Origin of the sequence: Mesorhizobium sp. ORS 3428 (assembly GCF_001854785.1) — a bacterium.
Lineage (GTDB): Bacteria > Pseudomonadota > Alphaproteobacteria > Rhizobiales > Rhizobiaceae > Mesorhizobium.
In genome coordinates, this window is record NZ_MDFL01000002.1 from 57,672 (window position 1) to 115,342 (window position 57,671).

Here is a 57,671-nt window from a genome sequence, read left to right on the forward strand (position 1 = left end):
GCCTTCAAGCGTGAGACCGACCCGCAGGGGCTGCTCAATCCCGGCAAGATGATCGCCTGGGAAAATCCGGACTACGATTATCGTTCCGGCCGGACATTCCTATTCAAGGGGCTGCAGAAGGCGGGGTGAGACTATGACGGAGGTGCCTCGCGCTGAGCTTCGGGAAGTTCTCCCGTGAAGATCCTCGTGCTTTACGCTAGCTTCAATGCCGCTCTGCACAGGATGATCGTCGAGCGGTTGAGCGCGGCGGGCCATGTGATCGACGACTGCGATCTCTATGCCGAGGATTTCGATCCGCGGATGACGCGGGCCGAGCGGCTCGGCTACCACTGCCAGCGCGGGCCGAACGATGCGGTGGCCGGCTACGTCGAAAGGCTGCAAAAGGCAGAGGCGCTGGTGCTGTCGTTTCCCGTCTGGAACTACGGCTATCCTGCCATCCTGAAAGGGTTCTTCGACCGCGTCTTCCTGCCCGGCGTGTCGTTCAAGCTGGTCGACGGCAAGGTGCGACCGACGCTGCACAACATCCGTAAGCTCGCTGCCGTCACCACCTATGGCGGCAGCCGGTTCCGGGCGATGCTGATGGGCGATCCGCCGCGCAAGGTGGTGAACCGCATACTACGGGCCACCATCAAGCCCGGCGCTCCCGTTTCCTATCTTGCGYATTATTCGATGAACCTTTCGACCGACGAGTCGCGCAAGGCCTTCATGGCGAAGGTGGCCGCCAGGATGGATCAATTCTGATGCGCGTGCTGGTGGTCTATTGCCATCCGGTGCCCGAGAGCTATTGCGCGGCGATCCGCGACACGGCGATAGAGGTGCTGACGCGAAGAGGCTGGGACGTGCGGCTGCTCGACCTCTATGCCGAGAATTTCAATCCGGTGATGAGCTGCGAGGAGCGGCGCTCCTACAACGACCGCGCGCCGGACGATCCGGCGCTCGCGCCGCATTTCGAGCATCTGCAGTGGGCCGAGGCGATCCTCTTCATCTATCCGACCTGGTGGTACGGCCTGCCGGCGATGCTGAAAGGCTGGTTCGACCGCGTCTGGGCGACCGACATCGCTTTCAAGCTGCCGGTGGGAAAGGGCAGGATCAAGTCGCTGATGACACATGTCACCAAGGTCGGCGTCATCACCACCTGCGGCGCGCCGACCTGGTGGAGCGTCGTCGTCGGCCAGCCCGGCCGCAAGACGATCCTGCGCGGCATGCGCGCGATCTGCGCCACGCGCTGCAAGACCTTCTTCCTGGCGCATTACCTAATGGATTCCTCGACGCCGAAGAGCCGGGCGGCGTTCCTGGCGAAGGTAAGGGCGAGGCTGGAAAGGTTTTGAGAGTAGCTCTCTTCTCCCCGTTTTACGGGGAGAAGATGCCGGCAGGCAGATGAGGGGCAGCGCGATCTTACAAAGTCTGGCGCCGCCCCTCATCCGCCCTTCGGGCACCTTCCTTCTCCCCGTAGAACGGGAGAAGGAAGAGGTCACATCCTCACCCGTTCCGCCTTCGGATCATACATCGGCTTCAGCGATGCTTCCGCGGCGAAACGTTCGCCGGCGATCTCCACCTCGTAGGACGAGCCCAGCACGTCCGCCTCGCTCTCGCCCTTGCAGGACACATAGCCGAGGCCGATCGCTCCGCCGAGATGGTGGCCGTAATTGCCGGAGGTGATCGGGCCGACGATCTTGCCGTCGCGCAGGATCGCCTCGTTGTGGAAGAGCAGGGGCTGCGGGTCTTTCRGACGGAACTGCACCAGCCGGCGTGACAGGCCGGCTTCCTTCTTCCTGAGCACCGCGTCGCGGCCGATGAAGCCGGGCTTGCTCGTCTTCACGGCGAAGCCAAGGCCCGCCTCCAGCACATTGTCCTCGTCGGTGATGTCGTGGCCGAAATGGCGGAAGGCCTTTTCGATGCGGCAGGAATCCAGCGTATGCAGCCCGCAGAGCTTCAKGCCGACACCGGCGCCGGCATCGGCGATCGCCTCGAAGACATGGGCCGCCTGGTCGGTCGAGACATAGAGCTCCCAGCCGAGCTCGCCGACATAGGTGACGCGGTGGGCGCGGGCCAGCCCCATGCCGATCTCGATCTCCTGGAAGGTGCCGAATGGATTGGCTTCGTTGGAGAAGTCGTTCGGGCTCACCTTCTGGATCAGCTTTCGCGAGTCCGGCCCCATCAGGCAGATCACAGCCTCGGAAGCGGTCACGTCGGTGATGACGACGAATTCGTCGCCGACATGCCGCCTCAGCCAGGCGAGGTCGCGCTGCAGCGTGGCCCCCGGCACGACGAGGAAATAGGCCGTCTCCGAAAGCCGCGTTACCGTGAGGTCGCTTTCGATGCCGCCCTTGGCGTTGAGCATCTGCGTATAGACGATCCTGCCTGGCCCGACGTCCATGTCGTTGGCGCAGAGCCGCTGCAGGAAGGCGCAGGCATCGCGCCCCTCGACGCGGATCTTGCCGAAGGAGGTCATGTCGAACAGGCCGACACCGTTGCGCACCGCCAGGTGCTCCTCGCGCTGGTTGTCGAACCAGTTCTGCCGCTTCCAGGAATAGCGATATTCGCGCTCCTGGCCTTCGCGGGCGAACCAGTTGGCGCGTTCCCAGCCGGCAACCTCGCCGAAGACCGCGCCGCGCGCCTTCAAATGCTCATGCAGAGGCGAGCGGCGCACGCCGCGCGAGGTCGCCATTTGGCGGTAGGGGAAATGGTCGGCGTAAAGCAGGCCAAGCGTTTCTGAAACGCGCTCCTTGAGGTAGCGGCGGTTCTTCTGGAAGGGCTGGGCGCGGCGGATGTCGACCTCCCAGAGGTCGAAGGGCGCCTCGCCGTCGTTGATCCATTGCGCCAGCGCCATGCCGGCGCCGCCGGAGGAGACGATGCCGATTGAGTTGTAGCCGGTCGCCATCCAGTAGCCGGAAAGTTCCGGCGCCTCGCCGAGATAGTAGCGGTCGTCCGGCGTGAAGCTTTCCGGACCGTTGAAGAAGGTGTGGATGCCGGCGGTACCCAGCATCGGCATGCGGTTGACGCCCATTTCGAGGATCGGCTCGAAATGCTCCATGTCCTCGGGCAACTGATCGAAGCAGAAATCCTCGCGGATGCCATCCATGCCCCATGGCTTCGCTACCGGCTCGAAGGCACCGAGCATCATCTTGCCGGCGTCCTCCTTGTAATAGGCGCATTCGTCCGGGACGCGCAGCACCGGCAGGCGRGTAAGGCCGGGGATCGGCTCCGTGATGAGATAGAAATGCTCGCAGGCGTGCAGCGGGATGGTGACGCCGTTCTGGCGTCCAAGCTCGCGCGCCCACATGCCGGCGCAGTTGACGACGATGTCGGTCTCGATTGTGCCCTGGTCCTCGCCTTGCGCCCAGAAGACGCCGGAAACGCGGCCGTTCCTGGTGTGGACCTTGGTGACCTTAACGTTTTCGATGACGGTCGCTCCGCGCTGGCGCGCGCCCTTGGCCAGCGCCATGGCGATGTTGGCCGGGTCGCATTGGCCGTCGAGCGGCAAGTGCACCGCACCGACCACGTCGGAGACGTTGAGATGCGKATACATCTCCTTGACTTCGCTCGGCGAAATCTCGTGCACGTCGACATCGAAGGCGCGGGCGAGCGAGGCCTGCCTATAAATTTCGTGCTTGCGCTCCTCGGTCAGCGCCACGGTGATCGAGCCGACCTGGCGCATGCCGGTGCCGACGCCGGTCTCGGCTTCGAGCTTGACGTAAAGGTCGGCCGAGTATTTCGCCAGCCGCGTCATGTTCTGCGAGGCGCGCAACTGACCGATCAGGCCGGCCGCATGCCAGGTCGTGCCGCAGGTGAGCTGCTTGCGTTCGAGCAGCACGATATCGGTCCAGCCGAGCTTGGCCAGATGATAGGCGACCGAGCAGCCGGAGACGCCGCCGCCGATGATGACGGCGCGGGCCTTGGTGGGGATGCTCTTGGTCATGCGGCCTCGCGGCGATAGTTGGAGGCGAAGCGGCGCACGCGAAGCGCCGCTTCCTGAAGCACGGCTTCGGGCTGGCAGAGGCTGATGCGGACGTGGCCGGCGGCGGCCTCGCCGAAGCTTGAGCCCGGCATGACGCCGACCTTTTCCTTGTCGAGCAGCGCCCAGGCAAATTTCTCATCGTCAGGCTCGACGGCCGAGATGTCGAGCATGACATACATGCCGCCTTCGGAGCCGTGCACCGTGAGTTCATTTGCGTCGCGTATGGCATCCAGGAAGACGGTGCGGCGCGCGGCGTAGCGCTCGGCGATTTCCTGTACGCCGTAGTGGCTTTCGAGCGCCTCGGCGCAGGCGATCGAGATGAAGGCCGGCAGGCCGTAGGTCGTCACCAGGTTGAGGTCGGCCATCAGCGCGATCATCGCCTTCGGGCCCGTGAGCCAGCCCATGCGCCAGCCGGTCATGCCGTGGCTTTTCGACATCGAGTTGATGACCAGCGTGCGCTCGGCCATGCCGGACAGCGAGCGCGGCGAGATGTGCTCGCCGCTGCCGAGCGTCCAGTAGACCTCGTCCGACAGGAGCCAGAGATCGTGCTCCTTGCAGATTTGGGCGAGCTGCTCGAGCCGTTCGCGCGAATAGACCGCGCCTGTCGGGTTGTTCGGCGTGTTGATCAGGATGGCGCGCGTGTTTGCCCGGAGCGCGGCGCKGATCATGTCGGCGCGAGGCTGGAAGCCGTCCTCGGCCGGCGTTTCGACCACGGTGAAGCTCGCGCCGGCGGCGCTGAAGGTGTTGGGGTAGGTGGCATAATAAGGCGCAACGACGATGGCATGATCGCCGGGATCGAGCACGCCCTGCACCGCGGCGTAGAGCGCGCCCTGGCCGCCGGCCGTGGCGATGATCTCGTCCGGCTCCGTCAAGATACCTGTGCAGGCGGTGGAGGCCGCCGCCATGGCCTTGCGCAGGCGCGGCAGGCCGGGGAGCGGGGTGTAGTGGTGGTTGCTGCCGCGGACGGCGTTGACGCAGGCCTCGATCGTTTGCGACGGCGTGTCGAAGTCATGGTCGCCGACCGAGAGCACGATGATGTCCTCGCCCGCGGCCCTGCGGGTCCAGGCGGCGAAATGGACTTCCCAGCCATCCTTGCCCGAAGGCACGATGCCGGTAATGCGCTTTGATGGTTTTGGCATCAGGTTACTCCCGAGATGTGATGGCCGGCCTGCTCGAGCCGGTCGCGCAAGGCAGCAATGTGAGCTGGGCCGACTTCGCAGCAGCCGCCGACGATGCTGGCGCCAGTCTCGACCCAGTCCATCGCCTGGTCGGCATAGGCGTCTGGATCGAGGTCGTGGCGGGCGTGCAGCACGTCTACCGTTCCGCCATGCTTGAGTGCCTCGACTGAGGTGAAGCCGTTGGCATAGGCGCCGACGGAACCTCCTAGGGCGAGGAGTTCCGGCAACGCGGCGGTGATGGCTTCGGGGCGGCAGCAGTTGAGCAGCCGCGCCGACACCGGCAGATCGCCGAGGGCGCCGGCCGCGGCCGCAATGCTTTCGCCGCTGCGGAGGCGGGGCGTCCCATGGTCGGCGAGAGTCCAGGAGACCCAGACCGGCTTGCCGCTTTCGCATGCCGCCGTGACCGCAGCGCGCCCCTCTTCGGCGGAGGCCATGGTCTCGCACAGGAACAGGTCGACACCGTCGGCCTGCTCGGCAACGATGCGGCGATAGATGCCGAGCGTCTCCTCGAAGGAAATGGTCAGTGCGGGCGCGTAGCTGCCGAACAAAGGCGACAGGCAGCCGGCGATGGCGGCGTCGCCCGCTTCGTCACGCGCCTGCCTGGCGAGCTCGATTCCACGCTTCTGCAGAGGCTCGAACAGCTCCCCGGCGCCCTCGCGCGCCAGTCGCTCCGGCGTCGCCGAATAGGTGTTGATGGTGATGACGCGGGCGCCGGCGCGGATGAATTCGGCATGCAGGCCGCGCACCAGTTCCGGCTCGTCGATCAGCACCCTAGCCGACCACAAGGGCGTCGGCTCGGATTTGCTTCGCCGGACCAGTTCCTGGCCCATGCCGCCGTCGGTAAGGATGACGGCTGTCATGCCCGCAACCTCTCGTTCTTGGGATCCCAGAGCGGCTCGTCCTTCTGCACCACCGCCTTGAAGCGGTCGCCGAAGATCTCGACCTCCACGGCGGTGCCCGGCTCGGCGAGATCGGCGCGCAGCATGCCGAGGGCGATCGATTTGCCGACGCGGTGGCCCCAGCCGCCCGAAGTCGTCTCGCCGACGATTTTCCCGTCATGCCAGAGCGTCGACATATAGGGCGCATCGCATTCGCCGGGATTCTCGACGACCAGCGTGACGAAGCGCTTCTTGACGCCCTGCTGTTTCTCGTTGAGCAGAGCCGCCTTGCCGCGGAAGTCGGGCTTGTCCCATTTGACGAAGCGCTCCAGCCCGCCCTGCAGGATCGAATAGTCGGTCGACAGATCACCCTTCCAGGCGCGATAGCCTTTTTCCAGGCGGAGCGAATCCAGCGCGTACATGCCGAACGGCTTCAGGCCATGCTTCTGGCCGGCGGCCCAGACGGCGTCGAAGACCGCTATGGTGTCGGCTACCCTGGTGTGAATCTCCCAACCGAGCTCGCCGGCGAAGGAGACCCGCACCAGCTTCGCCCAGCGCCCGGCGATGGTCGTTTCCTGATGTGTCAACCAGGGGAGCGACAGATCCGCGTCGCACACCTCGGCAAGGATCTTGCGTGAGTTCGGGCCGRCGAGGATCTGGGTGGAGTACTCTTCGGTGCGGTCGGTCAGCGTGAAGGCCGCGCCGGCCGGCACGCGCGACTTCAGCCATTCGAAATCATGYCACTGCGCCACCGCCGCGGTGATCAGCGTYATGTGGTCCTCGCCATCGCGCACGACCGACATCTCGGTGACTATGCGACCCTTGTCGTCGGCGAAATAGACCAGGCCGATCCGGCCCGGCTTCGGCACAAGGCCGGTGACCTGCAGCGCCAGCCATTCGGCGRCACCCGGACCTTCGAGGTTGAAGCGCGAGAAGCCGGGCAGGTCGAGGATGCCGGCGGCGTCGCGCACGGCCAGGCATTCCTCGCGCACGCGGTGTTGCCACGGGCYGTCGCGGCGGAAGGTCAGCGTCGATTCCTCCGAAGTGTGATCGCCCGGTTGCGCATACCAGGTGGCGCGCTCCCAGCCATTATAGGCATCGAACTGGGCGCCCAGCGCCTTGATGCGGTCATGCAGCGGCGAGTGCTTGCGGTCGCGCCCCGCGGGCCAGGCATGGCGCGGGAACTGGATGGCGTATTCGTTGCCGTAGATTTCCATACCCTTGGCAACGCAATAGTCGGGCGCGGAAGCGAAGGCGGTGAAGCGGCGCGGATCGCAGGACCACATGTCCCACTCGGTTTGGCCCTCCGTCACCCATTCGGCCARCACCTTGCCGGCGCCRCCCCCTTGCGCGATGCCGAAAGTGAACACGCAGGCCTCGAAGGCGTTCGRCACCCCGGGCATCGGCCCGATCAGCGGGTTACCGTCCGGCGCATAGGGGATCGGCCCGTTGATGACCTTGGAAAGGCCGGCGGTGCCGAGGATCGGCACGCGGGCGACGGCGTCGGCAAGATAGTGCTCCAACCGGTCGAGATCGTCGGGGAAGAGCTGGAAGGAAAAATCCTCCGGCATCAGATCGTTGTGGCCCACCCAATGCGCGCGGCAATTGCGCTCATAGGGGCCGAGATTCATCCCGGTCTTTTCCTGGCGCAGGTAGTAGGACGTGTCGACGTCGCGCAGCAGCGGCAACTTGTGGCCCTGTTCCTTCGTCCAGGCGGCGAGCTCGGGGATCTCTTCGAACAGGATGTATTGATGGCTCATCACCATCATCGGCACCTCACGGCCGAACATTTTTCCAACTTCGGCAGCGCGGTAGCCGGCGGCGTTGACGACGATCTCTGAGCGAATCTCGCCCTGCGGCGTAGTGACAACCCATTCACCGTTCTCGCGGCGAACGCTGGTCACCGGGCAAAAGCGGATGATCTTGGCGCCCATATCGCGCGCGCCCTTGGCAAGCGCCTGGGTCAACTGCGCCGGGTCGATGTCGCCATCGCTCGGATCATAGAGTGCGCCCTTGAGGTCGTGCGTCTCGATAAAGGGATAGCGCCGCTTGATCTCGTCGAGCCCGACGACGTCGATGTCCATGCCCTGGTAGCGGCCCATGCCCTTGGCGCGCTGGAACTCCTGCATGCGCTCTTTGGTGTGCGCGAGCCTGAGCGAGCCGGTGACATGGTAGTTCATCGGATAATCGACCGCCTCGGCGAGGCCGCGGTAGAGCTCGGTCGAATAACGCTGCATGTTCATCAGCGACCATGACGAGGAGAAGGTCGGCACGTTGCCGGCGGCATGCCAGGTCGAGCCCGACGTCAGCTCGTTCTTTTCGAGCAGCACGCAATCGGTCCAGCCCGCTTTGCAGAGGTGGTAGAGCGATGACGCACCGACGACACCGCCTCCGATGATCACAACGCGTGCCGTGGTCGGTAAACCGGCCATGTTCTCCTCCAATCCAACGCGCGTGATGACGCGTTTTTTTCTTTTTCATGCATGCCGTCGTCCCAAAACCGATGCACATTTTTGGGCGGCATGCACTGGTTCAWTAGACGGGCGGCGAGACCACCCAGATGACGACCGCCGCTTCGGTGCCGGGATTGCGCCAGCGGAACGGCTTGCCCTCGAAGCGAAAGCTGTCGCCTTCGCCAAGCCGATGCCAGACGCCGCCGATCTCGATCTCGAAGGTACCGGATGCGACATAACCCGCTTCTTCGGTCGGGCGGCGGGCTTCGGCCTTCAGCTCCRCGCCCGGCGCGAAGACCGAGCGCAGCATCTCGAAGCTGCCGCCTAGGTCGGGCGAGAGAAGTTCCTCCACCAGGCCGGATTCGCTTGTGCCGAGCGAGCGGCGGCGGCCGGCGCGCACGATCACGCCGCGCTCCTCTTCGACGGGCACGTCATGGCTGAAGAACAGGCTGAGCGGGACGCCGAAGAGTTCGGCGAAGGCCCTGAGGTCGCTTAGCGAAGGGACCGACAGGCCGCGCTCGACCTGGCTGACCCAGCCGACCGAGCGCCCGAGCTTGAGAGCGATCTCGGCGAGCGTCAGCCCGCGCGCCTTGCGCAGCGCACGGATGTCGCCGGCCAGCAACCGCTCGCCACTGTCCTGCTCCGATCTAGCGGCCGTCGAGGTCAATTGCTCCTCATGAAAAAATCTGCTCAAATTTCATGAGACAGCAGACATGTGAAAAAATCAAGTAGATTTTCATGTGGTGTAAGATTTGCTTGCGCGATTTTGGCGGTTGATGCAAAGCCTCGCCGACTAGCGGCGAGTGGGGCGTCCGGTCGAGGACCAATGAGTTATTCGTGTCTGCGGGTGGTCATTGCGGGAACCAGGTTGCCGGGTCCAGCCATGCGTGAAGGGACGGCCCATGCTGGAAAAGAATAGCCGGATCGCGCTCGATGCGGCGATTGTCGACGAGGCGATCATGTCGCGACGGTCGGTGCGCGCCTTTTTGCCCGATATGGTAGACGACGAGACGATCCGCGCCATCCTCACCGTCGCGGCGCGGGCGCCGTCGGGAACCAACATGCAGCCCTGGCGGGTCTATGTGACCAAGGGCGAGATAAAGCAGCGCATCAGCGACGCTATCCTCAATTCCGGCATTCGCGCGGAGAAGGCGGAATGGGACGAGTATCGCTACTATCCCGACCAGTTCTTCGAGCCCTATCTCAGCCGGCGCCGCGCCAACGGGTTCGGTCTCTACGGCGCGATCGGCATCGGCCGGCGCGAGGTCGACAAAATGCGGGCGCAGCACGACCGCAACTTCGTCTTCTTCGATGCCCCGGTCGGCATGATCTTCACGGTCGACCGGCGACTCAACAAGGGATCGTGGATCGACTACGGCATGTTCCTGCAGAACATCATGGTCGCGGCGCGGGGCAGGGGCCTGCATAGCTGTCCGCAGGCGGCCTTCGCGCCCTATCACCGGCAGATCCGTCCGGTGCTCAATATTCCAGCCGAGGAGATCGTTGTCTGCGGCATGGCGCTCGGCTACGAGGACACATCGAAGCCCGAGAACGAATTCCGCACCGATCGCGCGCCGCTTGAAGACTGGGTGACGTTCGCGGAATAATGCCGCTGGAGCTATTCCGCGCTCACATGCGCGCCATGGCCGCTGACATGGGCGCCGTCCTGCGGCGTGAGCCTGAGATAGGCTGATAGCGCGCAGAGCGTGATCAGGGCTTCGATGACGAACAGGATGCGGTAGTCGTTGACGCTGGCCTGGCCGCCTCCGGCAAGCAGCGACAGCAGAGCCGCCGCCAGGCCGACGCTGATCGCGACCGCCAGCTGCCAAAGGATGTAGTAGAGCGCGCTGAAGCGGGAAAGCTGCTCCGGCGCGATGTCCGAATAGGCGAGATTCCCGGTCGAGGCCCATTGCACGGAACGGAAGAGGCCGAAGACGAAGATGTAGGTGAGCACGATCCAGTGCGGCGTGCTTTCCTGCATCAGGGCAAAGCCGGCGACCAGCAGGGCGACAATCGGCGTGTTGGCGACCAGCACGCGCCTGAAGCCGTAACGGTTGAGARTGCGCGGCATGAAGAAGCGCATCAGCACGGATCCGATGGCAGCGACAAAGGTCAGCGATCCCGCCTGCACCGCGCTCATGCCGAAGCCGAGCTGGAACATCAGCGGCAAAAGGAACACCACCGAGCTCAGTCCGATCGTGTCGAGACCGCCGCCGGTGAGGAAGCTGATGCGGAAGGTGCGGATGCGCAGCAAATTGAGATCGAGCAGCGGGTTGCGGGCGCGCAGGCAGTAGAAGGAGGCGACGGTCAGGATGGCTATCGCCAGCCCAAGCTCCATGGCGATGCTGCCGCCTGCGACTTCCTTCGCGGCCAGCGAATCCATACCGAAGACGAGCAGGGTCATGCCGCTGCCGACGAGCAGAAAGCCGGGAAAGTCGAAGGGCGTGCGGACGGGCTTGGTCGTCGTGGGGAATAGCGAGACCGCGAGCAGGGCAGCGGTCAGCGCGATCGGTATGTTGATGTAAAAAATCCAGCGCCACGAGACGTAAGTGGTGAGCGCGCCGCCGACCAACGGCCCGACCAGCGGCCCGGACTGGCCGGCGAGCGAAATGTACATGTTGATCTTCAGCGTGCGGTCGCGCGGGAAGCTAGACAGGATCACGACCTGGCCGAGCGTGCCCATCAGCGCGCCGCCGAACCCCTGAAGCGCGCGCGAGCCGACTAGCATCCAGATGTTTTCCGACAGGCCGCAGAGCGCCGAGGCGCTGGCAAAGACGAGCAGCGCAAAACAGTAGACGTTGCGCAGGCCGAAGCGATCAGCCAGCCAGCCGCCGAGCGGCATCGTGACGATGAGGCTCGCGACATAGACGGTGATGAGAAGACCGAGTTGGCTCGGCGGGCGATCCAGGCTTTCGCCGATGCCGGGGAGCGCGGTCACCACGACATTCTGGTCGAGGCTGGTCATGAAGACGCCGCAGGCGACCGTTGCCGGCAACAGCATCGACGGCTCGCCCACCGGAGCAAAGCGGGTCGTGGCTGTCGCCGTAGTCTCTGCGGTCATGGGAGGGTATTGTCGAACCGGTTGCCTGGACGGGCGCCTGCCCCGACAAGCGTCCGTGATTCCTTATCTATCGCCCCGCTGGGCCAAGGCTCAAGCAGCAGTTGTGGCCGTCGATAGTGCCAGCCGTCTGCTGCGCCAACCCATTGGTGCTGCGCTTCTTGACGCAATTCCGAATGGAAAACCGTTCCTGGAATTGCCCTAAAGCGCGTCGCGCTGACACGACGCGCTTTAGGTCTTTGTTTTGATGCATGTCGTTCCCCAAAACCGCTGCGCACTTTTGGGCGACATGCATTAATGCACCTCGTAGCCGACTTCCTCGCTGGCGTGGCACAAGGCCTTCCAGAAGGAGCGCGCGAAGGAGCGGAACACATAGATGTCGAACTGATCGGCGCCGCTGCGCTGGATCTGGGCGAAAATGTCGTGATGATTGGTCGAGCGGCCGGCGCCCAGCGGGAAGGCCGGCAAGGCGAAGTCGATGGCGAAGAATTTCGCCAGCACCCATTCCGCTTTGGGGCCGGCGACGCGGATCGCGGTGYGGCCGTGCGACAGGTCGGTGAGCGTGCCGACTGAAGGTGTGATCACGCCTGTGAACGCGGACGCCAAGCCCTCGACCTCGTCGACCACGGTGAATTTGCCCGGTGCGAAGCCGAATGCCGATTTCGCCCCGTTGACGACACCGCCGCCGGCGCCGTCAGGTAGGGCAAGACCTGTCACCTTGTATATGCCTGACATCAGCCGCTTCTCCTCGCCCGGCCAGGCCGCAAACTGCAGGATCGAGCCCGGCCGCGTCTCGGACAGGATGACGTCGACGCCATGCTCGAAATTGCCGTGCGAGCCCGGATGGTAGACCGGCTCAAGCGGCGACAAGCGCTCGGGCAATTGGCGTTCGGGCAATTGGCGTTCCGACAATTGGCGTTCGGGCGATCGACGCTCAACCATGCATGCGGCTCCCGTCCGGATCGTAGAAATGATTGGAGACGATCTCGATCGGCCCGAACCGGTTGCGCAGCGGGTCGGAGACGAAGGCGCGCGTGCCGTGGCGCGCCTTGCCGCCCTTGACCAGCGCCRGCGCGATGTATTTGCCGAGCGCCGGCGAATAGCAGCAGGCGGTGATGTGGCCGATCGAATCGTGCGGGTTCTCCTCGTCCAGTTCCTCGACAATGTGGGCGCCGCCGTTGAACGGTCGGTTGTCGAGCGAGATCAACCCGACAAGCTGCAGCCGCTCCGGTGAGATGAGGCCTTCGCGGTCCATCATCGACGAGCCGATAAAGGGCTTCTTCTTCGACAGCATCCAGTCGAGATGCAGGTCGCGGGCGGTGGTGCGGCCGTCGATCTCGGCGCCGGTGACGTGACCCTTCTCGATGCGCATGGTGCCGAGCGCCTCGAGGCCGTAGGTGACCAGGCCGAACGGCTTGCCGGCTTCGATGAGGGCTTCCCAGACGCGGGTGCCGTAGCCGGCGCCGCAATAGACCTCGAAGGCCATTTCGCCGGAGAAGGAGAGGCGGCAGATCATCACCGGCACGCCCGCGATCTCACTGTGGACGATGCCCATGAAGGGAAGCGCCGCGTTGTTGACGGCGGTGCCGGTCACGCAAGCGGCAAGGATGGCCCTGGCCTTCGGTCCGCCGATCGCGGCACCCGCCCATTCGTCGGTGACGGAGGTGACGGTGACTTTCAGTTCGGGCCAGATGACGTCGAGAAAATATTCCAGATGCTGCATCACCTTGCCCGCATTGGCGGTGGTGGTGGTCATCAGGAAATCCTGCTCGCCGAGCCGCCAAGTGGTGCCGTCGTCGAAGGCCAAGCCGTCCTCGCGCAGCATCAGGCCGTAGCGGGCTTTGCCGACGGCGAGCGTGGAAAACATGTTGGTATAGACGCGGTCGAGGAACTCGGCCGCATCCGGTCCCTGCACGGCGATCTTGCCAAGCGTGGAGACATCGACGATGCCGGCGCTTTCGCGCGTGGCCTTGGCTTCGCGAACATAGGCCTGCTCGACGGTTTCGCCGGCAAGTCCGTAGATCATCGGCCGGTACCACAGGCCGGCCGAATACATGGTCGCGCCGTTGGCGATGTGCCAGTCATGCATCGGTGTCAGCCGCTCGGGCTTCAAATCGCCGAAGCGCTCGGCGGCCAGCGAACCGATCGACACGGCGGTGTAGGGCGGCCGGAAGCGCGTCGTGCCGACTTCCGTGATCGGCTTGCCCAGCGCTTCGGCCATCATGGCGAGACCCGGCACGTTGGAGCTCTTGCCCTGGTCGGTCGCCATGCCGAGCGTGGTGTAGCGCTTCAGATGCTCGACCGAGATGAAGCCCTCGCGGTGCGCAAGCCGCACGTCCTCGGCGGTCACGTCGTGCTGGAAATCGACGAAGCTCTTGCCCTTGGCCTTGATCTCGAAAACCGGTGCGGGGTCGGGCTCGCCGGGGGCAGCTTCGACCGCGGGCAGGGGAGCGGAGGAGGCGGCTGCGCCGGCCGCCGAGAGACCGGCCGCGCGGCCCTCGGCGATGGCTTCGACGGTCGAGAAACTGCCGGTAAAGGCGCCGGCGCCGATCCAGCGCTGCGTCGGCTGCGGCGGCAGGAAGGCCTGCCTGGCCGAGTCCCACTCGGGCTTCGCGCCGGCCTGGCTGGCGAGATGGATCGTCGGCGACCAGCCGCCGGACATCAGCAGGCAGTCGGCATGGATGCTGCGCTCCTCGCCGCTGAGCGCGCCGCTCATCAAATCGAAGCGCTGTACCTTGAGGCCGGTAAGCGCCTTGCCGCCTTCGGTCGCGACCACGGCATGGCCTGCGAACAGTTCGGCCTCGGCTTCGCTCGCCATCCTGCTCACCTCGTTCGACACGTCGCTGCGGACGTCGATGACGGCGACGACGGCGGCACCGGCCTGCTTCAAAGCAACGGCCGAGCGATAGGCGCTGTCATTGTTGGTGAACAATGCGATGCGCTGGCCGGGCAGCACGCCGTATTCATTGGCGTAGCGCTCGGCCGCGTGCGCCAACATGACGCCCGGGCGGTCGTTGCCCGGAAACACCAGCGGACGTTCGAAGGAGCCGGTGGTAAGAACGACCGTCTTGGCGCGGATCGCCCAATAACGCTGGCGCGGTTCGCCCTTGCCCGGGACTTCCTTGTGATCGGTCACCCGTTCCAGCGCGGCAAGCGTGTTGCCGTCATAGTAGCCCCAGACCGTCGTGCGCGGCAGCAGGCGGACGTTGTCATAGCCTTCGAGCTGGCCGACGATGCGCTGGGCCCAATCAGAAGCCGGCGAACCGTCGATGGTTTCGCCCGACCAGTTGGCGGACCCGCCGAAATGCGCATCGAGCTCGGCCAGGATCACGCGCGCGCCGTGGTCGGCCGCTGCCTTCGCCGCCATCAGGCCGGCCGGGCCGGAACCCACCACCAGCACGTCGCAGAAGGCGTTCATGCGCTCGTAGCGCGAGGTATCGGGCGCGGTACCCGCCTTGCCGAGGCCGGCGGCGCGGCGGATGAAATGCTCGCAGAACATCCAGAAGCGGGTGCCCTTGAGCGGACCGATCACTGGTCCCATAAAGGTCTTGTAGTAGAAGCCGGCCGACAGGAGCTTGCCGCCGAGTTGGTTGAGCGCGCCGATATCCCAGGCCAGCGAAGGGGAGCGGTTCTGGCTGACGGCGACGAGCCCGTCATAGATCTCGACCATAGTGGCGGGAACGTTTGGTTCGCGCACATCGCCGCGCAAAACGGTGACCAGCGCATTCGGCTCTTCGACGCCGGCGGCGAGCAGGCCGCGCGGTCGGTGATATTTGAACGAACGGCCGAACAGCGTCACGCCATTGGCGAGCAGCGCCGATGCCAGCGTATCGCCGGCATGGCCGGTGTAGGGCGCGCCGTCGAAGGTGAAGCGGATGGTGCGCAGCCGGTCGATACGGCCGCCGGTATCGGTGCGGCGCGGGCTCACGGGCGGCCCTCCGTCTTGTGGCCGCCGCGGGCGAAGGCGGTGCTCAGGATCTCGTGGGTGAGCGTGTTGCGCACCACCCTCAGATGCGCGCGGCAGCCGCCGGAGTGCTGCCAGATCTCGTTGTGATCGCCGGCCGGGTTCAGCCGGTCGTAGACATAGGCGTTCCAGGCGTCGAGATCCTGCGAGGCAGGCTGCGGCCGCTCGCGGTTGCCGTCGCCCTGGTAGGTGAATTCAATCACGTCGCGGGGGCCGCAGTAGGGACAGGTGATCAGCATTTTGATTTCGACCCTAATGCAGCCTGGGCGTCGCGCCCTGGCCTTTGTCGTCGATGATCAGGCCGCGATAGAAGCGATCGAGCGTGAAGGGCGCGTTGAACTCGTGCGGTTCGTCCTTGGCAATGGTCCAGGCAAAGCACCAGCCCGACGCCGGCGTCGCCTTGAAGCCGCCATAGCACCAGCCGCAATTGAGATACATGCCGGGCAGCGGGCCGGTGGTGATGATCGGCGACCCGTCYATCGTCATGTCGCAAATCCCGCCCCAGGAGCGCAGCATGCGCACCCGCGCCAGACCCGGGAACAGCGMCAGCATCTCGCTCATCACTTCATCGACGATCGGCAGGCTGCCGCGCTGGGCGTAGCTGTTATAGCCGTCGAGGTCGCCGCCGTAGACGAGGCCGCCCTTGTCGGATTGCGAGATGTAGAAATGGCCCATGCCGAAGGTAAGAATGGTGTTGATGATAGGCTTGATCGACTCCGAGACGAAGGCCTGCAGCACATAGCTTTCGATCGGCATACGGGAAATACCCGCAAGCTGCATGACACGGCCGGTGCTGCCGGCAACGGCCAGCGCGACCTTTTTGGCGCGGATTTCCCCGCGTGTCGTCGTCACCCCGGTGACGCGATCGCCGTCGCGAAGGAAACCGGTGACCTCGCAATTCTCGACGATATCGACRCCGCGCCGGTCCGCGCCGCGTGCATAGCCCCAGGCCACCGCGTCGTGGCGGGCGGTACCGGCGCGCGGCTGCATCAGCCCGCCGAGGATAGGAAAGCGCGCCGAGCCCGAGACGTCCAGTGCCGGCACAAGGCGCTTGATCTGCTCGACGCTCATCAACTCCGCATCGACGCCGAGATGGCGCATGGCATTGCCACGCCTTGCATAGTCGTCGAGCTGGGCCGGCGTGTGCGCGAGGTTCAGGCAGCCGCGCTGCGAGAACATGACGTTGTAGTTGAGGTCGTGCGACAGGTTCTCCCACAGCTTCATCGAATGTTCGTAGAAGCGGGTGTTCTGGGGCAGGAGATAATTGGACCGCACGGCGGTGGTGTTGCGCCCGACATTGCCGGAACCCAGCCAGCCTTTTTCAAGCACCGCCACATTGGTGATGCCATGTTCCTTGGCGAGATAGTAGGCTGTCGAGAGCCCATGGCCGCCGCCGCCGACGACGATCACATCGTAGGATGCCTTGGGGTCCGGCTTGCGCCAGGCCGGCTTCCAGTCCTGATTTCCGTTCAGCGCGTTCTTTAGCAGCGAAAAGGCCGAGTATTCCGCCATTCTTCGTGTCGTCCTGTTGGTGCGAGGCGGCACACTATAGAGCAGCCCTCAACCGCAAAGCCAAGATTGCGCCATCGCTTTTCGACAGGCCGACTTCGATTCATGGCATCGATCCGCGGATCGGAACGGCTTGCCGCCCGGTATGCCGGTCTTTATCAAGGGCGGAATTTTCGAAGGTTTTCGGCCGCGAGTCGCCTGTCACATTATGATCTCACGACTGCTACGCCTGATCCTGGTCGTCATTGTCGCCGCAGCGGCGCAGCCGTCGCCTAGCGCGATGGCGCAGGCAATCGGCCAGGGCTCCGCGCACCTCATCGCCGACCAGACCAAGGCCATCCAGGACCTGACGGCCAAGACCGATGGTCTGGAGAAGAAGATAAGCGACCCCGGCGAGGACGATGCCGGGCTGGTCGATATCCGCCTGAAGCTCGAGGATATATCGCGGGCGGCGCTGAACAGCGCGCTCGCCTTCCGTTCGCGCCTCAACGACATCAACAAACGCATCGAGGCTCTGGGGCCGCCGCCGGCGCAGGGACAGCAAGAGCCCGCGATCGTCGCCAATGAGCGCGCCGCGTTGACGGCCGAGAAGGCCGAGATCAATGCGGTGGTCGCCAGCGCGCAGAACCTGTCGATCCGCATCAACGGGGTGGTCGACAAGATCGCCACCAAGCGCAGCGAGCTTTTCCGCAGCGTGCTCACCAAACGCTACGAATTGACCGATGCGCTGAGCCCGCAAGCCTTCTCCGACGCGCATGAGCAGTTCACCGGCCTCTACAGCGCCGTGGCCTCCTGGCTGACCTTCGCGTTCAAGTTCAAGTTCCAGGCTGTTCTTGCCGCGACGCTGATGGCGCTGGCGCTGGCGGCCGTGCTGCTGATCGGCGGCAGGCGGCTATTCGGCCGCATTTTCGAGCCCAATCCATCCGTGGAGGATCCCTCATATCTCAGCCGGCTGTCGGTGGCGTTCTGGTCGACGCTGCTGCCGACAGCTGCGCTCGGCGTGTTCTTCGCCTCGGCAGTGTTCTTCTTCAACTACTACAACGTGCTGCGCGGCGACATCGGCACATTCCTCAACGCGCTGCTCGCCGTCGTCGCGGTGGTGTTCTGCGTCAACCGGCTGACCAACGCCGCGCTCGAGCCGCGACTGCCGAATTGGCGGCTCATTCCAGTCGCAACCGGCCCCGCGCGCTGGCTGGTGCGGTTGGCAACTGCAATGGCCGTGGTCATCGGCTTCAATTTCTTCCTGTCGGTCGTCAACGAGAAGATGGGCTCGCCGCTGTCGCTGACGATCGCGAGGAGCTTCGTCGCCACCGTCATCGTTGGCATCATCCTGATCCTGATGGCGCTGCTGAGGCCGTTCAAGGCGCGCGATGGGTCCTGGAGGCCGTGGCCGGCGTGGCTTCGCTTCCTTGCCATCGGCCTCGGCCTGTTCACCATCGCCGCAGCGCTGCTCGGCTATATCGGCCTTGCGCTGTTCGTCTCGCTGCAGGTCGTGGTCACCGGCACCATCCTGGTCACCGCCTATATAGGCTTCCTCTCGGCGCGGGCGATCGGCGCGGAGGGCGGCTTCGCCGACACGTCGGTGGGACGCTGGCTTTCCACAAACTCCAGCTACGAGGACACCGCGCTCGACCAGCTCGGCCTGGTGGTGAGCATCGCCATCAACCTGATGATCGTGCTGGTGTTCCTGCCGCTGATCCTTTTGATGTGGGGCTTCCAGCCCGGCGACATCGAGGCCTGGGCCTATAAGCTGGCGACGGGCATCTCCATCGGGTCCGTCACCATCTCGGTGCTGGGCATCCTCACCGGCGTCGTCGTCTTCGTCATCGGCTATTTCCTGACCCGCTGGTTCCAGGGCTGGCTCGACGGGTCGGTGATGGCGCGCGGCAAGGTCGACGCCGGCGTGCGCAACTCGATCCGGCTGGCGGTGGGCTATGCCGGTGTCGCGCTCGCGGCGCTTGTCGGCATATCGGCGGCGGGCATCGATCTCTCCAACCTGGCGCTGGTTGCCGGCGCGCTGTCACTGGGCATCGGCTTCGGCCTGCAGAACGTGGTCTCGAACTTCGTCTCCGGCCTGATCCTGCTTGCCGAACGTCCGTTCAAGGTGGGCGACTGGATCGTTGCCGGCGAGATCAGCGGCACGGTGAAGAAGATCAGCGTGCGCGCTACGGAGATCGAGACGTTCCAGCGGCAGTCGGTGATCCTGCCCAACTCCAACCTCATCAACAATGCGGTCGGCAACTGGACCCACCGCAACAAGCTCGGGCGCATCGACATCAAGGTGGGCGTCGCCTACGGCAGCGACGTCAAGCGCGTGCACGCCCTCCTGCTCGACATTGCGCGGACCCATCCGATGGTGCTGAAGAACCCCGAGCCCTTCGTGCTCTTCACCAATTTCGGATCCGCCGCGCTCGAATTCGAGATCCGCCTTTTCGTTGCCGACATCATGAACAGCAACGTCGTGCAGAACGACATCCGCTTTGCCATCTTCGATACATTCGAGGACGAGCATATCGAGATCCCGTCAACGCCGCGCGCGGTCGTCGAGACGAAGAAGCACGAGGCCTGGCCGATCGACGATGACAAGATGGAGCTGGAATTCGCCGAGCGCGAGCGGCTGGAGGCGGAAGCCGCGGCCGAGCAGGCGCGTTTGGCCAAAACGAAGCGGAGAGGCCRCAAACCAGACCCGGACTAAAGCGCGTCGCGCTGAAGCGGATTCAGGCGACGCGGTTTAAGTCGTTGTTTGATGCATGTCGTGCTCCCAAAACCGCTGCACACTTTTGGGCGACATGCATTGGTGTTTTGATGCCTGTCGTTCTCCCAAAACCGCCGTGCACTTTTTGGGCGACATGCATCAAATTTGCCGGCTGGCCAATTTCCTGCCCGAAACCAATTGTGGCATGAATGCGGCATTCAGTTGCGGTTCATGTGGCATCTCATATAAGCTCTCACGCAAAGGGCGAAAATRCCTTTCGAATCTGAATAGAGGCGGTGTGAGAGCACCGGAATTGCAATGTGGAAGCCTGTCGTTGCCGCCATCGCTTTTCTGGCTGTGGGCGGTTCGGCTTTTGCGGCCAGCGCGATCAACAAGGACGCTCAGACGCGGACGTTGATCGTCACCGAAGGCGGCGGCAAGACCGAGCTGGCGCTGGCGGCCGGCGAGACGGTGGAGTTCTGCCCGAACGGCTGCTTTGTCACCCTGCCCAATGGTGACCTGGAAGCGCTGACCGGCTCGGAAACGGTTGAGATCTCGGGCGGTGTTGCCCGCGTCAAGTAAGAAGCCTCGCAACATGATCGGCAAAGGCCGGGCGGATGTCCCGGCCTTTTATCGTTTCCGGTAGCCGCTGCTTGATGGGAGTGGACCTCCAGTGCTCCAGTCCCGGCATGATCAAGATCGAACTCGGCGCGCTGCTTGCTGTGGAGATCGACCAAATCGTCGTCAAGCTGAAGACCCCCGGCTACCAATGTCGGCTTCTAGGCACCTGGGCACTCGCCTGAGCTTGGCGGGCGGCGCTCTGTTCACAAAGCCAGTCGGACCGGCCCAGTGTGCTTGACAAGACGGCGAGGGCCCGTTCAACTTAGGCCATTCACCAGGGGAGTCCCGGCAAGGGGCTGAGATACTGCTGGCTTTGCGGCGCAGTGACCCGTTGAACCTGATCCAGTTCATACTGGCGTAGGGACGGTGCAAGCGCTTTGCGGGAGTTCATGCCCGAAGACCTGCTTGACGCAGGCACATCGAAGCGTCCTTTCATCCTTCCGGCACAGAACTGGGTCTCCAATGCAACGAGCAAAGGAGTCTCAAATGAATGCCTTGACCCCGACCGTATCGACCGGGCCGCTGCCTGCCTCGCGCAAGATCCACAAATCGGGCCTCCTCCATCCGCAGATCAAAGTGCCGATGCGCGAGATCGCCGTCCACCCTACTGCCGGCGAGCCGCCGGTGACGGTCTACGATCCGTCGGGCCCCTATACCGACCCGGCGATTGAAACGGACATCGAAAAGGGTCTTGCCCGGCTTCGACAGGACTGGATCGTGGCGCGCGGCGATGTCGAATCCTATGACGGCCGCCATGTCAGGCCGGAGGACAACGGCTTTGCGACAGGCGAGCGCCTGACGCGGGAATTTCCGATCCGCAACCGCCCGCTGAGGGCCAAGGCCGGCAAGGCGGTAACGCAGCTTGCCTATGCGCGCGCCGGTATCATCACACCCGAGATGGAATTCGTGGCGATCCGCGAAAACCTCGGCCGCGAGATGGTGCGCGGCAGCCTGCAACAGGATGGCGAGGCGTTCGGCGCATCGATTCCGGATTTCGTCACGCCGGAATTCGTGCGCGACGAGGTGGCGCGCGGCCGYGCGATCATCCCCGCCAACATCAACCATCCCGAGAGCGAGCCGATGATCATCGGCCGCAATTTCCTGGTGAAGATCAACGCCAATATCGGCAATTCCGCCGTCACCTCCTCGATGGCCGAAGAGGTCGAAAAAATGGTCTGGGCGATCCGCTGGGGTGCCGACACGGTCATGGACCTGTCGACGGGTCGCAACATCCACAACATCCGCGAATGGATCGTGCGCAATTCGCCGGTGCCGATCGGCACGGTGCCGCTCTACCAGGCGCTGGAGAAGGTCGGTGGCGTCGCCGAGGATCTGAGCTGGGAGGTCTATCGCGACACGCTGATCGAGCAGGCCGAGCAAGGCGTGGACTACTTCACCATCCATGCCGGCGTGCGGCTGCATTACATCCCGCTGACCGTCGACCGGGTCACAGGCATCGTCTCTCGCGGCGGGTCGATCATGGCGAAATGGTGCCTGCACCACCACCGGGAGAGCTTCCTTTACGAGCATTTCGAGGAAATCTGCGACATCGCCAGAGCCTACGACGTCTCCTTCTCGCTCGGCGACGGCCTTCGTCCCGGCTCGATCGCCGATGCCAATGACCGAGCGCAATTCGCCGAGCTGGAGACGCTTGGCGAGCTGACGAAGATCGCCTGGGCAAAGGACTGCCAGGTGATGATCGAAGGTCCCGGCCATGTTCCCATGCACAAGATCAAGCACAACATGGACAAGCAGCTCGCCACCTGCGGCGAAGCACCCTTCTACACGCTCGGGCCGCTGACGACGGACATAGCGCCGGGCTACGACCACATCACGTCCGGCATTGGCGCCGCCATGATCGGCTGGTTCGGCACGGCCATGCTCTGCTATGTGACGCCGAAGGAACATCTCGGCCTGCCGGATCGCAACGACGTCAAGACCGGCGTCATCACCTACAAGATTGCCGCGCATGCCGCCGATCTCGCCAAGGGGCATCCCGCGGCGAAGATCCGCGACGATGCGCTTTCGCGGGCACGGTTCGAGTTCCGCTGGGAAGATCAGTTCAACCTGTCGCTCGATCCGGAAACGGCGCGCTCGTTCCACGACGAGACGTTGCCCAAGGAAGCGCACAAGCTGGCGCATTTCTGCTCGATGTGCGGGCCGAAATTCTGCTCGATGCGTATCTCCCACGACATTCGCGCGGAAGCGCAGAAGGAGGGGATGGCGGCGATGGCGGAGAAATATCGCGCGGGCGGCGATCTCTATATGCCGGTCGAAACGCCCGTCGAAACGCCCGGGGCGGATAAACCGGCTTTGGCGCAGAGAGGTCGGGAGACGCGCTGAGCCATGCTCCGTGTCCTTGTCAAAGGCGCCGGTGTGGCGGGCCTCACCGTCGCCTACGAATTAGCCGCGCGGGGTGCGTCCGTCACGGTTGCTGAAATTCGGGGCCAGATAGCCGGCAATGCCTCCTGGCTGGCCGGCGGCATGCTCGCCCCCTGGTGCGAACGCGAAAGCGCGGAGGAGGCGGTTGTCACGCTTGGCAGAACTTCGGCCGATTGGTGGGAAAGGACACTGCCCGGGCTCGTGACAAGAGCCGGCACTCTCGTCGTCGCCCATCAACGCGACGCCTCCGAGCTTGCGCGTTTTGCGGCTCGTACGCGCAATTGTGAGACTGTCGATGAAGAGGCGATTGCCGCTCTCGAACCCGATCTTGCCGGTCGCTTCCGTCAGGGCCTTTTCTTTGCGGGCGAAGCTCATCTCGATCCCCGCCAAGTTCTCGAAGCGCTCGCCGGCAAACTGCGCGCGATGGGCGTTGTCTTCCTGTTCGAGGCGAGCGGGGAGGTCCATCCCGGCTTTGACCAGGTGATCGACTGCACGGGCATTGCGCGAGCCGACGACGATCTGCGCGGCATGCGCGGCGAAATGCTGATCCTGCGCACGCGTGACGTCTCGCTCGCCAGGCCGGTGCGTCTCCTTCATCCGCGTCATCCGATCTATATCGTGCCGCGGGYAGATCATCACTTCATGGTCGGTGCGACCGTGATCGAAAGCGACCATGACGGACCGATCACCGCCCGTTCGCTGATGGAGCTCCTCAACGCAGCCTACGCACTCCATCCAGCGTTGGGCGAGGCCGAAATCGTCGAGACCGGAGTGGGCGTGCGTCCTGCCTATCCCGACAATCTGCCGCGGCTGAAGCGTCGGAAGGACGGCGCGATCACCATCAACGGCCTCTACCGGCACGGTTTCCTGCTTTCACCGGCCATGGCCGAGCAGGCCGCCGGCCTTCTCTTCAATTCATCTGCCGACCTGGAGTCTGAAAATGAAGCTGATCGTCAACGGCGAAGCGCTTGAGGCCGAGGCGGCGACGCTCGACGCCCTTTTGAAGGAGCTTGACTATGAGGGCGGCTGGCTCGCTACCGCGCTGAACGGCGATGTTGTGCCAGCGGCTGAACGGACGCAATTCCGGCTGCGCGAGGGCGACCGGATCGAAATCCTGTCGCCTATGCAGGGAGGCTAGCCGATGTTCGATCTTCTCGGGACAAAGCTGGCCTCGCGCCTGCTGCTCGGCACCGCCCAATATTCTTCGCCGACGATCCTTGCCGAAGCGGTCAAGGCCTCTGGCACCTCAGTGGTCACCGTCTCGCTGCGCCGGGAAATGGCCGGCGGCAGAACCGGCGAGAAGTTCTGGTCGTTGATCCGCTCGCTCGGCGTGAGGGTCCTGCCCAACACCGCCGGCTGCCATTCCGTCAAGGAAGCCGTGACGACCGCGAAGATGGCGCGCGAGGTCTTCGGCACCCCTTGGATCAAGCTCGAAGTGATCGGCAACCACGACACGCTGCAGCCCGACGTATTCGGACTGGTCGAGGCCGCACGCATCCTTTGCGAAGACGGTTTCAGCGTGTTCCCCTATACCACCGACGACCTCGTCGTCGCCGAGCGGCTGCTCGAGGCGGGCTGTAAGGTCCTGATGCCGTGGTGCGCGCCGATCGGTTCGGCCCTCGGACCGGTCAACATCATGGCGCTGCGCTCGATGCGCGGACATTTCCCTGACGTCCCGTTGATCGTCGATGCCGGGCTCGGACGGCCGTCGCATGCGGCAACCGTCWTGGAACTCGGCTTTGACGCCGTGCTCCTCAACACGGCGGTCGCCAAGGCTGCCGATCCGGTGGGCATGGCGCGCGCTTTCAGCAAGGCGGTCGATGCCGGCCGCGAAGCGTATGGTTCCGGATTGCTCGAGCCGCGTGACGTCGCCGTGCCGTCGACGCCTACAATCGGCAGGGCGATCTTTTCATGAAGCTCGATCCCTTCTACCTGATCGTCGACAGCGCCGCCTGGATCGAGYGGCTGGTGCCGCTCGGCGTCAGGCTGGTGCAGCTCCGCATCAAGGACATGGACCAGGACAGGCTGCGCTCGGAAATCCGCAAAGCGAAATCCTTATGCGCCCGGCACGATTGCCTACTCATCGTCAACGATCATTGGCGGCTGGCGATCGAGGAGGGCTGCGACTTCGTCCATCTCGGYCAGGAGGATCTGCAGGCCGCAAGCGTTCCTGAGATACGGGCGGCCGGCATCAGGCTAGGGCTGAGCACTCATGACCATGGAGAACTGGAAACGGCGATGGCAGCCGCGCCCGACTACATCGCCTTGGGTCCCGTCTATCCGACGATCCTGAAGAAGATGAAATGGGCGCCGCAGGGGCTCGAAAGAATCCAGGCATGGAAAGACAAGGTCGCGCCCATTCCGCTGGTCGCCATCGGCGGCCTCAATCCCGAACGGCTCGACGGCGTTTTCGAAGCCGGCGCCGACAGCGCCGCGGTGGTGACGGACATAACGTTGAACCCCGATCCCGAGATGCGCACCAGGGATTGGATCAAAAAGACGGACCAATGGCGCTGACCCGGGATCCCCATGTGCTCGTCGTCGGCGGATCGGATTCCAGCGGGGGTGCCGGGATTGCGCGCGATATAGAGACGATCTCTTCGATCGGCCTGCGTACTTGCGTTGCTGTCACCGCGGTAACAGTGCAGACACACCAATCCGTCACGACAATCCATCACATGCAGCCAGGCCTGGTCGCCGACCAGATGCGGGCGGCGCTGCGGGCCAATAGAGTGTCGGCGGTAAAGATCGGCATGCTTTCAACGGGACGTGTCATCGCGGCGGTCGCCGGCGTGCTGCGCGAAAATCCCCGGATACCGGCAGTCCTTGATCCGGTGCTGGCTTCCTCGTCAGGCAGGCCGCTGCTCGAATCGGGTGCGATCGGGGTCTTGATGYGCGACCTGATGCCGCTCTGCCGTCTGGTCACGCCGAACCTCATCGAGTTGGCGATCCTGATCGGTTCGGATTTGGCTTTGGACGACGACGATGCGCTACGGCAGGGAAGGCGACTGCTTGCGGGCGGGCCGCAGGCGCTGCTCATCAAGGGCGGCCATGCAGCGGGACCCAGATCAACGGATATCCTGTTGATCTCCGGACAGGAGCCTGTCCGCTTCGACATGCCCAGGCTTGCCGGATCGATTCGCGGGACCGGCTGCATGCTGGCGAGCGCGATCGCCGCGCATCTGGCCGGTGCGAGGCCGCTCGAAGACAGCGTGCGCGAAGGCAAGCGGCTTGTCTTTGAAAAGCTCCTGCGGGGTATCGAGCGCGACCACGGGGCATAAGGATTTCTCACCCATGACAGCCCGGACGAGGCGCGTTCGGCGGTCCGGGTCGCTCGGCCTTTTTCTAATGTCGCAAACAGGCTTCAATGATCCCACCGCTCGGCCCTATAGTCCGCGCGCTTTACCACTTTGGAGTCGCGGGCAATGGCAGAGTTTCCGAAAAAGGCGAAGGTCGTCATCGTCGGTCTTGGCGGCATCGTCGGCGCGTCGGTCGCCCACCACCTGATCGAGCGCGGCTGGGACGGCATCGTCGGCATCGACAAGTCGGGCATCCCGACCGATATCGGCTCGACGGCGCATGCCTCAGACTTCTGCTACACCACGAGCCACGACTTCCTGTCGTGCTGGACGACGCTCTACTCCATCGATTTCTATGAGAAGATGGGCCATTACGCGCGCATCGGCGGTCTTGAAGTCGCGCGCGTCGGCGATGACGGCCGCATGGATGAAATCAAGCGCAAGGTCGCTTCCGCCAAGGCCTTCGGCACCCGCGCCCGCCTGATCGAGCCGGCCGAGATCAAGAAGAAGTTCCCGCTGATCGAGGAGCATCTGGTGCAGGGCGGCCTGTGGGACCCGGATGCCGGCCTCGTCATCCCGCGCTCGCAGACGGTTGCCGGCAAGCTGGTCGACCAGGGTGTGGATTCCGGCAAGCTCCAGGCCTTTGCCAATACGTCGGCCAAGGAACTGATTGTCGAGAACGGCCGCATCAAGGGCGTGGTGACCGAGCGCGGCACGATCGAAGCGGACTATGTCGTGGTCTGCACCGGTATTTGGGGTCGGCTGACAGCCGCACTGGTCGGCGAAGATCTGCCGGTCATGCCGATCGACCATCCGCTGACCTTCTTCGGGCCTTACAACGAATTCGCCGGCACCGGCAAGGAGATCGGCTGGCCGCTGCTGCGCGACCAGGGCAACTCCGCCTATATGCGCGACACCGGCGATCCCAAGACCGCCGAAGGCGGCCAGATCGAATGGGGCTATTACGAGGAGACCAATCCGCGCCTCTGCCATCCGCGTGATCTCCTGGAAAAGGATCAGGCGCGGCTGTCGCCGTCGCAGCGCGACCTCGACATGGAGCAGATCATGGCGCCGCTGGAGCGGGCCATGGAGCTGACGCCGATCCTGGGCGAACTCGGCTACAATGAGGGACATTCCTTCAACGGCCTGCTGCAAGTCACCACCGACGGCGGCCCGTCGATGGGCGAGAGCCAGAAGGTGAGGGGCCTGTGGTACGCTGTCGCCATCTGGGTCAAGGACGGCCCCGGCATGGRCAAGCTGATCGCCGACTGGATGACCGACGGGCGCACGGCGATCGACCATCACGCCATCGACTATGCGCGCTTCTATCCGCACCAGACGCAGGAACAGTTCATCTGGGATCGCTGCACCGAGACGGCGATGAAGGTCTACAATCCGGCGGTCCATCCGCGCGAGCCCTTCTCCAAGGGCCGCAACGTCCGCCGCTCGCCGTTCTGGGAGCGCGAAAAGGAACTCGGCGGCTATTTCATGGAGTTGGGCGGCTGGGAGCGCGCCCACGGCTACGCGGCCAACGAGCATCTTCTGGAGAAGTACGGCAACCGCGTACCGGTGCGCGAAAACGAGTGGGACAACCGCCATTTCTGGCGCGTCTCCAATGCCGAGCATCTGGCGATGAGCGAGGATTGCGGCATCGTCAACCTCTCGCACTTCTCGATGTATGACGTCGAGGGCCCCGACCATGTCGCATTGCTGGAATGGCTGTGCGCGGCCAAGATCGGCGGCGACAACAATATCGGCAARGGCATCTACACCCACTTCCTCGACGAGGAAGGCATGGTGCGCGCCGACTTCACCGTCATCCGCATGGCCGATCGCTGCCGCGTGATCGACGGCGCCGATGYCGGTCCGCGCGACTTCCGCTATATGCAGCGTACCGCGCAGGACAAAGGTTTTGATGTCACCGTCACCGACGTGACCGAGAAATACGTGACCATCGGTATCTGGGGGCCGAACGCGCGCATGACCCTGCAGAAGGTGGTCGAGGACCCGAACGGGCTGACACCGGAGAATTTCCCCTTCGCCGCGATCAAGCCGATCCGGATCGGCGGCAAGGACGTCACAGCCTTCCGCATCTCCTATGTCGGCGAGCAGGGCTGGGAACTGCATATGCGCTACGAGGACGGGCTCGCCGTCTGGGACGCGCTGCGCTCGACCGGCGTCATGCCGTTCGGCGTCGAGACCTACGCCAACACGCGCCGCATGGAAAAGAGCCTGCGCCTGCAGAATGCCGACCTCTTGACCGAGTACAACCTGCTCGAGGCCGACCTTGCCCGCCCGAAGGTCAAGGAGAACGATTTCTGCGGCAAGGCCAAGCACCTCGAATACCGCGCCCGCGAGCACCAGCCGGCGATGCTCTGCACGCYGGTGATGACAGAGAATACCGACTCCAGGGGCGTCGCGCGCTATCCGGTCGGCATCATGCCGGTCCAGGATYCCGCGACCGGCGAGACACTGGTCGATGAACTCGGCCGCCGCTCCTTCACCACTTCGGTCGCCTACGGTCCGACCATCGGCAAGAACATCGCGCTTGCCTATCTGCCTTGGGCCTATTGCCAGGAGGGCCRCAAGCTGCAGGTAGAGTATTTCGGCGAGACCTATCCGGTCGAGGTGGCCGGCGTCGGCTACAAGCCGCTCTACGATCCGGAGAACCTCAAGCCGCGCAGCTGAACGCGTTCGCGTCTGCGCGAACTTCCAAAAAAGGGCTTGGCTCGATGCCGGGCCTTTTTGCTTTGTTCATGCGCGATTATCGCTTACCGTCGCCTCATGTCCGCTCCCGGCCGAACAGGGCACTGGCTTTCCGGCGCCGCTGCGCTGGCGCTGCTCTTCGGCCTGACCGCGCGATCGTCCGCCGTCGAGCCGGTCGATGTCGAGCTGGTGCTGGCGGTCGACGTTTCCCTCTCCATGTCGCCGACGGAACTCGAGATCCAGCGCCATGGCTACGCCGCGGCGCTGACGGATGACAATGTGCTGAAGGCCATTGCCGACGGCGCCAACGGCAAGATCGCGGTCACCTATGTCGAGTGGGCCGGCACCAGATGGCAGCGTGTGATCGTGCCATGGACGGTGATCGCCAGTCGCGCCGATGCCGAAAGGGTCGTGGCGCAGCTCAACGCCAGCCCGCCAGACAGCGCGCGGCGAACTTCGATTTCCGGCGCGCTGACCTTCGGCAGCGACCTTTTTGCTGAAAGCGGTTTTCAGGGGACCAAGYGCGTCATCGACGTTTCCGGCGACGGACCCAACAACCAGGGCGCGCCGGTCGACATCACGCGTGACGAGGTGGTGAGGCAAGGTATCACCATCAATGGATTGCCGCTGATGACAAGGGACGGGTTCAGCGGCGCCTTCGACGTCCCGAACCTCGACCGCTACTACAGCGACTGCGTCATCGGCGGGCCGGGCGCCTTCATGATTCCGGTCAACGACTGGACGCAATTCCCGGAAGCCATCCGCCGCAAGCTGGTGCTCGAGCTTGCCGGTCCGGCCTCGCAACAACGGGCGGCGAAAGAGGCGGCCCATCCGCCAGTCGTGCTCGCCGGCGACGGACCGGCCACCGATTGCCTCGCCGGTGAGAAGATGTGGCGCGGGTGGATGCTGGACAGTCGCTAAAGCAATTCCAGCAATAGTGCGCGGCGGTTTTCCTTCGAAACGCGTTAAACCACTGCCAGGCCTGGCGGCTGTACGGCCAACCATGGGCTTGCTCCCCTGCGCGGCGCGATGGCAAAATGTCGTGGGGTCGGCGGTATCGTTCGAAGCGACTAAAGCGCGTCGCGATCTTTCTCCATGCGCTTTAGGTTTTTGATTTTATGCATGTCTTTGTCCCGATTCCCACTTTCGGGAGACATGCATTAGACGAGGAAGCATCACAATGAAGCGCCTGCTCATTCCGACCCTGTTTGCGTCCCTGCTTTGCGCCGGCAGCGCCAGCGCCCAATTCTACGGCGAGGCGGCCTGCGTGCTGTTCGAACACAGCAACTTCCGCGGTCGCTCGCTGGAAATGGGCCCGGACGACGCCGTCAATTTCCGCGGCGGCCAGTTCTGGAACGACCGCACCTCCTCGGTGCTCGTGYGCCGTGGCTGCACGCTCGTTGCGTATGAGCATTCCGGGATGYGCGGCCGCTCGATCGAGATCAACCGCGGGGTCCGCGACTTCGCAGGTTCCGGCTGGAACGACCGCATCTCATCGGCGGAGTGCTATTGCGATCGGTACTGAGGGCCGAACCGACAGTTTCAGCAGAGAGCGTCCCTGATCATGCGTTCCAGGGCGTCGGYCATGCGCGGCATGGAGGCCACCTCGCCGGCGTCCTRAGGCACTCTGCCAGGGGTTTTGTTCGCGTCCATCAGATAAGTCTTGCCGTCGTGGACCGCGAAATCGAACTTGCCGTAATCGAAGCCCAGTTCCCTGCGCCTCTGCCGGAGGTCATCTGGGATCGGGCAGGGCTCGCTGCGAAACACGCCGGCGCCTTTCACGATGCGGTCGCGCGAGACGAAGCGGCCGCAGAAATCATAGTCGCCGCAAAAGAGCCAATAGCGCAGTGCGAAACCATCCGGCTCGATTTCGGGTAGGAATCTTTCGACCAGCAGATTCGGGTCGCTGAAAACCTCCGCCGGCACCTCCGACGCGCTGTCGAAAACCCGGTATTCCTTCATCACTCTGGCGTTGGGAAATGGCAGAGCGCGCCTTGCTCGCGCGGCGCGATGATTGAGGCGGCTCTCCGGCAGGCCGCCGCAGTTTAGAACGCCTTTGACGATGACCGGACCCTGCCAGCCGTCGTGCTGGACGACCCTGGCCATGCTGACGCGCGATTTTGAAATATCGGTCACTGCGACATTGAGGCAAAAGGGAAAGCTGCGCCCGTATTCGATGTAGGCTGGGTCGACAATCGTAGCGTCTACATGAAGGACTGCGGCGTCTCCCCTTATCTTCGTAGAGAAACCCTGGGCGATGGTCCACGAATGGCCCCGCCGGCGCAAATCCTCAAGGATCGCATGGATCATGTAGCTGCTTTCGGCTCGCCGAAACAGCTTGCGCTCGAGCAACCGGTCGTGCTCGTGCGTGATCACCACTATGTGCGCCACTCCGGCCCCCCCGGCCATCTTCCGCTTGAGCAGGTGATAATATAGAGGGCTGTTCCAGGGGAAGTGCTGTGCACTACAAAAAGGGGGAGGGGCATGTCCGACCTGTGGGCAAATCTTTTTCGAACGTGGGATCTCATCAAGGCGCCTTTGCGCCCGCATCCCGATGTCGTGGAGGTCATGAAACGCGAGCTTCGGACCGAGGACGCAGAAATGGTGCTGTTTGGCGTCACGCCGGAGTTTTCCAAGCTCGGCAAATCGCTGGTCGCTGTCGACGCCAATCCGAACATGATCGGGGCGCTGTGGATCGGCGATGATGCGACCCGCAGGGCCGTGGTCGGCAACTGGCTCGACCTGCCACTGACGGATGGAAGTGTCGACGCGATTGCCGGCGACGGCTGCCTTTCGGCCGTCATAAGCGAAGCCCAGCGCCTTAGATGCCTGCAAGAGATGGCTCGTGTGCTGAAGCCTGGCGGCCGCGCTGCCATCAGGTTGTTTGCAAGGCCGAAGCAAACGGAGCCGCTCGAGGCCATCAAAGCGGATGCCCTGGCCGGCAGGATAAAGGCGCTGGCGGAAATCGTGCTCCGCACGGCGCTGTCATTGCCAGCCGCGGCGCCCGACTACGGCCTGAAGATGTCGACCGTCCTTGACGGTATCAACGAGATGTTCGGCGACCGGACCGAACTGATGGCGGCGGGCGGATGGCAGCCGGGATCGTTTGCCTTCATCGATCTCTACAAAGGGTCCGACACGATCTGTTGCTGGTTGAGCGAGGACATCCATGTGGCGGAGGCATCGCGGTACTTCGACGATGTGCGCCTTGTTGCCAGCGGCGACTATCCCGTCGCCGAGCGCTGCCCGGTGCTGGTCGTGAGTTCGCCGCGGATTTGAGATGCGCCGGATTCGCCATGGAGCCGGGCGTGAGCAAGCTTCTCATCGAGGGCATTTGAGGAAGCGATCTTCATGGCCTCGCGCGTGATCGTGAAGGGCGCACGACCGGCCGCATCAAGTCCGACGTGCCGGTCGACCTGCCGCATCCGCGCCTCTACAGGCTGAAGACCAGCCCGGAATTTTCGGCGCTGAAGCCGCAATTGACCGAAGACATCCGCATCGAGGCGATGCGGACGGCGCAGACGCAAATCTGTTTAAGGCGTGTCGCACAGAAATGGATTCGGGCGACCCGCGTCCTAAGTCTTTCTTTTGAGATGCATGTTGTCGCCCAAAATCGCAGCGCACGTTTGGGCGGCATGTATTTGGTTCCGTCGGGAATCTACCTGCTCAGGCGGCCAGCAACTGCTTGCGATCGACCCGTTCCTGCTGCGGCGAGCGCGCGTAGAGCTCGCGGTAGCATTTGGAGAAGTGCGAGGCCGAGACAAAGCCGCAGGCCACAGCCACTTCGACCACCGGCATCGACGACTGGATCAGCAGATGCCGAGCGCGGTCGAGGCGGATCTCCAGATAGTAGCGGGCAGGGGAGCGGCCCATCTCGGTGCGGAACAGGCGCTCGATCTGTCGGCGGGAGAGATCGACATGATCGGCGATTTCGATCAGCGACAGCGGCTCGGCGAGGTTCGCCTCCATGAGCTCGATGATGGTCAGCACCTTGGAATTCTGCACGCCGAGGCGCGCCCGCAACGGCAGGCGCTGGCGATCGGTCGGGCTGCGCACGCGGTCGGTCAGCACCTGCTCGCAGACGCGATTGACGAGGCTTTCGTCGAAGTCGTCGCCGATCAGCTTCAGCATCATGTCGAGCGCGGCGGTGCCGCCGGCACAGGTGTAGACGTTCTGATCGATCTCGAAGAGGTCGGCAAAGACATTGGCCTTCGGGAAGGCTTCGGAGAAGCCGGGCAGGTTTTCCCAGTGGATGGCGCAGCGCTTGTTGGAAAGTAGGCCCGCGGCGGCCAGGATATGGGCGCCGGTGCAAAGGCCGCCGACAGCGACGCCGCGATTGTATTCCTCGCGCAGCCAGGCGAAGGCCGACTTGTTGTGGTAGCGCTCGACATTGATGCCGCTGCAGACGATCGCCATGTTCGGCCTGTCCGGCCCGGCCATCTTCCTGCGTTCTTCCTCAAGCGAGGTGTTGACGGCGCATTCGACGCCGTTGGAGGCGCGCACCGGCTTGCCGTCGATGCTCGCCAGGCGCCAGCTATAGGCTTCGTAGCCAAGCATCCGGTTGGCCGAGCGCAACGGATCAAGCGCCGTTGCGAAAGCGATCATGGTGAAGTCGGGAACGAGGAAGAATACGAACGATCTCTTGATCGGGTGCTTTACGGCATTCACGGGGAACCTCACGCGGCCATGACGCGAACAGAATGTCGCGAACAGCATAGCGACAACAGGAAATGCCATTCTTGTCAATCGTCTAGACGGCTAAGTGAAGATTAAATTTGCGACACGGGTCGCAAATGGGCAATCGCCGATGGCGCGAGCCTGGAGATTGCACTTCAGATGTCCGGCGGACATGCGGTTAGAAATGAAAACGCCGCCACGGCAAGCCGGGCGGCGTCGAATTCCATTCAAGACGGCATCAACTGCCGCCGGCAATAGCCGTCTTAGGCAATGAAGCCGAGGCGGGCGGCAGCCAGGGCGCCGGTCTGGCCCGGCATGGTCTTGGCAAGGCGCTGACGCTCAAGAGCGGTCGTCAGGTTCATTTCGCGGCGAGGGAAAAGGCGGGCAAGCAGCTTCATTGTCATCTCCATTTGGGTTTGCTCAGACGGGTCGCCTTCGCTTAATGGAGTGGGGCAGCTCGTTTTTGCTGGGCGTGATATAAGCTTGTTTCAGCAAAGACTAAATCGCAAAAACGAAGCGCTTGATATGAAAAGCGACATCAATTGCGACATTTTTGGGCGATGTGCCGATAATTTGCCATTATTTACAATGGTTTAAATCGAAAGTCAGGTCGCTATGCGAGTGGTTCATATGCGTCATGCAGCCGCCGCATGGCTGGAAAACTCGTTTGAGTGCAAACAAAAAGGCCTGCCGGGCTGATGCGGCAGGCCTTCAGCATTCTATGCACACGCTGTTACTTCGCTCCGGCCCAGGTTCCAAYGCCGAGGCGGGTGCCGGTCTTGGCGTCGGCGGCCTCCGGCCAGCCGATATCCTTCTGCAGCTCGAGCGGCAGCGAGCGGATGGCGCGTTCAGTCTGGTAGCGGGCACGGGCCGCGCTGAATTCGGTCGCGAGCCGACCGATGGATGACAAGATGGACATTCTCTTTCTCCTCGAATCGGGCAGGGAGGCGCCCGGCAATGTGTTACGTCAGGTCTGTTTCAGCTTCATTTCATGTCGATGGCAGGTCTGTATCTTGGTCGTCTGATGGCTGCTTGTGGCAGCATCCTGCGTCGATCGAGGTTGACTGTGCGCCTGAAGTGATGTTCAATCAAACGAAATGGGATGATCGTTTGCATCAGAAAAATTGAAGGCAAACTCCGATGAATGCCCCTCTCAACCATCCTCTGCCGCTCCTCGATCTCGATGTGCTGCGCACTTTCGTGGCGATCGCCGAGACCGGCAGTTTCACTACCGCCGCCAATGCGGTGTTCCGCACGCCCTCGGCCGTCTCCATGCAGATCAAGAAACTGGAGGACATTCTCGGCCGTTCCGTCTTCGCGCGCGACGCGCGTTCGGTGACCCTGACCACGGATGGCGAAATGCTGCTGGGTTACGCCCGGCGGCTGTTGTCGATCAACCGCGAGGTGGTGTCGAAGTTCATCATTCCCGACATTGTCGGCGTGGTGCGGCTCGGCTCCCCGGACGACTATGGCGAGCGTGTACTGCCGCATGTCTTGAAGCGCTTCGCGCAGTCGCATCCGTCGATCGCCGTCGACGTCACCATCGACCAGAGCATCAATTTGCGCCGGCGCATGGACGACCGTGCGCTCGACCTCWCGCTGCTCACCAATTCCTACAAGACCAGCGCGCTCGGCGCCGAGGTGCTGTTGACCGAGCCGATCGTCTGGGCCGGTGCCAAGGGCGGCTGCGCACATATGCGCGAACCGCTGCCGGTCTCGCTGTGGGAAGAGGGATGCGCCTGGCGGGCGGGGGCGCTGGAAGCGCTCGGCCGCGAGGGCCGCAACTACCGCGTCGCCTATATGAGCGCCCACACGGCTGGCCAGCGCGCCGCCATCATGGCGGACCTCGCGGTCGCGCCGCTGCCCAAGTCTTTCCTCGGCGACGAGATGGTCGAGTTGGGCCAGAAGGACGGCATGCCCGATATCGGTACCTATAGTCTTGCCATGGTGGTGGCGCCCGACGCCAGCGCGCCGGTGAAGGCGGTGGCCGATCACATCCGCGCGACCTTCGAACTGTTCCGGGAAACCGGCAAGTTCTGAGCTATTCGGCCGCCGGCGCAGGCGGCGTCGTCGCGTAGGCAGTTCCGGTTCGACGCGGCGCGCGGGCGCGCCGCGGTGCGGGTTCGCCTGTGAGGAAGTCGACGATGCTGTCGCGCGCGCGCCGCGCTTCAGGCATCTCGATCAGCGGCCAGACATGGAACATGCCTTCCTCATAGACGACATCGACCTCGACGCCGGCGGCGCGCGCCCTTTCGGCGAAGATCAGATTGTCGGGGCTGAGCATGTCGCGCGAGCCGGTGAGCAGCAGCGTCTTCGGCAGCACGGAGAGATTCCCGTAGAGCGGGCTGATGTGCCAGTCGGCGCGGTCGATGCCGGCGCTGTAGAGCCGGATTGCCTCRAGCCCGCCGGAAATGCCGAGCCAGGGATCATTGCGTTCGGCCTCGAACACTTCCGGATTGGACAACGACATGTCGAGCCCGGGCGAGATCAGCACGTGGCGCGATGGTCCTGGAAGGCCTTTCTCGGCGGCCATCATGGTAAGCACCACGGCCATGTTGCCGCCGGCGGAATCGCCCATGAAAATGATGTCCTCGGCCTCGGTCTCTTCGAGCATGCGCCGGTAGACGTCGCCGACCATGCCGAACATGTCATGGAAATTGTGCTCCGGAGCGATCGGATAGATCGGCACGGTGACGCCGAAGCCCAGCCGCTCCGCCATCTCTGCGATCAGCACCCAGTGATAGGACGTGATCTGAAAGACGAACGCGCCGCCATGCAAATACAGGATGCGCYGACGCTCGCCGGTCTTCGGCGCGATTTCATAAACGGGGAAGCCGTCGACGGTGCTTTCGGTTATGGCGAGGCGCGCCTTCAGCAGTGCGGGCGGGTGATAGTCTTCGGTCTTGCGGGCATAGGCGATCCAGCGCTGCAGATTTTCGRGGCTGGAAAAGGCCTTTTTTCGGCTGTGYCTGAGGATGAACGAGACGACGTGGCTTTTTAGACTGGGCATACGAATACACGGACAGCGGCAGAGCCGACTAAGAGAGTTCCCCCATCATTCGAAGATTGTCCCTCGGCAAAAAATGTCAAGGTTTAGCCACGGCACATTGGCGTGAGGCGACGGTGGCCGCCTTACCGTCGCCCTGGCAGCAATGCGGCGCGCAGCTTTGTGTCGACGATCGCCGAGACCGCTTGCCGGCCCCGGCGCCTGCCGAGCAGCTTGCATTTGTCGGCGAAAGTCATCAGCGCGGCGTTCCCAGAAGCAGCGCGTGAAGAACCGCCTGCGGGTCGCTCGGCGGCGAGGCCGGCCAGCCGATGTCCTTCTGGACATGCGGCGGAAGGTCGTTGAGTGCACGGATCGCCTTGCTCCGGGCATGGGCCTGCCTGATGGTCACACCGAAGCGGCCGAGGTTTTCGAACATCGACATTTTCATCTCCCTTGAAGAGCGGCGGCGGTCGAGGATTTCTCGTCAGCCGCCATTCGAGGTCCGCTAAATGCGCCGGCGATGTATCGAAGGGATTTCGCGAAGACAGCGTCTCGGTTTCCGGATCGGGCCGATCCGGAAACATTTGCATGCAAATGAAAGTCGAAATGTGCCTATGAGAAGCAAGCCTGAAGCGCGTCGCGCTGACGGGTATTCAGGCGACGCGCTTTACGCTTTTGTTTTCATGCATGTCCCAAAACCGCTGCGCAATTTTGGGCGACATGCCTTATGCGCGGCCACGCCGAGCCGCGCGCTCCTCGCGCGAGCGCCGGCGTGGGGAGGCATCGCCGGCGCCGCCGTCGTCGCTTATCGTCTTGCGCGGCGGCAGCTTCACCGCGGCCGCCAGCTTCGGGAACGGGTCGACCTTGTTCGGCAGCGCCATGGCGTAGACGAAGTGCTCCTGGAACTTCGGCTCGAGCGCGGTCTCAATCTTCTCGATCCGGCTCACTGTCTCTTCGATCTCGCGGCGATAGCCGCGATTTAGGAGTGCCATGCGCGCGCCGGCGCCGGCTGCGTTGCCGACGGCCGAAACCTTGTCCAGATCGCAGTCGGGGATCAGCCCCAGCACCATGGCGTATTTCGGATCGATGAAGGAGCCGAAGGCGCCGGCGAAATGGATGCGGTCGACATGGTCAGTATGCTGCTTTTCCATGAGCAGCTTGGTGCCAGCATAAAGCGCCGCTTTGGCAAGCTGGATGGCGCGCACGTCGTTCTGGGTGATGGTGATCTTCGGCTCGCCATCCTTCAGCACATAGGAGAAGGTGCGGCCGTTCGGGACGACGCGCGGCGAGCGCTCGCCGAGCGATCCGTCGACGACGCCGTCCTCGGAAATGATGCCGGTGAGATACATCTCGGCCACCACTTCGATGATGCCCGAGCCGCAAATGCCGGTCACGCCAGTGGCCTGAACGCTCTCGGCGAAGCCCGGCTGATCGGACCACAGCTCCGAGCCGATGACGCGGTAACGCGGCTCGAGCGTCTCCGGATCGATGCGCACGCGCTCGATGGCGCCAGGCGCCGCGCGTTGACCACCAGAAATCTCGGCGCCTTCGAAGGCAGGCCCGGTGGGCGAGGAGGCCGCCACGACGCGCGTGCTGTTGCCGAGCACGATCTCGGCATTGGTACCGACATCGACGATCAGCATCATCTCGTCCTGGCGGTGCGGGCCTTCGGAGAGGGTGACGGCGGCCGCGTCGGCGCCGACATGGCCGGCAATGCAAGGCAGCATGTAGAGGCGCGCGCCCTGGTTCAGCTTCAGGCCGAGATCGGAGGCCTTGATGCGCACCGCGCCGGAAACGGCGAGCGCAAACGGCGCGCCGCCGAGCTCGGTCGGATCGATGCCGAGGAAGAGATGGTGCATGATCGGATTGCCGACGAACACCGCATCGAGGATGTCGTTGCGCTGGACATTGCCTTCCGCGCAAACTTTGTCGACGAGGCTGGAAACCGCTTCACGCACGGCGACCGTCATGCCCTCGCGGCCGTCGGGATTCATCATCACGTAGGAGACGCGGCTCATCAGATCCTCGCCGAAGCGGATCTGCGGATTGGACGTGCCTGAGGAGGCGGCAACGCGGCCGGAGAGCAGCGACACCAGATGCATGGCGATGGTCGTCGAGCCGATGTCGCAGGCAAGCCCGTACGCCTCGTTCTTCAGCCCGGGCCACAGCGCGATGACGCGCGCGATGTCGCTGTCGGCATCCTTGTGGATGGCGGCGGTGGCGGTCCAGTTGCCCTTGCGCAGGATGCCCTGCACCTGCGGCAGCAAATAGAAATCGAATTCGAGGTTGGTGAGGCCCCAATCCTTCATCAGCGCGAGCTTCAGGCGGTCGAGATCGCCGAGCGGCTTGTGCATGTCGGGCTCTTCGATCTCGACGTAGCACATGCGGATCGCCGTATCGCGGGCGATGACCCGGGTGTCGGCGTCCTTGCGGATGGTCTGGGCGTTGATGACCGTGTCCTGCGGCACGTCGACGACGAGGTCGCCGAGGATCAGTGCCGAGCAGGAGAGGCGGCGGCGTTCGGGCAGACCGCGCACGCGCTCGTATCGCTCTTCCTTGGCGCCCTTGGGCGAGAGGTGGTCGTTGGACGAAACGATCTTGTGCTTGGCGAAATTGCCTTCCTGCACCTCGATCTGGCAGCGTCCGCAGGTGGCGCGGCCGCCGCACACGCTCTCGACATAGACACCGAGCTGGCGCGCGGCATCGAGCACCGGCGTGCCAACAGGGAACCGCCCGCGCTTGCCGGACGGCATGAACAGCACGAGCGGATCGGTTATGTTCGGGGGAGGGTTCATGTTCGGATACCTCCCTCTGTCGAGGCAGTCACAATCTCTACCTTATAACCTCGCCATACGGGCCTCGCGTCCGCCACGGCGGCGGCCGCCGGCTGCAGCGCCGCCTTCGCCGGGAGCGGACACCGGCGTGGGCGCGGGTGCTGCATGGCCGCCTTCGGCCGGCTTGTAGTCCTTGTAGGTTCTGATCCAGGTCGAGCAGTTCTCGTCGGTGCCGTTGAGCACATTGGCGCCGCGCACGGCCTCCATTTCCTGCGGACGGACCGGGTTCATGATGGCGCTGGTCATGCCGGCACCGATCACCATCGGGATGAAGGCCGCGTTGATGCCGTGGCGGTGCGGCAGGCCGAACGAGATGTTCGAAAGGCCGCAAGTGGTGTTGACCTTGAGCTCCTCGCGCAAACGGCGCAGCAGCGCGAACACCTGGCGGCCGGCATCGCCCAGCGCGCCGATCGGCATCACCAGCGGGTCGACGACGACGTCATGCGAAGGGATGCCGTGGTCGGCGGCACGCTCGACGATCTTCTTGGCGACGGCGAAGCGGACGTCCGGGTCCATGGAGATGCCGGTTTCGTCGTTGGAGATGGCGACGACCGGGACGTTGTATTTCTTGACCAGCGGCAGGATGGCCTCGAGCTTCTCTTCCTCGCCGGTGACGGAGTTGACCAGCGGACGGCCCTTGGCGACCTTCAGCGCCGCCTCGATGGCGGCGGTGACCGAGCTGTCGATCGAGAGCGGCAGGTCGACCAGGTTCTGCACGATCTCCAGCGTCTGCACCAGCAGCGCAGGCTCGGTCGCGTTGGGGTCGACGGCAGTGACGYCGGCATTGACGTCGAGCATGGTGGCGCCGCAGGCGGCCTGTTCAAGCGCGTCCTTGACGACGGTCTCGAAGTTGCCGGCCACCATCTCGGCGGCCAGCTTCTTGCGGCCGGTCGGGTTGATGCGCTCGCCGATTACGCAGAAGGGCTGGTCGAAGCCGATTACGATTTCTCGGGTCGCCGATGCGACGATGGTGCGGGTCATGCGATCTCTCCGTCGGGGATATAAAGAGTTCTTTATATCGTTATCTGATTTCGTTCAAGCGGATGCTGCCGCCGCGCCGTCAATGCGCGGTCTTCACCATGTCCACCTGGGTTTCGGTAATCTCGTCGTGCAATATGTGGTCGAGCCGCTCAGCGACGATCTGGTCGTCGCGGCGGATCTCCCGCTTCCAGGGCTGGCGGCCTTTCAGCACGCCCGACTCATCGACGATCTCTGCGACATATTCTTCCTGGCGGTAGGCCATCACATGGATGCCGGCGACGCCCGGAATTTCCTTCACCTCGTTGATGATGTCGATGCAGAGCTGCTTGCCTTCCTTCTTCTGGTCCTGCGCGCCTTCGAGCCGCTTGATCACTGCATCGGGGATGTGGATGCCCGGCACGTTGGAGCGGATCCATTTCGCCGTCTTGGCGGAAGCGAGCGGCCCGACCCCGCACAGGAGGAAGACTTTCTCGGTATGGCCGAGGTCGCGCGCCTTCTGCATGAAGGTTTTGAACATCGGCACGTCGAAGCAATATTGCGTCTGTATGAACTGCGCACCGGCGGCGATCTTCTTGCCGAGATGGATCGGGCGGAAATCGTAAGGCGGCGCGAAGGGATTGACCGCCGCGCCGAGGAAGACCTGCGGCGGCGTCGTCAGCTTGCGGCCGGACAGGAACTTGCCGTTGTCGCGCATGATGCGGATGGTTTCGAGCAACGACATGGAATCGAGGTCGAACACCGGCTTTGCGCCGGGCTGGTCGCCGGCCTGGACGCCGTCGCCGGTGAGGCACAGCATGTTGGCGACGCCCATCGCCGCACCGCCCAGCACGTCGCCCTGGATGGCGATGCGGTTCTTGTCGCGGCAGGCGATCTGCATGATCGGGGCATAGCCCATGCGGGTCAAAAGCGCGCAGATGCCGACCGATGACATATGGCAGTTGGCGCCCGACGCATCGACCGCGTTGATGGCGTCGACCCAGCCGTCGAAGACCTTGGCGCGGTCGTAGACATCTTCCGGATCGGCGCTGTCGGGCGGGTTGAGCTCGGTCGTCACCGCGAACTCGCCGCGGCGCAGCACGCGCTCCAGYCGGCCGCGCGAGGAATGGCCGGGCAGGGGGTCGAGCGGCAGGTGGACGCCGGCCGGGTTCTCGTCGCGCTGGCGGACGGTCATGCCGAAGCTCCGGAATTCTTCGCTTTCTGGGCTGTTTCACGCGCCGCGGCGGCCTGCGCGGTCACTCRCAGCCAGGCCGAGGTTTCGCGCAGCGACTGGTCGACCGGCTTCTGCACGGCAAGGATCTTGTCGCCATGCACCATGTTGCGGGAGCCTTCCCAGGCCTTCACCCAGACGCAGGGCATGTCCGGCTCCACCTCGCAATTGCCGTTGGCGCGCACGCCGCCGCAAGGGCCGTTGCGCAGCTGCTTGRGGCAGTTCATCGGGCACGACATGCCGGTCGAGGACAGGATGCACTGGCCGCACATACGGCAGTCGAACATGAAGCCCTTGACGCGCTTCTCGACGAACTTCACCGGCGCCTCGACGCGGCCGTAGCCGATGCCCTTCCACAAGGGATGGAGCAGCAGGAAGGCGTCGGCGAAGCGGGCGTAGAACCATTCGAGCAGACGTGAATGACGGATCGACCACAGCCGCACCGCGAATGTGCGCTGGACGCGCCGCTGCGGCGACACATCTGCAGGCTTGTAGTCGGATTTCGGCGCTGCCTTCTTGACCAAAGTGGCCTGGGTAACCGCCGGCTGTTTCTCAGACATTTTCTTTCCCGCCAGCCTTGACCAGAGCGACCAGTCGCTCGCGGTCGTATTTCGCATCGAGGTCCTGGTAAGCCTTCTCGACCTCGGCTTCGATGTCGTCGCCCACCGGCACCGGATCGGCCTTGCGCCATTCGGCAAGGTAGTCGTCGGTGCTGCCGGCGCCGGTGCGCATGGCACACATGTCGATCGCCTCGGTAAAGCGCAAGGGCAGCTCGCGCTTGGCGTTCTGGYGGCCCTTCTTGACGATGACCTGGGCTGGGATGTCGCGCCAATAGACGACGATCAAATCGGCCATGAATTCTCACTCCTCGATGTTGGGAGCATTGCCGCATGCGCCGTTGGGCCGCTTGTTATGGGACGACGCGCGCGCCTTCAAAAGCGACGCTACCGATGGCGCAAAGCGAACGTTCAATTCCGATGCCGGCTCATCACCACACGCGCTTCGTCAGGCCAGTCCAGAGATAGAACCAGATCGTCGGATGATACCATTGCTTTGACGGCAGGCCCGGATCGATCGTTGCGAGATTTCCTGCCAGCGCATCGTTCACGGCCTCGACGCAGATATCGCGGGAAAACGCGGCCTGGCGCAGCGCATAGCTGGCGATGGTGTCGCCAGGTTTCGGGATGCCACGCGCCTGCCTCAGTACGCCGCCGGTGTCGACGCCGGCATCGACCAGATGCACGGTGGTCCCGAAATTCTCCCGGTCGCCGAAGGCCAGCGCCCAGTAGCCGCCATTCATGCCGCGATATTTCGGCGCGATGCCGGCATGATAGTTGAGCACAGGGCAAAGCATCTTTGCGAGTGTCTCTTTCGACAGCAGCCGGCAGCCGGCGAGCAGCACGACGCCGGCTCCGATCTTCTCGATCGCCTGAAGACATTCGGGCCCGTTGGCCGATGGCACCTGGATGATCGTCTGGCCTGGACGAGATTCGGTCTCGAGCTTTTCCTCGGCAATCAGGCGCGCGGCGTGGCCGGCGAAAAGCCGCTTGCAGAGCCTGGTCAGCACCATGGTGCCGAGTTGGCCGATTGCCGAGATCCAGCCCTGGCGCCGTGCGCGGCCAAGCAGCAAACGCTTCTTTGACTCAGGGGTTTCGAGGATGACGCTGACGGGGCCGACGCGATCGGCGAGCGCGTTGACGATGGCCCAGATATGCGGGCCGCCTTCGGTGACGACCACGACCGGTCGCGGACCGGGTTCCGACGCTGCCATGGCTCCTGCCGCCTTCTACCCGCCTTCAAGAGGCGGCCGGATGTTAGGGAGAGCGGGTTAATCCTTGGTGAGCCGGCGGTCGATGGATGGTCTTGGTCCGGAAAGTCTGCAACTTTTTGCTCCGCTGACTTCGGTCGGAGTCATGCTCAGTCAGCGCTTGAGTCCGTCAGCCTGCGTCGGCTGCTGCCTGCGCCAATCCGTCTGTCAGATCGCCGTAGCCGGTCGAGCGGCGCTCATAGGCGAGGCCGAGCATGGCCGCGGCCTTCTCCGCAACCTTTTCGAGTTCCGGGTCGTCGGTCTGCGCAAGATAGATCAGCTTCTCGTAGTTGCCGAAATAGTCCTTGATCAGCTCCGGATGCCTGTCGAGGCCGAGCGGCTTGATGAAGAAGGCATCGAATTGGCGGCAGAGGAAGTCGGTCATGTAGAACGACATCATGTCGTCGTCGGCGACCTTCGCGTAGGCATCCAGGCCCTGGTAGAAGGCGAAGCAATGCGGCCCGGCCATGCGCTCCACGCCGTGCTTTTCCAGCACGCGGTCGAGCATGCCGCCGGTGCCGCAGTCGGCATAGCCGACGAAAATGCGCTTGTAGCCTTCCGCCTTGGCCTTCTCGATCGCCTTGTCCATGGCTGGCGCGATGCGCTCCGGATAGAAGTGGAACTCGGCTGGCAGGCAGGTCAGCTCGAGATGGTCGAGGCCGAGCTGATCCTTGACGGCCAAAACTTCGCGCGCAATCATTCCGCAGGCAATGACGAGCAGCCTGTCTGTTTGATTCGGTTTCGTTTTTTGCGTTTTGACCATGAACCAGTCGCACCGGTTTTCGCTGCGGGGCTAATTATCTGTCGAGGGAGACACCGTCCATGAAACTGCTACGCATCGCGCCGATGGTCATCCTTGCCTGCGCGCTTGCTCTCACGGCCTGCGCCAACACCATTCGGGGTGTCGGCAAGGATGTCAAATCGACGGCAAGGGCGGTCAAAGACACTGTCACCAACTGATAAGTAGCCTCGCCCAACATCTGGGAACAAAAAAGCCGCGCTGCAAGGCGCGGCTTTTTCCTGTCGGTCCATGCCGGACGCCTTGGGATCAGGCGGAAGCGCGAACGTTGTGCTTGCGCTTCATGAAGTCCTTGGCCGTCTCGACCGCCACCGCCGCGTCGCGGCAATAGGCATCGGCACCGACGGCCTTGCCGAATTCCTCGTTGAGCGGCGCGCCGCCAACCAGCACGACATAGTCGTCGCGGATGCCCTTTTCCTTCATCGTGTCGATGACGACCTTCATGTAGGGCATGGTGGTGGTGAGCAGCGCCGACATGCCGATGATGTCGGGCTGATGCTCCTCCAGAGCCTCCAGATACTTCTCGACTGCGTTGTTGATGCCGAGGTCGATGACGTCGAAGCCGGCGCCTTCCATCATCATGCCGACGAGGTTCTTGCCGATGTCGTGAATGTCGCCCTTCACGGTGCCGATCACCATCTTGCCCTGCTTGGGCGCGCCGGTGGCAGCCAGCAGCGGACGCAGGATGGCCATGCCGGCCTTCATGGCGTTGGCCGAAAGCAGCACTTCCGGCACGAACAGGATGCCGTCGCGAAAATCCTCGCCGACAATGCGCATACCTTCGACAAGCGCCTCGGTCAGCACCGTGTAAGGCTGCCAGCCGCGGTCGAGAAGGATCCTGGTGCCTTCCTCGATCTCTTCCTTTAGTCCGTCATAAAGGTCGTCGTGCATCTGCTGCACGAGTTCCTCGTCGGAAAGCTCGGAAAGGATGATCTCGTCGTCGGACATTTTTTTCTCGGGCTCCTTGCTGCTCGGAATGATTGCGGCAGCCTCATAGTCAATGGGCCAATACCTAACCCGCGAGGGCAAGGTAGCCATAGCTGATTTGCGACTTCTCGCAAAAGGAAAGCGACTGGAAATCTATTGGTTTTCTTGTCGATTTTGCGACAGGCGTTGGCGCTGGCGGGCCGTTTCGAATAGGGTGCATGGCTACGATCCGGCAAGAAGCGGCATCAAACCGGCCGCGAGCCAATTCAGGCCAATTGATAGGAAGAACGATCATGAGCGATAACGCGGCAGTCGAACAGGAAGCGTCGGGCGGACGACGCGGACGCGGCGCCAGCGGCGGCGCAGCGGCCAGACGCGCGGCGCGCGCCGGCGGCGGTCCAGGCACCCAGCTCACCTATATCAAGCGCAAGATCAACGTTTACGAGGTCCTCAACGAGGAGGGCCTGGGGCTGATCGAGAAGAACACCGACACGGTGCTGGAAGAGGTGGGCATCATCTTCCGCGACGACGCCGAGGCGCTCGCGCTGTGGAAAGAGGCCGGTGCCGACGTGAAGGGCGAGCGCGTGCATTTCCCGAAAGGGCTTTGCCGATCGCTGTTGAAGACCGCGCCTTCGATCTACACCCAGCATGCGCGCAACCCCGAGCGTTCGGTGCAGATCGGCGGCAATGCGACGGTGTTCGCGCCGGTCTATGGCCCGCCCTTCGTGCGTGACCTCGACGGCAACCGCCGCTATGCGACGCTCGAGGACTTCCAGAACTTCGTGAAGCTCGCCTATATGGCGCCGTCGAYCCACCATTCCGGCGGCACAGTGTGCGAGCCGGTGGATGTGCCGGTCAATAAGCGGCATCTGGATATGGTCTACAGCCACATCCGCTACTCGGACAAACCGTTCATGGGCTCGGTGACCGCCCCGGAGCGCGCCGAGGATACGGTGGCGATGGCCAAGATCGTGTTCGGCGACGATTTCGTCGAGAACAACACGGTGCTGACCAGCCTGATCAACGCCAACTCGCCGATGGTGTTTGACGAGACCATGCTCGGCGCGCTGAAGGTCTACTCGCGGCACAACCAGGCCTGCATCGTCACGCCCTTCATCCTCGCCGGCGCCATGAGCCCAGTGACGGTCGCCGGCACGCTGACGCAGATCCTGGCCGAGGTGCTCGCCGGCGCCTCGTTCACGCAGCTCATCCGTCCCGGCGCGCCGGTGCTGTTCGGCACTTTCGCCTCGTCGATTTCGATGCAGTCGGGTGCACCGACCTTCGGCACGCCGGAGCCGTCCCTGGTTTCTTATGGCGCAGCGCAGCTCGCGCGCCGGCTCGGCCTGCCGTTCCGTACCGGCGGCTCACTCTGCGCCTCGAAGATCCCGGATGCGCAGGCGGCCTATGAGAGCGCCAACACGCTGAACTCGACGATCCTTGCCGGCACCAATTTCGTGCTGCATTCGGCCGGCTGGCTCGAGGGCGGCCTCGCCTCCTGCTACGAGAAGTTCATGATGGACATCGACCAGCTCGGCATGCAGCAGAAGTTCGCCGAGGGCGTCGACCTTTCGGAAAACGGCCAGGCGATGGACGCCATCCGGCAGGTCGGTCCGGGCAGCCATTATCTCGGCTGCGACCACACGCAGGCCAACTTCCAGACCGCATTCTATCGGTCCAACATCGCCGACAACAATTCCTACGAGCAGTGGCTGGCCGAGGGCGAGAAGACGGCGCCGCAGCGCGCCAACGAACTCGCCCGCCGCTGGCTGGAAAGCTACGAGGCGCCGCATCTCGACGCGGGCATCGACGAAGCGCTGAAGGAATTCATCGCCAAGAAGAAGGCCTCGATGGCCGACGCCTTCACTTGAAAGGAGCCCGAGTCAGGCCGGGCTAAAGTCGCCAACATCATCCACAAGGAAGTCTGGCGGAGCGCGTTCTCCGACCCGGACCGGAAGGGATGATTGTCTCGCGCGGCACGATCGATAGAATCGCGGCCGTGCTTGCCGCCCATGGCCTGATCCTTCGCGGCGGCTTCCGCTTCGCCGGCGATGAAGTCGCGGCCGCGGGGCTATCCGGTGCGCCCGCAAAGTCCGCTCTGCTGGTGGGACAGGCGGGCGCAGCACCCTGGCCGCATTTCCAGCGCTGGCTCGAGAGGCAGCCGCAGCCCATTGCCAATCCGCTCGACACATGGTCGCGCGAGGTGATCGGCGCGGTCGCGAAAGATTTTGGCGCGCGCGCCGTGTCGCCTTCCGACCGGCCCCATCTGCCGTTCCAGCAATGGGCGATGCGGGCGGAAAAGCTGAACCCGTCGCCGCTTGGCATCCTCATGCACCCGGAATACGGGCTCTGGCATGCCTATCGTGGCGCGCTGCTGTTCGCGGAGGAGATTTTCCTCCCCGAACCTCAGGAACCGATTCATCTTTGCGACACATGTCTTGAAAAGCCTTGCATGAAATCCTGTCCGGTCGATGCCTATTCCGTGCGGGGTTTTGCCCATGATGCCTGTCTCGGCCATGTGCGCGGCCCCAAAGGCGAGCCTTGCCGGAGYGGCGGCTGCCTCGATCGCAACGCCTGTCCCAACTGCACATCTTACCGCTACTCGCCGGAAGTTCAGGCCTTTCATATGGCGGCCTTTGCCCGGCCGTAATATGAATGCCGTCCGCACGAAATCTTGAACGACAGGCTCCGGGATTGTCTTGCAGGAGCGGCGCGCGCCGATATCTATCTCGCGACAGAAAACGGAGAGCGGCATGGCGCGACAGGACATTGAGATCGAAACCAGCGACGGCAAGGCGAAGGCCAGGCTTTTCCGGTCAGTGGTCGCGGCCAGGGCTGGCGTCATCCTCTATATGGATGCCTTCGGGCCGCGCCCGGCACTCGATGAAATGGCCGAGCGGCTCGCCGAAGAAGGCTATGCCGTGCTGGTGCCCGATCTCTTCTATCGCAATGCGCCTTATGGTCCGTTCGACGCCAAGACCGCCTTCACCGTCRAAAAGACGAAAGCGGAGCTGATGGCGCTGGTCTCAGGCACCACTCAGGATATGACCATCCGCGACAGCACGRCCTTCCTCGATACGCTAGCAGCCAAAGGCGTCAGCGAGCCGATCGGCGTTGTCGGCTATTGTATGGGCGGGGCGCGGGCGTTGAACGCGGCGGCAACCCATCCCGACCGCATAGCGGCGGCGGCGAGCTTCCACGGCGGGAACCTCGCAAGYGATGCCGCCGACAGCCCGCACCGCAAGGCGGCTTCGATCAAGGCGCGCGTCTATGTCGGCGTGGCCGGGGTCGACCGCAGCTTTCCGCCGGAGCAATCGGCACGGCTGGCCGAGGCGCTCAGGGTCGCCGAAGTCGACCACACGATCGAGAACTATGTTGGCGCCGGCCATGGCTGGTGCGTAAGGGACCACAGCGCTTACAACACAGCCGCCGCCGAGCGTCACTGGAAGCGGCTGACGACGTTCTTCAGCGAGATGCTCAAATAGGCCGGCGCTCGGCAAAAAATTCTTCCCATCATCCCAAGGAATCGCCATTAGCCTTCGTCCAACAGGCAAATGACGGCGATGATGCTGGACGACAGCGAAGCCTCCGATGCCGAATTGATCGGGCGGGCGAGGGGCGGAGACAGGGGGGCTTTCGGCAAACTGCTCGAAAGGCACTACGGCTTCGTCTATCGCGCCGCCTATCGCTGGTGCGGCAGCAAGGCCGACGCCGAGGATATCGCCCAGGACGTCTGCGTGCGACTCGGCCCGGCGATCCGCGACTATCAGGGCAACGGCGCCTTCACGACCTGGCTCTACGCCATGACGCTGAACGCGGCGCGCGACATGATGCGCAAGCACGCCCGTGATACCGCCAGGACCGAGGCTTACGGTGCCTATGCGCTGATTGCGGGCGAGGCCTCTGCTGACGGCCCGGACCCGACCGAGGCGCTGTGGGCGGCGGTGCGTATGTTGCCCGACAAGCAACGCGATGCCGTGCTGCTCGTCTATGGCGAGGGCATCAGCCATGCCGCGGCGGCGGAAGTGATGGCGATCTCGGAGACGACGGTTTCCTGGCACATCCATGAAGCGAAGAAGCGGCTGAAAGTGCTCATGCGGTCAGCCGGGGAAGTGTGACCATGGTCGACGACAACGAACTCGAAAGGCTGCGCGACCTCGCAGTGCCGGCGCCGAACGGCGAGGCCAAGGCGCGCGCGTTCGCCGCTGCGATGCACGCTTTCGACGGCCAAAAAAAAATCGCGACGGCCCCCCAAGGAACAGCGGCAGGTCTTCGTCTCACGGAGCGAGCACAAACGCTCTGGAGAGAGATCATGCAACGGAAACTCATTGCCACGCCGGCCATCACCGCGCTGGTCGCGCTGCCTATCGCCGGCTATGCCGCTTTTGAGATGTTGAAGGAGCCACCTGTCATTGGCGGCAACGGGAAGATCACCGAGACGGTGGCCGACAAGCCGGCGGCGCAGAAGCCTACGGTGAAACAGCCGGTGATCAACGAACCGTTGGCGGTCGCGCCCGCCAACGAAAAGAAGACCGCCAGCGAGGATCGCCTCAAGGGCGAGGCTCAGGTTGCGCCGGCATCGCCGCCGAAGCCGGCTGCCGAAGTTGACAGCTTGGCCAAGCAGGAGACGGCGCCGGCGGCGCAGTCCGAGCCGGCGCCGGCCGAGAGCGGTCAACTCGCGGCTGGCGGACGCGCGAATGCGCAAGCGCCTGCGGCGGCCATGCGGGGGGCTCAGGCGCCGGCCGGCGCCATCGCCGATTCCAAGCTGATGGTTCAGCCTTTGCCCATGCCGTCCGACCAGATGCAGCCGCAGGAGGAGAATCGCGACCGCATCGAAACGTTCAAGACCAATCCGGTGCATGAAACGACGCAGGATCCGGTCTCGACCTTTTCGATCGATGTCGACACGGCATCCTATTCCTTCGTGCGGCGCTCGCTGAAGGAAGGCATCCTGCCTGATCCCGACACGGTTCGGGTCGAGGAGATGATCAACTACTTCCCCTATGACTGGAAGGGGCCAAGCTCGGCCGCGACGCCGTTCAACTCGACCATCACCGTCATGCCGACGCCCTGGAACGAGCGTACCAGGCTGATGCATGTCGCCATCAAGGGTTTCGACGTGAAGCCGGCCGAGCAGCCCAAGGCCAATCTGGTGTTCCTGATCGACGTGTCGGGGTCGATGGACGAGCCGGACAAGCTGCCGCTGCTGAAATCGGCCTTCCGGCTGCTGGTGAGCAAGCTGAAGCTCGACGACACCGTCTCCATCGTCACCTATGCCGGCAATGCCGGCACGGTGCTCATGCCAACGAAGGCGGCGGAAAAGCAGAAGATACTTTCGGCCATCGACAATCTGGAACCCGGCGGATCGACGGCCGGCGAGGCCGRCATCAGGGAAGCCTACAAGCTTGCGCAGCAGTCCTTCGTCAAGGACGGCGTCAACCGGGTGATGCTTGCCACCGACGGCGACTTCAACGTCGGCCAGACCGATGACGCCGATCTCAAGCAGCTGATCGAGAAGGAGCGCAAGACCGGCGTCTTCCTGTCGGTGTTCGGCTTCGGCCGCGGCAATCTGAACGACCAGATGATGCAGACCATCGCCCAGAACGGCAACGGCACGGCGGCCTATATCGACACGCTCGCCGAAGCCGAGAAGGTGCTGGTCGAGGATGCTTCCTCGACGCTGTTCACCATCGCCAAAGACGTCAAGATCCAGGTCGAGTTCAATCCGGCCAAGGTCTCGGAGTATCGTCTGGTCGGCTATGAGACGCGCGCCTTGAAGCGCGAGGATTTCAATAACGACCGCGTCGATGCAGGCGATATCGGCTCCGGCCATTCGGTGACGGCGATCTACGAGATCACGCCGAAGGGCAGCGGTGCGGAGCAGGTCGATCCGCTGCGCTACGGCCAGGCGAAGGTCGACAATGGCGGCGTTGCCAATGCGGACGAATATGCCTTCGTCAAGATCCGCTACAAGCTGCCGAACGAGGATGTCTCCAAGCTGATCACCACGCCGGTGACCGCCGCCAACGAAGTGTCGTCCTTCGATCAGGCGGGCGCCGACCAGCGCTTCTCGGTCGCGGTCGCCGCCTTCGGGCAGAAGCTGCGCGACGAGGATCAAACGGCGAATTYCGGCTACGACCGCATCCTGGAGATCGCCAATGCAGCCCGAGGCGCCGATCCGTTCGGGTACAGGGGCGAATTCCTGTCGCTGGTGCGACTGGCCTCCTCGCTGGGCGGCAACAAATAGTTAGGCGAAGATCGGACACAGGCCGGCAGGTGAAACCCCGCCTGGCCTTCGTCCGATCGTTAAATTGCGCGGCTTTTCCGGAACTTCGTCGCAATGACCTTCTGTTAGTCGAAGCTGATAGAGGACTTTGAGGGGCTGGAATTGCATATCAGCGGGAACGTGACATCGACGGCGGGCGACCTTCAGGCACGAGGGCCGTCTGCTCCGCCGGAATCCTCACGCATGAGAAGTGATGTCGACGCGGCCCGCAAGACGGCGCTCTCCGCGCTGAATAACGACCGCTTCCGCGTGATGCTGGAGCAGATCAGCAACCCGCGCGTGTCCGGCGCCTTGCTGACGATGGGCGCCGACAGCACGGACAGCGCCGCGACCGACTTCAACACGGCGCTGTCGCGCTACGCCGAAAACAGCAAATAGAAGGCGGTCAGGCGCGGCTGCGCCGGCGCTCGCGGCGGCCTTCGCCCGTTTCGCCACCGCTTGCCGTTTTGTTGCGCATCGGGCCGATGCGCTGGACGATGGTCTCGACGGTCGGGCGCGACGACTTGGTATGTCCGTCGAGCGCTTTGCGCATGGCGGCGAGATGGGCGAACGAGGTGCCGCAGCAGCCACCGACGATCTTGGCGCCGGCGTCGACCGCCAGCCTGACATAGTCGGCCATCAGCTCGGGCGTGCCGGAATAATGGATCTCGCTGCCGCGGAATTCCGGAATGCCGCAATTGCCCTTGACGATCACGGTCGCCTCCGGCTTCGCCTCGGTCATGTCCAGCAGCGAGGCCAGGATGTCGGCCGCGCCGACGCCGCAATTGGCGCCGACGCCGAGCGGAGCCTGCGACAGCCCTTCGGCAACGCCGTGAATGTCCTTCGGTAGCAGCCCCATCATGGTGCGGCCGGCGGTGTCGAAGGAGCCGGTATAGGTATAGGGCAGGCCGACGCGGATCGCGGCCTCCGCCGCCGCGCGGATCTCATCCGGCGCCGACATCGTCTCGATCCAGGCGACTTCGGCGCCGCCGGCCTTGAGGCCTTCGATCTGCTCGGCGAAGGCATCGACGGCATCCTCATAGGTCATGGCGCCCAGCGGCGCCAGCAGTTCGCCGGTCGGGCCGACGGAGCCGGCCACGATCACCCTGCGGCCGGCCTTGTCGGCGACGGAACGGGCGATCTCGGCGGCGCGCTTGTTCAGCTCGCCGACCCGGTCCTGCGCATGATGCAGCTTCAGCCGGTGACGAGTGCCGCCGAAGGAATTGGTCAGGATGATGTCGGCGCCGGCGTCGACGAAGTTCTGGTGCAGCTTCGTGACGGTGTCGGGTGCCGTTTCGTTCAGCAGTTCGGGCGCTTCGCCGGCCTCGAGGCCCATCGCGAACAGGTTGGTGCCGGTGGCGCCATCGGCGAGCAGCACGCCCTTTTCAGCAATCAGCGCGTCGATGGGATTAGTCGCGGTCATGGCTTTGGCTTTCGTTCGGGAATTCAAATAACGATATAAAGAAGTCTTTATGTCCAGTCAATGAATTTGGAGTCGCTTGGGGTGCCGATTTGGACTGTGGCGACAGCGTTCAGGCCGGGCCTGATGGGAACGACATGCCAGCCAGCCTTTGCGTGAAGCTTGCCGCCTCATGCGCGTTGACGTCGGCGGCGCGGATCAGATTGTCGAAATGGCTGGTCAAGGTGCGGACCGGCTGGGTGGCATTGAGCACCAGATACATGTCGCCGACATAGATCGCCGCACGRTAGGGACCGAAGATCGTATAGGGGATCGAATAGCGCATACGGCCGTCGTAGAGGAACAGGCGGAAGGTCGGGTAAAGGTCGTCGAGAAGCGCTGCCATGTGCAGCAACTGCCTGCGGCGCTCGGCCTCGGGAAAGCGATCCCAGATGCCGAGGCCGCGCGCGAAGATCTCCAGCGTATGGCGCGGCATGCAGACTTCCATGTCGGTCTCCGGCCGCCTGTTGTAGTCGATGCGGTATTGCGTCTCGCCGGCCTGCGCCTCGCGACTCTTGTTCGCGATGCCGGCCTCGTATTCGACCAGCGCCTCGGTGCGCAGGAGGTCCGGAATGCCGGCAGGCACGTAGCGGATTTTCGTGCCGGCCGCCTCGGCGTGCCATTTGGCGAGCAACGTGCGATCGAAACCGTCCGCCGCCTCCTCGATCTCCAGGCTTTCGCGAATCTCGCCGGTGACGCCTTCGTCCTGGCTCAGGCCCAGCAACCAGTCGAGGGATACTTTGAACTCGGCGGCAATGTTGAGCAGCGTCTCGGCGCGGGGCAGGCGGGTCGAGGCTCCGGACAGCAGTTGCGAGAGCGCCGAACGGTCGATGYCGACGGCGGTCGCGAAGGCCGATTGGTTCAGGTCGGAGCGTGTCAAGAGCAATTTCAGTCGCTCCCGGAAGATCGTCGACAGATCAYGCTTGTCCATCCATCTGCTCCGTTCCCGAGAGGAAAAATTTGCGCCGTGGCCGCCATGCTCGCGGCTCAGGCGTAAATGAATCCCCAAATCTGTTTACAATGCATAACATCTGCCGATAAAAATGCGCACTCGCAACAGTTTGTGCGCTTTGTCGCGTTGCGACAACGAAAGGCTGCTGACACAATGTTGTCAGGAATTGCAATGGTTCCGGCGACTGGAAGGCAGTGGTCGATAGCATGACGAGCATARACAAGAGACGTAGCAGCACACCGGCCTTGGAATGGCCGACCGTATTCCTCACACTTTTCTGCTACGGCATCTGGCTCGCCGCCGGCTTCCTGCTCTGGCCGACCCATCCGCTGATCGCGCTCGGCGTCCTGGGCTTCATATTGGCACTGCAATCCTCGCTTGTGYATGAAGTGCTGCATGGCCATCCGACCCGCAACGCCAGGATCAACGAGGCCTTCGTCTTCCTGCCGATCGGCCTCGTCTGGCCGTTCCGCCGCTTCAGGACGATCCACCTTCGTCATCATGCGGACGAGCGGCTGACCGATCCGCTGGACGATCCGGAAAGCTATTATCAGGCGCTCTGGATGCATGAGGAACTGCCGCCGGCGATGAAGTTCCTGCTCAAGCTCAACAATACCATGGTCGGCCGTTTCATTCTCGGCCCGTGGCTGTCGTCGGTCGGCTTCTTCATCGACGACRCCAGGCAGATTGYCRCCGGCGACAGGACGATCCGCAAAGCCTGGCTGCTRCACGCCATCGGCCTCGCTGTCGTTGTGCCGATCGTGACGTTCGGCTTTGGCATCCYGCTCTGGCTCTACATACTGTTGCCGGTGTGGCTCGGCCAGTCGCTGATCGCGGTCCGCACCTATGCCGAACATCAGTGGTCGGAGCACCCCGAAGGGCGCACGATCATCGTCGAGCGGTCGCCGCTGTCGTTGCTGTTCCTCAACAACAACCTGCATTTCGTGCATCACAAGAGCCCGACCGTCGCCTGGTACAGACTGCCGAAGATGTTTCGCGATCGCCGCGACGAATGGCTGCGGATGAACAGCGGTTATGTCTATCCGAACTATTTTGCGCTGATCAGATCCTTTGCCTTCAAAGCCAAGGAGCCGGTCGTCCACCCGGTGCTGCGCCGCACGCCGGAGCCCGGCCGCGCCTTCAAGCCGCGCATCAGGGCGCGTAATGTGAATGGACTTGGAACGGTCCCAGTCCCGGCAGAGCCGCCCAAGGAGTAATCTCGACTTTTCGCGACGGCCTTTTTCGCAGCGGGACGCAGGCGCCGATGGCCGCCTGTCTTTGAAAGCTATTCGCCATGAGTAAGTTGGTTGCGGCTTTGCCGATGTATGACTGGCCCGAAATGCGCGGCGAGATCGACGCGCAATGGGCGCGGCTCCGCGACGCTTTCCGGCAAAGGGGCATCGATGCGCCGGAGAGTATGGCACGCAGCAATCGCGACCTGCCGCCGGTGCCTGGAGGCATTCGCGACGGTGCGGGGAAGCTGATTGCGCCTGACCCGGCAACGCTGCCAGCGGACGAGTTCGATTTTCATCAGCTTTGGCTGAGTCCGGCACTGCTCTTCGGGCAAACTTGCTGGGGGCCGATGGAACTCGGCCTGGCTGAACATGTGCAGGTAATTGCCCAGCCAGGTTACGACGCATTCGAGGGCGGGCAGGGCGAACTCTATTCCAGCGCGCTGGTGATGCTCGCGGATGGCGGGCCGCCAGTTGCCTCGCCTGAGGACGGCAAGGCCGTCATTCCGCTCGATCTTATTCGCGGCACGCGGTTCATCTTCAACGATCTGGATTCCATGTCCGGACTGATCGGGCTGACGCGCGACCTGGAGGCAATGGGCGAAAGTCTCGAGATCTTCGCCTCGCGCAGCGAAAGCGGTGGCCATAGGTCATCGATCGTTGCCATCGCCGAGGGCAGGGCTGATATCGCCGCAGTCGATTGCCGGAGCTGGGCTCTGGCGCAACGTTTCGAGCCGGCGGCGCGGCACGTGAAGGTCGTCGGCTGGACAGCAAGACGAAAGGGCTTGCCGTTTATTACGGCGCGGACCACACCGGCGGACGTCGTCGCGTCCATGCGCGCGGCTGTTGCCGCGGCCGGTTGATACGTCTCAACCGCCGAGCAATCGATCGTCCAGCGGATAGATCGACAGTTTTTCGTTGCCGGCGGCGGTGATCAGGATCTGCTCCTCGATCTTGACGCCCTCACGTCCACCCAGCCGGCCGATATAGCTTTCGACGCACAGCACCATGCCGGGTTCGAGCACGCCATCGGGCGTATCGTCCGTCCAGTCGCTGGCATGCGGCAAGGTTGGATACTCGTCCGCCAGTCCGGCGCCGTGATAGAGCACGCCGTAGCGCGCCGGGAAGCAGTCACCCGGCGGCACCGCCGAGCGTTCGACGAGATCGCGGAAGGAGATACCCGGCCGCATCAGCTCGGTGTTGTGGGCGATCTGGTCGGCGGCGATACGGAACAAGTCGCGCTGCTCGTTGGACGGCGTTCCGTCGCCGCAGAGCCAGGTGCGCGAGAGGTCGGCGCAGAAGCCGTAGGGACCGATGAGGTCGGTGTCGAAGGCGACGAGGTCGCCGTCCTCGACGACGCGCGACGAGCATTCCTGGAACCAGGGATTGGTGCGCGGGCCGGACGACAGAAGCCGGGTTTCGATCCACTCGCCGCCGCGCGCGATATTGCCGCGATGCAGCTCCGCCCAAAGCTCGTTCTCGGAGATGCCGGGCTTCAGCGCCGCTTCCATTTCGACCATCGCCGCCTCGCAGGCGACCATGGCGCGGCGCATGGCGAGAATCTCGTCGGGCGATTTGATGAGGCGCGCATTCTCCATCACCGCTTCACCATTGCCGACATTGATGCCGCGGCGGGCAAGCTCGGCCACGCCTTCCGGATTGATGTGGTCGACCGCGATGCGGCGATTGCCGCCGCCGTGTTCGGCAACAAGCTCGGCGATGCCGGCCGCCCAGCGGCGGACCTTCCTGTCGGTCAACTCCCCGCTGTAGAGGTACGTCCACGATACCGCCGGCCGCACCTCATCGACGATGCCGGCATGATCCGACAGGTGCTCGCAGGAGAAATAGTCGAACAGCACCACCGGGCCTTCGGTGGCGACGAAGCAGTAGCGCGTCGGGTTGTGCGCCACCCAGAGCTGCATGTTGGTCGAATCGGTCGCGTAGCGGATGTTGACCGGGTCGTAGAGCAGGGCGCCTGCATAGTCGCGGCGCTTGAGCTCGGCGCGGATGCGCTCGAGCCGGTATTGTCGCATGGCAGGCAGATCGGGAGCGGCAATAGCTGCCGCTGCCCATTCGGCTTCGGCCAGAGCGCCGTAGCCCAGCACATGCTGGTTGAGCGCGGCTGCCTTTTCGCGGGAAGCTTCACGCAGCGCTTCGACCGAGCCCGGTTCGAACGGCATGATCTTGCGGTGGCGGCCGAAGCCTCCCTTTGGTGCCGCGCTGTCCACGGCCGGGTCTCAGCTGCGCATCTTCTCGCCGCTTGGGTCGAAGGGCGGCTCGATATTGATGCGGGCCGGGCGGCGGTGGCCGAGGATCTCGATCTCGAACAGGCCCGCGCTCTCGTCCTCGGCGAGGGCTGCCGGCACATAGCCCTGCGCCATCGACTTCTGCACGTAATGCGCATAGCCGCCGGAAGTTACCCAGCCTACCACGCGCCATTCGCCGTCGACGATACCGCGCACGGCGGAAGCGCCTTCGGCGGCCTTTGAGCCGCGCACTTCCTTGCCGGTTTCATCGAAGCGCGGCGCGCCATAGCCATGCGGCTTTTCCACCGTGCCGTAGTCCTTGCCGACCTTGGCCCAGATCGGCTCGTCGCCCATCACGTCGGCATCCGCCGCATCGACGATGAAGGAGACGCGGCGCAGCTTCGGCCCTTCGGCATGCTCCTTGGCAGCCGCTTCCCGGCCGATGAAGTCGTTCTTCTCCAGCTTGATGAAGCGGTCCATCGAGCCTTCGAACGGGCCGTAGATCGGGCGCAGTTCGCGGAACCAGGTCGGGAAGTTCTTTTCGAGGCGCATCGACAGCAGCGCGCGCATGCCGAAATCGACCAGGCCGAATTTCTCGCCG

General features: G+C 63.8%; 54 protein-coding genes, 2 pseudogenes and 1 riboswitch (2 of these 57 cut by a window edge). Of the genes and pseudogenes, 28 read left to right on the forward strand and 28 right to left on the reverse strand.

The annotated features are described in order from the left end of the window. The 3 genes in view from ORS3428_RS01820 to ORS3428_RS01830 are tightly spaced (at most 45 nt apart) and all read left to right on the forward strand, a layout consistent with a single transcriptional unit that may run on beyond the window. Positions 1-129, forward strand: the 3' end of a protein-coding gene (locus ORS3428_RS01820; protein ID WP_071094104.1) for an FAD-binding oxidoreductase. The gene continues 1,275 nt to the left of window position 1, outside the view; only the last 129 of its 1,404 coding nucleotides appear in the window; the start codon falls outside the window, past its left edge; the stop codon is at positions 127-129. 45 nt (positions 130-174) lie between these two features. Continuing rightward, on the forward strand, positions 175-741 hold the full coding sequence (locus tag ORS3428_RS01825; protein WP_071094105.1) for an NAD(P)H-dependent oxidoreductase: 567 nt from the start codon (positions 175-177) through the stop codon (positions 739-741). Continuing rightward, positions 741-1,328: an NAD(P)H-dependent oxidoreductase gene (locus tag ORS3428_RS01830; RefSeq protein ID WP_071094106.1), complete on the forward strand. Its 588-nt coding sequence runs from the start codon at positions 741-743 to the stop codon at positions 1,326-1,328. The genes ORS3428_RS01825 and ORS3428_RS01830 overlap by 1 nt, the downstream gene beginning before the upstream one ends. A gap of 143 nt (positions 1,329-1,471) precedes the next feature. Here ORS3428_RS01830 and ORS3428_RS01835 read toward each other — a convergent pair whose 3' ends face one another. The 5 genes from ORS3428_RS01835 to ORS3428_RS01855 all read right to left on the reverse strand — a co-directional run bounded on the left by ORS3428_RS01835 (position 1,472) and on the right by ORS3428_RS01855 (position 9,134). Then, a complete protein-coding gene (locus ORS3428_RS01835) occupies positions 1,472-3,919 on the reverse strand; it encodes a GcvT family protein (RefSeq protein WP_071094107.1) in 2,448 nt (815 codons plus the stop codon). Beyond that, positions 3,916-5,097, reverse strand: coding sequence for a pyridoxal phosphate-dependent aminotransferase (locus ORS3428_RS01840; protein WP_071094108.1), 1,182 nt, complete (start codon positions 5,095-5,097; stop codon positions 3,916-3,918). The genes ORS3428_RS01835 and ORS3428_RS01840 overlap by 4 nt, the downstream gene beginning before the upstream one ends. Further along, complete coding sequence (locus ORS3428_RS01845; protein WP_071094109.1) at positions 5,097-5,996, reverse strand: homocysteine S-methyltransferase family protein; 900 nt, start codon at positions 5,994-5,996, stop codon at positions 5,097-5,099. Before ORS3428_RS01845 ends, ORS3428_RS01840 begins: the two co-directional genes overlap by 1 nt. Next, positions 5,993-8,446, reverse strand: coding sequence for a GcvT family protein (locus tag ORS3428_RS01850; RefSeq protein ID WP_071094110.1), 2,454 nt, complete (start codon positions 8,444-8,446; stop codon positions 5,993-5,995). Before ORS3428_RS01850 ends, ORS3428_RS01845 begins: the two co-directional genes overlap by 4 nt. A 100-nt stretch (positions 8,447-8,546) precedes the next feature. After that, positions 8,547-9,134, reverse strand: a complete 588-nt coding sequence (locus ORS3428_RS01855; RefSeq protein ID WP_108722946.1) for a helix-turn-helix domain-containing protein — start codon at positions 9,132-9,134, stop codon at positions 8,547-8,549. Positions 9,135-9,369: 235 nt separating this feature from the next. Here ORS3428_RS01855 and ORS3428_RS01860 point away from each other — a divergent pair, with 235 nt between their 5' ends. Next, entirely contained in the window at positions 9,370-10,074 is a 705-nt protein-coding gene (locus ORS3428_RS01860) for a nitroreductase (RefSeq protein WP_071094111.1), read from the forward strand. 11 nt (positions 10,075-10,085) lie between these two features. On the opposite strand, the gene ORS3428_RS01865 is transcribed toward ORS3428_RS01860, so the two are convergent. From ORS3428_RS01865 to ORS3428_RS01885, 5 genes are all read right to left on the reverse strand, one after another. Next, a complete protein-coding gene (locus ORS3428_RS01865; RefSeq protein WP_071094112.1) occupies positions 10,086-11,528 on the reverse strand; it encodes an MFS transporter in 1,443 nt (480 codons plus the stop codon). Between the two features lie 291 nt (positions 11,529-11,819). Next, entirely contained in the window at positions 11,820-12,407 is a 588-nt protein-coding gene (soxG, locus tag ORS3428_RS01870; protein WP_071094217.1) for a sarcosine oxidase subunit gamma family protein, read from the reverse strand. A gap of 52 nt (positions 12,408-12,459) precedes the next feature. Beyond that, positions 12,460-15,453 carry a sarcosine oxidase subunit alpha gene (locus ORS3428_RS01875; RefSeq protein WP_071094113.1) on the reverse strand — a complete coding sequence of 998 codons (2,994 nt, stop codon included), beginning with the start codon at positions 15,451-15,453 and terminating at the stop codon, positions 12,460-12,462. Beyond that, positions 15,450-15,728, reverse strand: coding sequence for a sarcosine oxidase subunit delta (locus ORS3428_RS01880; RefSeq protein WP_071094114.1), 279 nt, complete (start codon positions 15,726-15,728; stop codon positions 15,450-15,452). The genes ORS3428_RS01875 and ORS3428_RS01880 overlap by 4 nt, the downstream gene beginning before the upstream one ends. Positions 15,729-15,741: 13 nt before the next feature. Beyond that, complete coding sequence (locus tag ORS3428_RS01885) at positions 15,742-17,001, reverse strand: sarcosine oxidase subunit beta family protein (RefSeq protein ID WP_071094115.1); 1,260 nt, start codon at positions 16,999-17,001, stop codon at positions 15,742-15,744. Positions 17,002-17,206: 205 nt separating this feature from the next. Here ORS3428_RS01885 and ORS3428_RS01890 point away from each other — a divergent pair, with 205 nt between their 5' ends. The 11 genes from ORS3428_RS01890 to ORS3428_RS01940 all read left to right on the forward strand — a co-directional run bounded on the left by ORS3428_RS01890 (position 17,207) and on the right by ORS3428_RS01940 (position 30,226). Further along, a complete protein-coding gene (locus tag ORS3428_RS01890) occupies positions 17,207-19,693 on the forward strand; it encodes a mechanosensitive ion channel family protein (RefSeq protein ID WP_071094116.1) in 2,487 nt (828 codons plus the stop codon). A gap of 318 nt (positions 19,694-20,011) precedes the next feature. Continuing rightward, positions 20,012-20,275, forward strand: coding sequence for a hypothetical protein (locus tag ORS3428_RS01895; protein WP_071094117.1), 264 nt, complete (start codon positions 20,012-20,014; stop codon positions 20,273-20,275). 305 nt (positions 20,276-20,580) lie between these two features. Further along, a riboswitch (TPP riboswitch) is annotated at positions 20,581-20,696 on the forward strand. A gap of 104 nt (positions 20,697-20,800) precedes the next feature. After that, complete coding sequence (gene thiC, locus ORS3428_RS01900) at positions 20,801-22,657, forward strand: phosphomethylpyrimidine synthase ThiC (RefSeq protein ID WP_071094118.1); 1,857 nt, start codon at positions 20,801-20,803, stop codon at positions 22,655-22,657. 3 nt (positions 22,658-22,660) lie between these two features. Then, positions 22,661-23,668, forward strand: a complete 1,008-nt coding sequence (thiO, locus tag ORS3428_RS01905; RefSeq protein WP_071094119.1) for a glycine oxidase ThiO — start codon at positions 22,661-22,663, stop codon at positions 23,666-23,668. Further along, the gene (gene thiS / locus ORS3428_RS01910) at positions 23,637-23,834 is read left to right on the forward strand and encodes a sulfur carrier protein ThiS (protein ID WP_071094120.1); all 198 of its coding nucleotides are present in this window, start codon (positions 23,637-23,639) and stop codon (positions 23,832-23,834) included. The genes thiO and thiS overlap by 32 nt, the downstream gene beginning before the upstream one ends. Positions 23,835-23,837: 3 nt before the next feature. Then, on the forward strand, positions 23,838-24,611 hold the full coding sequence (locus ORS3428_RS01915) for a thiazole synthase (protein ID WP_071094121.1): 774 nt from the start codon (positions 23,838-23,840) through the stop codon (positions 24,609-24,611). Continuing rightward, a complete protein-coding gene (locus tag ORS3428_RS01920; RefSeq protein WP_071094122.1) occupies positions 24,608-25,213 on the forward strand; it encodes a thiamine phosphate synthase in 606 nt (201 codons plus the stop codon). Before ORS3428_RS01915 ends, ORS3428_RS01920 begins: the two co-directional genes overlap by 4 nt. Beyond that, positions 25,204-25,977: a hydroxymethylpyrimidine/phosphomethylpyrimidine kinase gene (locus ORS3428_RS01925; protein WP_071094123.1), complete on the forward strand. Its 774-nt coding sequence runs from the start codon at positions 25,204-25,206 to the stop codon at positions 25,975-25,977. The genes ORS3428_RS01920 and ORS3428_RS01925 overlap by 10 nt, the downstream gene beginning before the upstream one ends. Positions 25,978-26,121: 144 nt before the next feature. Beyond that, a complete protein-coding gene (locus ORS3428_RS01930) occupies positions 26,122-28,683 on the forward strand; it encodes a GcvT family protein (RefSeq protein ID WP_071094124.1) in 2,562 nt (853 codons plus the stop codon). Positions 28,684-28,779: 96 nt separating this feature from the next. Continuing rightward, entirely contained in the window at positions 28,780-29,622 is an 843-nt protein-coding gene (locus tag ORS3428_RS01935; protein WP_071094125.1) for a DUF1194 domain-containing protein, read from the forward strand. Positions 29,623-29,881: 259 nt separating this feature from the next. Then, entirely contained in the window at positions 29,882-30,226 is a 345-nt protein-coding gene (locus tag ORS3428_RS01940; RefSeq protein WP_071094126.1) for a peptidase inhibitor family I36 protein, read from the forward strand. Between the two features lie 17 nt (positions 30,227-30,243). On the opposite strand, the gene ORS3428_RS01945 is transcribed toward ORS3428_RS01940, so the two are convergent. Further along, positions 30,244-31,251, reverse strand: coding sequence for a hypothetical protein (locus ORS3428_RS01945; protein WP_131802830.1), 1,008 nt, complete (start codon positions 31,249-31,251; stop codon positions 30,244-30,246). Positions 31,252-31,377: 126 nt separating this feature from the next. Between ORS3428_RS01945 and ORS3428_RS34350 the strand changes: the two are divergent. The 3 genes and pseudogenes from ORS3428_RS34350 to ORS3428_RS33810 all read left to right on the forward strand — a co-directional run. Further along, positions 31,378-31,518 (forward strand): annotated as a pseudogene (locus tag ORS3428_RS34350) (class I SAM-dependent methyltransferase); the annotation flags it as partial. 30 nt (positions 31,519-31,548) lie between these two features. Beyond that, entirely contained in the window at positions 31,549-31,980 is a 432-nt protein-coding gene (locus ORS3428_RS33805) for a hypothetical protein (RefSeq protein WP_244507829.1), read from the forward strand. A gap of 54 nt (positions 31,981-32,034) precedes the next feature. Continuing rightward, positions 32,035-32,222, forward strand: a pseudogene (locus ORS3428_RS33810) (ABC transporter ATP-binding protein); the annotation flags it as partial. Positions 32,223-32,367: 145 nt separating this feature from the next. Here ORS3428_RS33810 and ORS3428_RS01955 read toward each other — a convergent pair. The 3 genes from ORS3428_RS01955 to ORS3428_RS01960 all read right to left on the reverse strand — a co-directional run bounded on the left by ORS3428_RS01955 (position 32,368) and on the right by ORS3428_RS01960 (position 34,297). Further along, positions 32,368-33,306, reverse strand: coding sequence for a GlxA family transcriptional regulator (locus tag ORS3428_RS01955; protein ID WP_443136834.1), 939 nt, complete (start codon positions 33,304-33,306; stop codon positions 32,368-32,370). A gap of 335 nt (positions 33,307-33,641) precedes the next feature. Then, the gene (locus ORS3428_RS34185; protein WP_108722951.1) at positions 33,642-33,776 is read right to left on the reverse strand and encodes a hypothetical protein; all 135 of its coding nucleotides are present in this window, start codon (positions 33,774-33,776) and stop codon (positions 33,642-33,644) included. 335 nt (positions 33,777-34,111) lie between these two features. Further along, on the reverse strand, positions 34,112-34,297 hold the full coding sequence (locus ORS3428_RS01960) for a hypothetical protein (protein WP_071094129.1): 186 nt from the start codon (positions 34,295-34,297) through the stop codon (positions 34,112-34,114). A gap of 221 nt (positions 34,298-34,518) precedes the next feature. On the opposite strand from ORS3428_RS01960, the gene ORS3428_RS01965 reads away from it, so the two are divergent. Then, complete coding sequence (locus ORS3428_RS01965; protein WP_071094130.1) at positions 34,519-35,418, forward strand: LysR substrate-binding domain-containing protein; 900 nt, start codon at positions 34,519-34,521, stop codon at positions 35,416-35,418. A gap of 1 nt (position 35,419) precedes the next feature. Here the strand turns inward: ORS3428_RS01965 and ORS3428_RS01970 are convergent, their stop codons facing one another. The 9 genes from ORS3428_RS01970 to ORS3428_RS02010 all read right to left on the reverse strand — a co-directional run bounded on the left by ORS3428_RS01970 (position 35,420) and on the right by ORS3428_RS02010 (position 43,956). Beyond that, on the reverse strand, positions 35,420-36,388 hold the full coding sequence (locus ORS3428_RS01970) for an alpha/beta hydrolase (protein ID WP_071094131.1): 969 nt from the start codon (positions 36,386-36,388) through the stop codon (positions 35,420-35,422). Positions 36,389-36,620: 232 nt separating this feature from the next. Further along, a complete protein-coding gene (locus tag ORS3428_RS01975) occupies positions 36,621-36,806 on the reverse strand; it encodes a hypothetical protein (RefSeq protein ID WP_071094219.1) in 186 nt (61 codons plus the stop codon). A 283-nt stretch (positions 36,807-37,089) separates the two neighbouring features. After that, complete coding sequence (locus tag ORS3428_RS01980; protein WP_071094132.1) at positions 37,090-39,159, reverse strand: ASKHA domain-containing protein; 2,070 nt, start codon at positions 39,157-39,159, stop codon at positions 37,090-37,092. Between the two features lie 42 nt (positions 39,160-39,201). Further along, entirely contained in the window at positions 39,202-40,179 is a 978-nt protein-coding gene (locus tag ORS3428_RS01985; protein ID WP_071094133.1) for a methyltetrahydrofolate cobalamin methyltransferase, read from the reverse strand. 79 nt (positions 40,180-40,258) lie between these two features. Then, positions 40,259-41,350: a methylenetetrahydrofolate reductase gene (locus ORS3428_RS01990; RefSeq protein WP_071094134.1), complete on the reverse strand. Its 1,092-nt coding sequence runs from the start codon at positions 41,348-41,350 to the stop codon at positions 40,259-40,261. Next, positions 41,347-41,946 (reverse strand): methylenetetrahydrofolate reductase C-terminal domain-containing protein, encoded by a 600-nt coding sequence (locus tag ORS3428_RS01995; RefSeq protein ID WP_071094135.1) that lies wholly within the window; start codon positions 41,944-41,946, stop codon positions 41,347-41,349. The genes ORS3428_RS01990 and ORS3428_RS01995 overlap by 4 nt, the downstream gene beginning before the upstream one ends. Next, complete coding sequence (locus ORS3428_RS02000) at positions 41,939-42,241, reverse strand: virulence factor (RefSeq protein WP_071094136.1); 303 nt, start codon at positions 42,239-42,241, stop codon at positions 41,939-41,941. The genes ORS3428_RS01995 and ORS3428_RS02000 overlap by 8 nt, the downstream gene beginning before the upstream one ends. Positions 42,242-42,374: 133 nt before the next feature. After that, positions 42,375-43,157 (reverse strand): formyl transferase, encoded by a 783-nt coding sequence (locus ORS3428_RS02005; protein ID WP_071094137.1) that lies wholly within the window; start codon positions 43,155-43,157, stop codon positions 42,375-42,377. 166 nt (positions 43,158-43,323) lie between these two features. After that, a complete protein-coding gene (locus tag ORS3428_RS02010; RefSeq protein WP_071094138.1) occupies positions 43,324-43,956 on the reverse strand; it encodes a DUF1638 domain-containing protein in 633 nt (210 codons plus the stop codon). Positions 43,957-44,015: 59 nt separating this feature from the next. Between ORS3428_RS02010 and ORS3428_RS02015 the strand changes: the two genes are divergently transcribed. Then, positions 44,016-44,153 carry an entericidin A/B family lipoprotein gene (locus tag ORS3428_RS02015; RefSeq protein ID WP_071094139.1) on the forward strand — a complete coding sequence of 46 codons (138 nt, stop codon included), beginning with the start codon at positions 44,016-44,018 and terminating at the stop codon, positions 44,151-44,153. Between the two features lie 88 nt (positions 44,154-44,241). Here the strand turns inward: ORS3428_RS02015 and ORS3428_RS02020 are convergent, their stop codons facing one another. Beyond that, positions 44,242-44,940 (reverse strand): corrinoid protein, encoded by a 699-nt coding sequence (locus tag ORS3428_RS02020; RefSeq protein WP_071094140.1) that lies wholly within the window; start codon positions 44,938-44,940, stop codon positions 44,242-44,244. Between the two features lie 272 nt (positions 44,941-45,212). Here ORS3428_RS02020 and ORS3428_RS02025 point away from each other — a divergent pair, with 272 nt between their 5' ends. The 6 genes from ORS3428_RS02025 to ORS3428_RS02050 all read left to right on the forward strand — a co-directional run bounded on the left by ORS3428_RS02025 (position 45,213) and on the right by ORS3428_RS02050 (position 51,580). Further along, positions 45,213-46,787: a trimethylamine methyltransferase family protein gene (locus ORS3428_RS02025; RefSeq protein WP_071094141.1), complete on the forward strand. Its 1,575-nt coding sequence runs from the start codon at positions 45,213-45,215 to the stop codon at positions 46,785-46,787. Positions 46,788-46,876: 89 nt separating this feature from the next. Then, the gene (locus tag ORS3428_RS02030; protein WP_071094142.1) at positions 46,877-47,566 is read left to right on the forward strand and encodes a hypothetical protein; all 690 of its coding nucleotides are present in this window, start codon (positions 46,877-46,879) and stop codon (positions 47,564-47,566) included. A 103-nt stretch (positions 47,567-47,669) separates the two neighbouring features. Further along, the gene (locus ORS3428_RS02035; protein ID WP_071094143.1) at positions 47,670-48,401 is read left to right on the forward strand and encodes a dienelactone hydrolase family protein; all 732 of its coding nucleotides are present in this window, start codon (positions 47,670-47,672) and stop codon (positions 48,399-48,401) included. A 69-nt stretch (positions 48,402-48,470) separates the two neighbouring features. Next, positions 48,471-49,034: an RNA polymerase sigma factor gene (locus tag ORS3428_RS02040; RefSeq protein ID WP_071094144.1), complete on the forward strand. Its 564-nt coding sequence runs from the start codon at positions 48,471-48,473 to the stop codon at positions 49,032-49,034. A 2-nt stretch (positions 49,035-49,036) separates the two neighbouring features. Continuing rightward, positions 49,037-51,163 carry a vWA domain-containing protein gene (locus ORS3428_RS02045; protein WP_071094145.1) on the forward strand — a complete coding sequence of 709 codons (2,127 nt, stop codon included), beginning with the start codon at positions 49,037-49,039 and terminating at the stop codon, positions 51,161-51,163. Between the two features lie 222 nt (positions 51,164-51,385). Further along, complete coding sequence (locus tag ORS3428_RS02050) at positions 51,386-51,580, forward strand: hypothetical protein (protein ID WP_083354958.1); 195 nt, start codon at positions 51,386-51,388, stop codon at positions 51,578-51,580. A gap of 7 nt (positions 51,581-51,587) precedes the next feature. On the opposite strand, the gene bmt is transcribed toward ORS3428_RS02050, so the two are convergent. Further along, positions 51,588-52,604 carry a betaine--homocysteine S-methyltransferase gene (gene bmt / locus ORS3428_RS02055; protein WP_071094147.1) on the reverse strand — a complete coding sequence of 339 codons (1,017 nt, stop codon included), beginning with the start codon at positions 52,602-52,604 and terminating at the stop codon, positions 51,588-51,590. Positions 52,605-52,713: 109 nt separating this feature from the next. Further along, positions 52,714-53,571: a helix-turn-helix domain-containing protein gene (locus tag ORS3428_RS02060; protein WP_071094148.1), complete on the reverse strand. Its 858-nt coding sequence runs from the start codon at positions 53,569-53,571 to the stop codon at positions 52,714-52,716. Between the two features lie 227 nt (positions 53,572-53,798). On the opposite strand from ORS3428_RS02060, the gene ORS3428_RS02065 reads away from it, so the two are divergent. Both ORS3428_RS02065 and ORS3428_RS02070 read left to right on the forward strand, forming a co-directional pair. Then, positions 53,799-54,809 (forward strand): fatty acid desaturase, encoded by a 1,011-nt coding sequence (locus ORS3428_RS02065; RefSeq protein ID WP_071094220.1) that lies wholly within the window; start codon positions 53,799-53,801, stop codon positions 54,807-54,809. Between the two features lie 77 nt (positions 54,810-54,886). Further along, the gene (locus ORS3428_RS02070) at positions 54,887-55,687 is read left to right on the forward strand and encodes a phosphate/phosphite/phosphonate ABC transporter substrate-binding protein (RefSeq protein ID WP_071094149.1); all 801 of its coding nucleotides are present in this window, start codon (positions 54,887-54,889) and stop codon (positions 55,685-55,687) included. A 6-nt stretch (positions 55,688-55,693) separates the two neighbouring features. On the opposite strand, the gene ORS3428_RS02075 is transcribed toward ORS3428_RS02070, so the two are convergent. Both ORS3428_RS02075 and ORS3428_RS02080 read right to left on the reverse strand, forming a co-directional pair. Continuing rightward, on the reverse strand, positions 55,694-57,052 hold the full coding sequence (locus ORS3428_RS02075) for a M24 family metallopeptidase (protein WP_071094150.1): 1,359 nt from the start codon (positions 57,050-57,052) through the stop codon (positions 55,694-55,696). Between the two features lie 9 nt (positions 57,053-57,061). After that, a protein-coding gene (locus tag ORS3428_RS02080) for a GcvT family protein (protein ID WP_071094151.1) crosses the window boundary here: on the reverse strand, positions 57,062-57,671 show its 3' end. Its footprint extends 1,961 nt past the window's final position; 610 of the gene's 2,571 nt are visible here — the last part of the coding sequence; the start codon falls outside the window, past its right edge — the gene reads right to left on this strand; the stop codon is at positions 57,062-57,064.

Coding starts and splice junctions, on each gene's coding strand:
- ORS3428_RS01830 (WP_071094106.1), top strand. CDS start 741: ATGCGCGTGCTGGTGGTCTATTGCCATCCGGTGCCCGAGAGCTATTGC.
- ORS3428_RS01845 (WP_071094109.1), bottom strand. CDS start 5,996: ATGACAGCCGTCATCCTTACCGACGGCGGCATGGGCCAGGAACTGGTC.
- ORS3428_RS01860 (WP_071094111.1), top strand. CDS start 9,370: ATGCTGGAAAAGAATAGCCGGATCGCGCTCGATGCGGCGATTGTCGAC.
- ORS3428_RS01880 (WP_071094114.1), bottom strand. CDS start 15,728: ATGCTGATCACCTGTCCCTACTGCGGCCCCCGCGACGTGATTGAATTC.
- ORS3428_RS01895 (WP_071094117.1), top strand. CDS start 20,012: ATGTGGAAGCCTGTCGTTGCCGCCATCGCTTTTCTGGCTGTGGGCGGT.
- thiS (WP_071094120.1), top strand. CDS start 23,637: ATGAAGCTGATCGTCAACGGCGAAGCGCTTGAGGCCGAGGCGGCGACG.
- ORS3428_RS01955 (WP_443136834.1), bottom strand. CDS start 33,306: ATGATCGCTTTCGCAACGGCGCTTGATCCGTTGCGCTCGGCCAACCGG.
- ORS3428_RS34185 (WP_108722951.1), bottom strand. CDS start 33,776: ATGAAGCTGCTTGCCCGCCTTTTCCCTCGCCGCGAAATGAACCTGACG.
- ORS3428_RS01975 (WP_071094219.1), bottom strand. CDS start 36,806: ATGTCGATGTTCGAAAACCTCGGCCGCTTCGGTGTGACCATCAGGCAG.
- ORS3428_RS01980 (WP_071094132.1), bottom strand. CDS start 39,159: ATGAACCCTCCCCCGAACATAACCGATCCGCTCGTGCTGTTCATGCCG.
- ORS3428_RS02005 (WP_071094137.1), bottom strand. CDS start 43,157: ATGGCAGCGTCGGAACCCGGTCCGCGACCGGTCGTGGTCGTCACCGAA.
- ORS3428_RS02010 (WP_071094138.1), bottom strand. CDS start 43,956: ATGGTCAAAACGCAAAAAACGAAACCGAATCAAACAGACAGGCTGCTC.
- ORS3428_RS02015 (WP_071094139.1), top strand. CDS start 44,016: ATGAAACTGCTACGCATCGCGCCGATGGTCATCCTTGCCTGCGCGCTT.
- ORS3428_RS02020 (WP_071094140.1), bottom strand. CDS start 44,940: ATGTCCGACGACGAGATCATCCTTTCCGAGCTTTCCGACGAGGAACTC.
- ORS3428_RS02040 (WP_071094144.1), top strand. CDS start 48,471: ATGACGGCGATGATGCTGGACGACAGCGAAGCCTCCGATGCCGAATTG.
- ORS3428_RS02050 (WP_083354958.1), top strand. CDS start 51,386: ATGAGAAGTGATGTCGACGCGGCCCGCAAGACGGCGCTCTCCGCGCTG.
- bmt (WP_071094147.1), bottom strand. CDS start 52,604: ATGACCGCGACTAATCCCATCGACGCGCTGATTGCTGAAAAGGGCGTG.
- ORS3428_RS02070 (WP_071094149.1), top strand. CDS start 54,887: ATGAGTAAGTTGGTTGCGGCTTTGCCGATGTATGACTGGCCCGAAATG.